Annotated in this window: 45 protein-coding genes and 3 pseudogenes (1 of these 48 running past the window's edge); 26 read left to right on the forward strand and 22 right to left on the reverse strand. The window is 68.3% G+C overall.

From position 1 onward, the window contains the following. Nucleotides 1-806: 806 nt before the first annotated feature. The 3 genes from Raf01_RS20490 (at nucleotide 807) to Raf01_RS20500 (ending at nucleotide 3,736) form a co-directional block, all read left to right on the forward strand. Nucleotides 807-1,244, forward strand: a complete 438-nt coding sequence (locus Raf01_RS20490; RefSeq protein WP_239133765.1) for a BlaI/MecI/CopY family transcriptional regulator — start codon at nucleotides 807-809, stop codon at nucleotides 1,242-1,244. Between the two features lie 89 nt (nucleotides 1,245-1,333). Then, nucleotides 1,334-2,242, forward strand: coding sequence for a M56 family metallopeptidase (locus Raf01_RS20495; RefSeq protein ID WP_203919566.1), 909 nt, complete (start codon nucleotides 1,334-1,336; stop codon nucleotides 2,240-2,242). 366 nt (nucleotides 2,243-2,608) lie between these two features. Then, a complete protein-coding gene (locus Raf01_RS20500; RefSeq protein WP_239133787.1) occupies nucleotides 2,609-3,736 on the forward strand; it encodes a lysylphosphatidylglycerol synthase transmembrane domain-containing protein in 1,128 nt (375 codons plus the stop codon). A 229-nt stretch (nucleotides 3,737-3,965) separates the two neighbouring features. On the opposite strand, the pseudogene Raf01_RS20505 reads toward Raf01_RS20500, so the two are convergent. From Raf01_RS20505 to Raf01_RS20515, 3 genes and pseudogenes are all read right to left on the reverse strand, one after another. Next, nucleotides 3,966-4,810, reverse strand: a pseudogene (locus Raf01_RS20505) (IS5 family transposase). Nucleotides 4,811-5,047: 237 nt separating this feature from the next. Then, nucleotides 5,048-5,848, reverse strand: coding sequence for a MerR family transcriptional regulator (locus Raf01_RS20510; RefSeq protein ID WP_203919568.1), 801 nt, complete (start codon nucleotides 5,846-5,848; stop codon nucleotides 5,048-5,050). 267 nt (nucleotides 5,849-6,115) lie between these two features. Continuing rightward, the gene (locus tag Raf01_RS20515; protein ID WP_203919569.1) at nucleotides 6,116-6,952 is read right to left on the reverse strand and encodes an undecaprenyl-diphosphate phosphatase; all 837 of its coding nucleotides are present in this window, start codon (nucleotides 6,950-6,952) and stop codon (nucleotides 6,116-6,118) included. A gap of 1,522 nt (nucleotides 6,953-8,474) precedes the next feature. Between Raf01_RS20515 and Raf01_RS20520 the strand changes: the two genes are divergently transcribed. The 4 genes from Raf01_RS20520 (at nucleotide 8,475) to Raf01_RS20535 (ending at nucleotide 13,882) form a co-directional block, all read left to right on the forward strand. Continuing rightward, nucleotides 8,475-9,284, forward strand: a complete 810-nt coding sequence (locus Raf01_RS20520; RefSeq protein ID WP_203919570.1) for a COG4705 family protein — start codon at nucleotides 8,475-8,477, stop codon at nucleotides 9,282-9,284. An 823-nt stretch (nucleotides 9,285-10,107) separates the two neighbouring features. After that, nucleotides 10,108-10,689: a PadR family transcriptional regulator gene (locus Raf01_RS20525; protein WP_203919571.1), complete on the forward strand. Its 582-nt coding sequence runs from the start codon at nucleotides 10,108-10,110 to the stop codon at nucleotides 10,687-10,689. Continuing rightward, nucleotides 10,686-11,408 carry an ABC transporter ATP-binding protein gene (locus Raf01_RS20530; RefSeq protein ID WP_203919572.1) on the forward strand — a complete coding sequence of 241 codons (723 nt, stop codon included), beginning with the start codon at nucleotides 10,686-10,688 and terminating at the stop codon, nucleotides 11,406-11,408. The genes Raf01_RS20525 and Raf01_RS20530 overlap by 4 nt, the downstream gene beginning before the upstream one ends. Continuing rightward, the gene (locus Raf01_RS20535) at nucleotides 11,405-13,882 is read left to right on the forward strand and encodes an ABC transporter permease (protein ID WP_203919573.1); all 2,478 of its coding nucleotides are present in this window, start codon (nucleotides 11,405-11,407) and stop codon (nucleotides 13,880-13,882) included. The genes Raf01_RS20530 and Raf01_RS20535 overlap by 4 nt, the downstream gene beginning before the upstream one ends. A gap of 211 nt (nucleotides 13,883-14,093) precedes the next feature. On the opposite strand, the gene Raf01_RS20540 is transcribed toward Raf01_RS20535, so the two are convergent. The 4 genes from Raf01_RS20540 to Raf01_RS20555 form a co-directional block, all read right to left on the reverse strand. Further along, on the reverse strand, nucleotides 14,094-15,695 hold the full coding sequence (locus Raf01_RS20540) for an alpha/beta hydrolase (RefSeq protein WP_203919574.1): 1,602 nt from the start codon (nucleotides 15,693-15,695) through the stop codon (nucleotides 14,094-14,096). A 59-nt stretch (nucleotides 15,696-15,754) separates the two neighbouring features. Continuing rightward, the gene (locus Raf01_RS20545; RefSeq protein WP_203919575.1) at nucleotides 15,755-16,105 is read right to left on the reverse strand and encodes a hypothetical protein; all 351 of its coding nucleotides are present in this window, start codon (nucleotides 16,103-16,105) and stop codon (nucleotides 15,755-15,757) included. 433 nt (nucleotides 16,106-16,538) lie between these two features. Next, nucleotides 16,539-17,483 (reverse strand): M56 family metallopeptidase, encoded by a 945-nt coding sequence (locus tag Raf01_RS20550; protein WP_203919576.1) that lies wholly within the window; start codon nucleotides 17,481-17,483, stop codon nucleotides 16,539-16,541. Continuing rightward, a complete protein-coding gene (locus Raf01_RS20555; protein WP_203919577.1) occupies nucleotides 17,480-17,896 on the reverse strand; it encodes a BlaI/MecI/CopY family transcriptional regulator in 417 nt (138 codons plus the stop codon). The genes Raf01_RS20550 and Raf01_RS20555 overlap by 4 nt, the downstream gene beginning before the upstream one ends. 168 nt (nucleotides 17,897-18,064) lie before the next feature. Between Raf01_RS20555 and Raf01_RS20560 the strand changes: the two genes are divergently transcribed. Further along, nucleotides 18,065-18,880, forward strand: coding sequence for a COG4705 family protein (locus Raf01_RS20560; protein ID WP_203919578.1), 816 nt, complete (start codon nucleotides 18,065-18,067; stop codon nucleotides 18,878-18,880). A gap of 399 nt (nucleotides 18,881-19,279) precedes the next feature. Here Raf01_RS20560 and Raf01_RS20565 read toward each other — a convergent pair. Then, nucleotides 19,280-19,612, reverse strand: a pseudogene (locus Raf01_RS20565) (ATP-binding cassette domain-containing protein); the annotation flags it as partial. Between the two features lie 400 nt (nucleotides 19,613-20,012). Between Raf01_RS20565 and Raf01_RS20570 the strand changes: the two are divergent. The 4 genes and pseudogenes from Raf01_RS20570 (at nucleotide 20,013) to Raf01_RS20580 (ending at nucleotide 22,308) form a co-directional block, all read left to right on the forward strand. Then, complete coding sequence (locus Raf01_RS20570) at nucleotides 20,013-20,438, forward strand: BlaI/MecI/CopY family transcriptional regulator (protein ID WP_239133766.1); 426 nt, start codon at nucleotides 20,013-20,015, stop codon at nucleotides 20,436-20,438. 97 nt (nucleotides 20,439-20,535) lie between these two features. After that, nucleotides 20,536-20,919 (forward strand): annotated as a pseudogene (locus Raf01_RS50900) (hypothetical protein); the annotation flags it as partial. A gap of 10 nt (nucleotides 20,920-20,929) precedes the next feature. Further along, nucleotides 20,930-21,202: a M48 family metalloprotease gene (locus tag Raf01_RS49680; RefSeq protein WP_239133767.1), complete on the forward strand. Its 273-nt coding sequence runs from the start codon at nucleotides 20,930-20,932 to the stop codon at nucleotides 21,200-21,202. Between the two features lie 110 nt (nucleotides 21,203-21,312). Beyond that, on the forward strand, nucleotides 21,313-22,308 hold the full coding sequence (locus Raf01_RS20580) for an undecaprenyl-diphosphate phosphatase (protein ID WP_203919582.1): 996 nt from the start codon (nucleotides 21,313-21,315) through the stop codon (nucleotides 22,306-22,308). Between the two features lie 60 nt (nucleotides 22,309-22,368). On the opposite strand, the gene Raf01_RS20585 is transcribed toward Raf01_RS20580, so the two are convergent. Continuing rightward, a complete protein-coding gene (locus tag Raf01_RS20585) occupies nucleotides 22,369-23,034 on the reverse strand; it encodes a response regulator (RefSeq protein WP_239133768.1) in 666 nt (221 codons plus the stop codon). 11 nt (nucleotides 23,035-23,045) lie between these two features. Beyond that, nucleotides 23,046-24,263 carry a sensor histidine kinase gene (locus Raf01_RS20590; RefSeq protein WP_203919584.1) on the reverse strand — a complete coding sequence of 406 codons (1,218 nt, stop codon included), beginning with the start codon at nucleotides 24,261-24,263 and terminating at the stop codon, nucleotides 23,046-23,048. Between the two features lie 141 nt (nucleotides 24,264-24,404). Here Raf01_RS20590 and Raf01_RS20595 point away from each other — a divergent pair, with 141 nt between their 5' ends. The 3 genes from Raf01_RS20595 to Raf01_RS20605 are packed head-to-tail and all read left to right on the forward strand — an operon-like array spanning nucleotide 24,405 to nucleotide 26,824. Beyond that, a complete protein-coding gene (locus Raf01_RS20595; RefSeq protein WP_203919585.1) occupies nucleotides 24,405-24,911 on the forward strand; it encodes a hypothetical protein in 507 nt (168 codons plus the stop codon). Next, nucleotides 24,908-26,500 carry a multicopper oxidase family protein gene (locus tag Raf01_RS20600; protein WP_203919586.1) on the forward strand — a complete coding sequence of 531 codons (1,593 nt, stop codon included), beginning with the start codon at nucleotides 24,908-24,910 and terminating at the stop codon, nucleotides 26,498-26,500. Before Raf01_RS20595 ends, Raf01_RS20600 begins: the two co-directional genes overlap by 4 nt. Before the next feature lie 39 nt (nucleotides 26,501-26,539). After that, on the forward strand, nucleotides 26,540-26,824 hold the full coding sequence (locus Raf01_RS20605; protein WP_203919587.1) for a hypothetical protein: 285 nt from the start codon (nucleotides 26,540-26,542) through the stop codon (nucleotides 26,822-26,824). Nucleotides 26,825-27,514: 690 nt separating this feature from the next. Here Raf01_RS20605 and Raf01_RS20610 read toward each other — a convergent pair. After that, nucleotides 27,515-29,410, reverse strand: coding sequence for an alpha/beta hydrolase family protein (locus Raf01_RS20610; RefSeq protein ID WP_203919588.1), 1,896 nt, complete (start codon nucleotides 29,408-29,410; stop codon nucleotides 27,515-27,517). 280 nt (nucleotides 29,411-29,690) lie between these two features. Continuing rightward, nucleotides 29,691-31,805: an outer membrane protein assembly factor BamB family protein gene (locus Raf01_RS20615; protein ID WP_203919589.1), complete on the reverse strand. Its 2,115-nt coding sequence runs from the start codon at nucleotides 31,803-31,805 to the stop codon at nucleotides 29,691-29,693. Nucleotides 31,806-32,200: 395 nt separating this feature from the next. Between Raf01_RS20615 and Raf01_RS20620 the strand changes: the two genes are divergently transcribed. The 5 genes from Raf01_RS20620 to Raf01_RS20640 all read left to right on the forward strand — a co-directional run bounded on the left by Raf01_RS20620 (nucleotide 32,201) and on the right by Raf01_RS20640 (nucleotide 36,367). Further along, on the forward strand, nucleotides 32,201-32,347 hold the full coding sequence (locus tag Raf01_RS20620) for a hypothetical protein (protein WP_203919590.1): 147 nt from the start codon (nucleotides 32,201-32,203) through the stop codon (nucleotides 32,345-32,347). Beyond that, nucleotides 32,332-33,021 (forward strand): pyrroloquinoline-quinone synthase PqqC, encoded by a 690-nt coding sequence (gene pqqC, locus Raf01_RS20625; RefSeq protein WP_203919591.1) that lies wholly within the window; start codon nucleotides 32,332-32,334, stop codon nucleotides 33,019-33,021. The genes Raf01_RS20620 and pqqC overlap by 16 nt, the downstream gene beginning before the upstream one ends. After that, nucleotides 33,018-34,445 (forward strand): pyrroloquinoline quinone biosynthesis protein PqqE, encoded by a 1,428-nt coding sequence (gene pqqE, locus Raf01_RS20630; protein WP_203919592.1) that lies wholly within the window; start codon nucleotides 33,018-33,020, stop codon nucleotides 34,443-34,445. The genes pqqC and pqqE overlap by 4 nt, the downstream gene beginning before the upstream one ends. Further along, nucleotides 34,442-35,320 carry a pyrroloquinoline quinone biosynthesis protein PqqB gene (gene pqqB, locus Raf01_RS20635; RefSeq protein WP_203919593.1) on the forward strand — a complete coding sequence of 293 codons (879 nt, stop codon included), beginning with the start codon at nucleotides 34,442-34,444 and terminating at the stop codon, nucleotides 35,318-35,320. The genes pqqE and pqqB overlap by 4 nt, the downstream gene beginning before the upstream one ends. Before the next feature lie 63 nt (nucleotides 35,321-35,383). Next, nucleotides 35,384-36,367: a ThuA domain-containing protein gene (locus Raf01_RS20640; RefSeq protein WP_239133769.1), complete on the forward strand. Its 984-nt coding sequence runs from the start codon at nucleotides 35,384-35,386 to the stop codon at nucleotides 36,365-36,367. Between the two features lie 105 nt (nucleotides 36,368-36,472). Here the strand turns inward: Raf01_RS20640 and Raf01_RS20645 are convergent, their stop codons facing one another. The 8 genes from Raf01_RS20645 to Raf01_RS20680 form a co-directional block, all read right to left on the reverse strand. Beyond that, a complete protein-coding gene (locus Raf01_RS20645) occupies nucleotides 36,473-37,339 on the reverse strand; it encodes a DMT family transporter (protein ID WP_203919594.1) in 867 nt (288 codons plus the stop codon). A gap of 28 nt (nucleotides 37,340-37,367) precedes the next feature. Then, on the reverse strand, nucleotides 37,368-38,024 hold the full coding sequence (locus tag Raf01_RS20650) for an ABC transporter ATP-binding protein (RefSeq protein ID WP_203919595.1): 657 nt from the start codon (nucleotides 38,022-38,024) through the stop codon (nucleotides 37,368-37,370). Between the two features lie 89 nt (nucleotides 38,025-38,113). Continuing rightward, nucleotides 38,114-39,934 (reverse strand): branched-chain amino acid ABC transporter ATP-binding protein/permease, encoded by a 1,821-nt coding sequence (locus Raf01_RS20655; protein WP_203919596.1) that lies wholly within the window; start codon nucleotides 39,932-39,934, stop codon nucleotides 38,114-38,116. After that, nucleotides 39,931-40,800 (reverse strand): branched-chain amino acid ABC transporter permease, encoded by an 870-nt coding sequence (locus Raf01_RS20660; RefSeq protein WP_203919597.1) that lies wholly within the window; start codon nucleotides 40,798-40,800, stop codon nucleotides 39,931-39,933. Before Raf01_RS20660 ends, Raf01_RS20655 begins: the two co-directional genes overlap by 4 nt. Nucleotides 40,801-40,915: 115 nt before the next feature. Next, the gene (locus Raf01_RS20665; RefSeq protein WP_203919598.1) at nucleotides 40,916-42,073 is read right to left on the reverse strand and encodes an ABC transporter substrate-binding protein; all 1,158 of its coding nucleotides are present in this window, start codon (nucleotides 42,071-42,073) and stop codon (nucleotides 40,916-40,918) included. Nucleotides 42,074-42,119: 46 nt separating this feature from the next. Next, the gene (locus Raf01_RS20670) at nucleotides 42,120-43,910 is read right to left on the reverse strand and encodes a thiamine pyrophosphate-binding protein (protein WP_203919599.1); all 1,791 of its coding nucleotides are present in this window, start codon (nucleotides 43,908-43,910) and stop codon (nucleotides 42,120-42,122) included. Then, nucleotides 43,907-45,037, reverse strand: a complete 1,131-nt coding sequence (locus Raf01_RS20675; RefSeq protein WP_239133789.1) for a zinc-dependent alcohol dehydrogenase — start codon at nucleotides 45,035-45,037, stop codon at nucleotides 43,907-43,909. The genes Raf01_RS20670 and Raf01_RS20675 overlap by 4 nt, the downstream gene beginning before the upstream one ends. After that, entirely contained in the window at nucleotides 45,037-46,554 is a 1,518-nt protein-coding gene (locus Raf01_RS20680) for an aldehyde dehydrogenase family protein (RefSeq protein WP_308442659.1), read from the reverse strand. The genes Raf01_RS20675 and Raf01_RS20680 overlap by 1 nt, the downstream gene beginning before the upstream one ends. 180 nt (nucleotides 46,555-46,734) lie before the next feature. Between Raf01_RS20680 and Raf01_RS20685 the strand changes: the two genes are divergently transcribed. The 4 genes from Raf01_RS20685 to Raf01_RS20700 all read left to right on the forward strand — a co-directional run bounded on the left by Raf01_RS20685 (nucleotide 46,735) and on the right by Raf01_RS20700 (nucleotide 50,612). Then, nucleotides 46,735-47,544, forward strand: a complete 810-nt coding sequence (locus tag Raf01_RS20685) for an IclR family transcriptional regulator (RefSeq protein ID WP_203919602.1) — start codon at nucleotides 46,735-46,737, stop codon at nucleotides 47,542-47,544. A 57-nt stretch (nucleotides 47,545-47,601) separates the two neighbouring features. Further along, nucleotides 47,602-48,834 carry a CaiB/BaiF CoA transferase family protein gene (locus Raf01_RS20690; protein WP_203919603.1) on the forward strand — a complete coding sequence of 411 codons (1,233 nt, stop codon included), beginning with the start codon at nucleotides 47,602-47,604 and terminating at the stop codon, nucleotides 48,832-48,834. Continuing rightward, entirely contained in the window at nucleotides 48,831-49,691 is an 861-nt protein-coding gene (locus Raf01_RS20695) for a citryl-CoA lyase (RefSeq protein WP_203919604.1), read from the forward strand. Before Raf01_RS20690 ends, Raf01_RS20695 begins: the two co-directional genes overlap by 4 nt. Before the next feature lie 243 nt (nucleotides 49,692-49,934). Then, the gene (locus Raf01_RS20700) at nucleotides 49,935-50,612 is read left to right on the forward strand and encodes a TetR/AcrR family transcriptional regulator (protein ID WP_239133770.1); all 678 of its coding nucleotides are present in this window, start codon (nucleotides 49,935-49,937) and stop codon (nucleotides 50,610-50,612) included. An 82-nt stretch (nucleotides 50,613-50,694) separates the two neighbouring features. Here Raf01_RS20700 and Raf01_RS20705 read toward each other — a convergent pair whose 3' ends face one another. Beyond that, complete coding sequence (locus Raf01_RS20705; RefSeq protein ID WP_203919605.1) at nucleotides 50,695-52,089, reverse strand: hypothetical protein; 1,395 nt, start codon at nucleotides 52,087-52,089, stop codon at nucleotides 50,695-50,697. Between the two features lie 623 nt (nucleotides 52,090-52,712). Here Raf01_RS20705 and Raf01_RS20710 point away from each other — a divergent pair. Then, entirely contained in the window at nucleotides 52,713-55,520 is a 2,808-nt protein-coding gene (locus Raf01_RS20710) for a TIM barrel protein (RefSeq protein WP_203919606.1), read from the forward strand. An 812-nt stretch (nucleotides 55,521-56,332) separates the two neighbouring features. Here Raf01_RS20710 and Raf01_RS20715 read toward each other — a convergent pair. Further along, entirely contained in the window at nucleotides 56,333-57,550 is a 1,218-nt protein-coding gene (locus Raf01_RS20715; protein WP_203919607.1) for an FAD-binding oxidoreductase, read from the reverse strand. Between the two features lie 91 nt (nucleotides 57,551-57,641). Between Raf01_RS20715 and Raf01_RS20720 the strand changes: the two genes are divergently transcribed. Next, nucleotides 57,642-57,671, forward strand: the 5' end (the start) of a protein-coding gene (locus tag Raf01_RS20720) for an ATP-binding protein (protein WP_203919608.1). Its footprint extends 2,706 nt past the window's final position; only the first 30 of its 2,736 coding nucleotides appear in the window; it begins with the start codon at nucleotides 57,642-57,644; the stop codon falls past the right edge of the window.

A 57,671-nucleotide genomic window follows, 5' to 3' on the forward strand; every position in this document is an offset into this window, starting at 1 on the left:
CGACGACCAAAGCGTGTGTTTCCCTCGCCCGGCGGCCGCCGGGCACCATACCGGGCGACACCTGAGAACCAACCGAGAACGGGATCCACGTCGGTCGGGCCACCGCTTGAGCAATCAAGGCCGGGCTGATGCCGCACCCGCATCGTCGAGCGACGGACGACAGTGGCGAACTCCCCGTATGCGCCGTACTCCGAGGGGGATCTCGGCGAGGGATGGCAGCACGATGACGGCGATGCTGTGACACCGCTGGTGGCCCAGGTTGCTCGCGCCAATGACGCCCAAAATCCTTCCGTCCGGCGGGCGACCAGCAAGCGGGTCACCCTCGGATCACAGTGCGAAGGAGGTTCCGGGGTCGCAATCGTTCGGCGGAGATGATGAACGGGACGCGGCACACGCGGCGTGAGTCCCCGCGCAGACCCGTGAATCTCTCGGTTTGCGTCATCGATGATTCCTCATGCTGGCGAACGAGGAACAACTGGCGTCCCACGCGTATCGATGGACACCAGCCCCGCCTCTGCAGGTCACCCTACACGTTGTAGTGTAGCGGTCGAGCCGGCGAACCGGACCGCACCCTCGACAAATTGAGAGCCGGGGCCTGAGGCCGACTACGGGTGATCGGTCCGACGTGTCAGCCGGCGATCGGTCGCGCCCGGACCAGTCCGGCATGCACGCAAGCCGGGAAGATCTCCCCTCGGATTGTTACTGATCGCCGGGTGTGTGGCCGTGGCCGTAGTAATACCGCGTTACCACACGAGTAATGCCGCGTCACCGCACAGCATTGATTCTACTACAATGCAAGTAGTAGCTTGGCCGGCGAGGAGGTGGATATGGAGCAGCGGCGCGGCTACGGCGATCTCGGCCAGGAGATTTTGACCATGATCGGTCGGGCTGGCACCCCGATGACTCCCGCGCAGGCGCGTGACACCCTCTACCGGCAACTGGCCTATACGACCGTAATGACGGTGATGGCCCGGCTCCACGATCAAGGTCTGCTGACTCGGAAGCGAGCGGGGCGAGCGTTGGCGTACACCATTCTCGGCGACCCGGCCATGGTCACTGCCCAGCGGATGCGCCGCCTGCTGGACATCGACCAGGACCGCGCCGAGGTGCTCGCTCGTTTCGTTGCTGGATTGAACGCCGATGACGAACGTCTCCTGCGCGGCCTACTTCACCGGATCACAGCAGGCAGAGGCAACTCGACCTCGGCCGACGGCCACGGATCGTGCACCGGGGAGCAACCGTGAATAGTGCAGTCATCGCATCCTTCGCTGCGTGCCTGGTTTTCGCCTTGGCCGGTCCCCACCTGACGCGGGCGCTACCACCCCACCTCGCCGTGCGACTGCTGGTGCCCAGCGTCCTGCTGGCCGCAGGAACCTCGGCGTTCGTCCTGGGCACAGTGGCATTCACCTGGGTGGGCCAGCTCGCTGAGGTTGCCGAGGTTGGCACCTGGTCGCCAAACAGCCTTCATCTACTCGACCCAATCCCCACGACGCTCGCGGCAGCGACGGGCGTGATTCTCGTCGCCCTAGCGCTGTGGACCCTACGTAGCGTCCTGCACACCGGCTGGGCGCTGCTGTCCGCCTCCCGCGCCGTGCGGCATCTCAACCCTGGTGTTGATACGCCATTCGTGCTCGTGGGTAACGCCCGGCCGGAGGCGTTCACCACCCCGGGACTGCGCCCGCTGACGATCATCACCACGGGCATGTTCGAAGCCCTCGACGGGCCGGGCCGGCAAGTCCTGCTAGCTCACGAACGCTCCCACCGCATACACCGCCATACCTGGTGGGCCCTCACCGCCGATCTGGCCGCCGCGATCAACCCGCTGCTGCACCCCACCGCGTGCGCCCTCCGCGAGGCGACCGAACGGTGGGCCGACGAAGACGCTGCCCTAGTCGGCGGCCGGCGCCTGGTCGCCGAGACCAGCGCGCACATCGCGCTGCTGGGTCGACACCCGCTCGCATCCAATGTGTTCGCGAGTGCCACCGGCGGTCTGGTACCCCGTCGGGTCATTGCGTTGCTACAGCCGCCGCCACGTGCCCGCGCCCGCCACCTCGCTGCGGTGGTCGCGCTGGCATTGGCCGTCACGCTCGGCGCGCTCGATGTGGAGCACATGGGCGAGAACCTCTTCGAGCATGCCGAGGCGGCGACAGCCGCCAATCACCTTGTCCACCAGTCCCCCCATCGTGCCGAGTCACCTTGTGATACCGAGGTAGGTCACCCGCACCTCATCGGCGGCATTTGATGAGTCTGCTACCCACAACCGAGTCTTCGCGCCCACTCGCGAGCCGGCGTCGGCGGTACTGCACTGATCCGGCCCGACAACACTGCCTGAGCATCCCATCCGTGACCGCTGGAAAGCGACCATGAAACACCTGACGTTGCACAAGGTGGGTTGACCGCAGTTCCCGTTAGGCAGACGAACGTCCTCCGTCTGCCTAACGGGAACTGTCCTGACAGGGCAACCGGCCGCGCTCAAACCGATCGAAGGAGAGAGAGCGTTGGTGATACATCACTCGTGCCCACCGACAGCAGCTGTCGTCCACGGCCGATGACGGCCTCGATCCAGCGCGGGCCTTCGTGGATCGCTCGCCATGCGCGCGGTATTCGCATGCTCGTCCAAGTACTCACGCTCGTCCTGGTGACGTGGCTCCTGGTCCTCCCACAGCTACATGGGTCGTTGAAGTCCCTACACCTACTGTTCCGCGTCGACGACTCATGGGTGCTGCTGGCACTCACAGCCGAGCTCGCCTCACTGAGCTTCTACACGTTGCTGACACGCGCGATGCTTCCTGAAAACATCCGCCCCCCGCTACACCGGGTCGTGCGCATCGATCTCAGCGCCATCGCCCTGGGCCACTGCCTACCAGACGGCGGGGCGGCCGGCACCGCGCTGTGCTGGCGACTTCTTGTCGCCGAGGGCGTGCCATCCACGACGGCGGCCTTCGCCAAACTCGCGCAGGGCCTCGGATCGGCAATCGTCCTGCAAGGGCTGCTACTTGCGTCCTACGCGATCGGATCCACGACAAGTGGAGCCTCGCGCTGGGAACTGCTGCCCGCCGCCTGTTCGACGGCAATCCTTGCGATGATTGGCCTGACCCTGCTGGCTGTCCGACGAGTCGGGGTCCGCCGCCGCGTCGGCCGACTGGTAAGCCGAATCCCCTGGTGGGGGCCGAAGCTTGCCCAGGTCCTGTCGAATTTCTACCGCCGTCATCTCGTTGACCAACTGCGCTCCGTGCTCGGCAGCCGACGCGCCTTGCTGATCACCGTAGGGTTCGCGGGGGCGAACTGGGCATTCGACGCGCTCGCACTGTGGGCGTCGTTGCGGGCTTATGGTCCCAGCATTGGCCTTGAGCCGTTGGCCATAGCGTTCGGCATTCAAGCGCTGGCCGCCTGGTTGCCGATCACACCGAGCGGACTCGGAATCTCCGAAGCCGCAATAATCCCGGCACTGATCGCGTTCGGCTCGTCGCGAAATGCCATCGTGCTCGGGATCCTCACATGGCGGGTGATCGCCTACTGGCTGCCAATCCCTCTCGGGGCCTTGGCCTTTGGCTCTCTGCGTGCCTTCAAACGGTCGGCGGTCAAGCTCCCGCCTGGCGTAGCAGCACAAGCATTAACACGACCGATGCGTGAGCTGCCGGGACCACGAGCCGAACCCGTTCCTGCTGTCCCGGATTCAGATCCGAAGCCAGCGCGACCGTCGGGAGGTCCGCAGCTCAAGCAGTGCAGACGATAATCGAAGGCGACTGCACTCACCGACCTCGTCCTCGCACACGCCACCACGCTGCGGGACCAGACACTGATCATCCCTTTCCGGCTATCACGCGCTGGACGACAACAGCAGGACGGGGTGTCTGAGTCCCTGAGCCTGAAGTGCCGCAGGCCCCGCCCACGGCCGCGGCGAGTAGGCCGAAGACAAGCGCCAGCAACGTGCTTCCCGGGCTTAGAGAGCCCGGCAGTAGGCGTCACTTCAGGCCCTTGGTGATGGGTCGGCTGTCCCAGCGGTAGCGTGGTGTCGCACGGCGGATCAGCATACGCAGTGTAACGATTGCAGCGGACAGGTAGAGGTAGAAGTCGACGACAAGGCTGCGCTTTTCGCTGCAGCGCCGCAGCTTGCCGAATCCGTTCATCCACGCGTGACTGCGCTCGACCACCCACCGTTTGCCAGCCTGGATCGGGGCAGGGACGGCCTTGCGGGCGATCTCGCCGGTGAAGCCCAACTCCGCCAAGGCGCACCGGGTCTTGTCGCTGTCGTAGCCTCGGTCCAGGTTCACGTTGACTTGGTCGGGAAGCTCGCCAACCTGCTTCATAGCGGCTTCCAGAGTGGGCACAAGCAGCGGGGAGTCGTGGCGGTTGGCCCCGGCCGAGACGATGCCGAGCGGAACACCCCGGGCTTCGGTGGCCACCGAACGCTTCAGTCCCTGCTTGCCCCGATCGACAGGCGAGCGCCCGGCGGCCTCCCCGCCGCACGGGGCCTTGGTGATACAGCCGTCCACGGACAGTTCGTCGAGCTCCAGGCCGATCATGCGGTCGTACGCCTGCAGGGCGAGCGCGTGGACCTGCTCAGAGCCATCCCCAACTGAGCCCAGTACTTGACGCGTCGTCTAATCGTGCGGTCCGAGCAGCCGGGGCCGGCGGAGCGCTCATAGCCGGAGCCGTGCACCAAGGCGGCGATCACGTGCTCGAAGACCACCCGGTCCGAGACGCGTGGGTTGTGACAGCCCAGCGGGTGCGTGTCGACGTGCTCAGGCAGCAGCGCCGCGAACTGGTCCCACAGGGGTTCGAGCAGGCATGACGGCAGGACGGGCACGAACTCTCCGGGGAACGGGAGCGGGGGACGTAGAACGGTGCCCATCCGGTCGTGTTGCCACCGCTAATCAGACCGCCTGTCAGAGCCCGGTCCCGGTCCGGGGTCAGCAAACCGGGGTGAGGGCTGGACTCCTCGTATGTGGTACCGGCTGCACCGACCGGCGCGGGAGCCACCGATGGTCGGGCGGAAGGTCCCTGGGTCCGGGGGTCTGCAGCCCCCCGGCGGGTGAGCGGTCGGTCAGCTCAGCCGGGCATCGGCGTAGACGGCCATCGCATCGCGCTGGTACTCGGCCAGCCCGGCAGCGACCTTGTCATAGGCCGAACGAAACTGCGGGTCATCAACGTAGGTCTGGCCCAGTCCCTTGTAAGCGGCCGCGTTCGGGGTCCAGAACTGGCAGATGCCCCGGTAATGGGCGTCCACCTCAGTCAGCACCGCCGGGTCGGACACGGGTGTACCAGCCGCCATGAACTCCGCCATGCGGACCATCTGCGCCGTCGTCTCGCGCTGCATCCGCTCCTGGTCTTGGGCGGTGAGCGTGTCGGTAAACTGCCGGGATTGCTCGTACTCGTGCGGCCACCGCTCGCGCGCCTCAGCTTCGTAGCGCGAGGCGTCGAATCCCTCGAACAGGTTCTCCGGCCTGTTAATCTTTGTCATGTCGCCCTCGTCCTTTCCTTTCTCCAGTTCGGCGATGGTGCGGCTGACCGTGCGCGCCAGCGTGGCCAGCCGGTTCTGCTCCACCAGCAGACGTCGGTGGTGCTCCCGGAGCATGGCCACCTGGTCGACCTGGCTGTCCAGGACCGCTGCGATTTCGCGCAGTCCCAGGCCCAGTTCCCGCATCAGCAGGATCTGCTGCAGGCGCAGCAGATCGGCCTCCTCGTAATAGCGGTGCCCGTTGCTCCCAATCCACGCAGGCGGGAGCAGACCGATCTCGTCGTAATGCCGAAGCGTCCGGGACGTCACCCCGGACAACCGCGCTACGTCCGCGATAGACCAGGCCATTGTCATGCCTCCCATCGCCTGGCCGGTTTCTCCGGCCACACAGACGACCCTAGGAGTTGACGCAGCGGAAACCGCAAGCCCAAACTCCGCCCGGAGCGCCATCACGCGCGGATACGCACAGTGAGCGCAACCACACGTGTGGACCCCGATACTGATGCTGACTGCCAAAGACGGCGGATACGATCAGGCCGATGCCCTTCCTCCCGGGCCGCCAGTGGTGCGGCGACACTGGCGGCGAACAGTCGCCGCGAGCACTACCCGGGCACGAAGCATGTCGCGGAGGAGAGAGTTGAACGGGTTGCTCGATCATGTGGCGGACAGGAGACCGGTGACCAGCCCGGCAGCCAACAGCGCGCCGAGCGCGACTCGGTACCAGACGAATACCACAATCGAATGCCTCGACACGTAACGTAGCAGCCAGGCAATCGACGCGTAGGCGACCACGAAGCTGACGATCACCCCGACAGCAGTCGGACCCAATCCGACAGTCGATGCCACGTCCTTGTGACCCGATAGAGCTTCAAGGATGCCGGCGGCAGTCAGGGCCGGGATGCCGAGGAAGAACGACATCCGGGTGGCGGTGACCCGGTCAAGGCCACGCAGGAGACCGGCCGAGATCGTGGCACCCGAGCGGGATACCCCTGGAACCAGCGCGATGCACTGGACCAGGCCGATGATCAGGCCGTCCTTGGCCGCGACCTCGCCTTCGCGACGTCTCTGGGTGGCCACCCGCTCGGCGACCACCATAACCAGCGACCACAGCAGCAGACCCGCTGCCACCCACCACAGGCTGCGCAGCGTCGTCTCGATCATATGCTTGAAGACCAGTCCGATCACGGCGATCGGGATGGAGCCGAGCACCACCGCAACCGACAATCGCCACTCGGGCCGTTGCCGTTCGGCCGCGCTGAAAAGACCCGTCGCGAACGACACGACGATACGCACGATGTCACGCCAGAAATAGATGACGGCCGCGGCGATCGCCCCGACCTGAATGATCGCGGTGTACGCAGTAACCCCGAGATCACCGGTCCCGAGATGCATCAGGTCTTCAGCGATCGTCAGGTGCCCGGTCGAGGACACCGGAAGAAACTCCGTCAGCCCTTCGACGACGCCGAGGACAATGGTCTGCCACCATTGCATCAGATCGACCTGCCAGTCCTGATCGCTGAGACACCTGCGCCGCCTGGCAACAGACCATGGCGACTGGCGCGAGGGAAACCAACGACGAGGCTGGCCTGTAGCGCCTCAACTCTGTTTTTGAGGATGGTGACGTCGGTCAGTGGCCCGGATTCGGCGAAGACCACCGCCGACACGCTGACCCACTCGAAGATCGAGGCCCGCGAGGTTGGGGCAAGACAGCCCGTGGAGGGCATTCGAGATACTCCTTCGTTCACGCTTCAGTCGGTGAAGTCGTCAGATCAGGTGACGCGTCGACTCCGGCACGGAGCGCGAAACCAGCTGCTGCGCGGCACCGAGTGGACCACGGCAGCCGCAGACAACCGGACTGGGCTAGACGCGTATCGCGACGCAGATTAGGCGGGCGAAGCTGAGAAAACGATGAAGACGGGTATCCGTGCCTCCACAACGGCGACGCCCACGAAACGGGCCAGCGCCGACGCCAGGTCCGCCGCCCGCCTCCCACCACAACGTTTGGACTCCAGGAAATACCCGAACCTGAGGATCCTTCGGGGACATCGAGGATCCACCGGCTCACTCGGGCAACACGGCTGGCTCTTCGCGCGGCAACACTGCGCGCCGCCGGGGTCGCTTTCGACCATGCTCGAATCGCTGCGCTCGCTCTCTCTCGGGGCGGCAGTCGCCAGACCGCATCCGGGGTGTCTGCGGGATTCATACGTACGTTTCCGGCCCAGTGCAGGGCGGCACCGCGATCACCTCGGCCCAGCGCGTGGGCGTCAGTACCGCATCGGGCACTGACGCCCACCAGTGACCGCTCTGGGGAAGACGGTCAGCTAGGACCCTACACTCCGTAGGAGATGTCGGGTAAGAGGTGGACGGCGCGCCGGCAGCCCATCGAAATCCAGGACGGGCGTGTGCGTTGCTCGAGCGTTTCGATCCGCCACGGGGCTTCGATCTTCCGGCCCCGCATTGCGACTGTGATACACCGTCGACGCGGCCGGTCAGGCGGAGTCTGCGGCTTCACCCATGGGGATGAGCTGCATTGATTGTGGGTGGTGCCGTGTCCATGCGCCCCCGGCGTCGGTGGCGACACATGCCAGCCAAGGTCACGGTTTTGGGAGACTGCAGCCGACCGAGAGCGGGGGTCTGCTCACTCTGCCACTCGTGAAAACCTGCCTGTATCTCTGGGCCCGATGCGGCGGCTCGATCTGCTGACCGACTCGCGGGGTTCTGCGCCGCAGCGAAGCCCGCCTATCTGGTCGGCTTCATGGCCTTCGACGACGGGGCCATCCCGTCGCCCAGCAACACTTTCACCGTCTCAACGAAGGCAAAGATCCGACTGCGGCTGTCCACGAGCCGGCCGCCCGACACAGCAGGCCATCACCCTGAGCCATCTCTGACATAGGTGGGCGCGCACTCCCACGATGCCCGGCAAAGGACCGAGCCGCGTCCCTCCGAGAGGGCTCTAGCAATCCTACGGCTTGTAGTAGGGTTGCGGGGCTGATCAACGAGAGGGCGGAGTTCGATGCGACCCAGCACCACCGTGACCGGTACAGGGCGGTTAGCGATGCGGGCGAAGGTACCGGAGATCACCGCCATGTTCTGGCTGATCAAGGTACTGACCACGGGCATGGGCGAGGCCGCCTCCGACTACCTCGGCACCGTCAGCCTGGTACTGGCCGGCGCGATCGGGGTCATCGGTCTCGTCGTGGCCCTGGCGCTGCAGTTACGCGCCCGCCGGTACATCGCGCCGGTGTACTGGTTCGCGGTCGCGATGGTGGCGGTGTTCGGCACCATGGCCGCGGATGCGCTGCATGTGGCATTGGGCGTCCCGTATGCCGGCGCGACCGCGTTCTACGCCGTGGCCCTGGTCGTCGTGTTCGTGCTCTGGTATCGCGCCGAGGGGACGCTGTCCATCCACAGCATCGTGACCCGGCGTCGGGAGATCTACTACTGGGTGACAGTGTTGGCCACCTTCGCCCTGGGAACCGCGGCCGGAGACCTGACCGCGGCCAGCATGCACCTGGGTTACTTCCCCTCGGCCGTGCTGTTCGGCGTGCTCATCGCGCTGCCCGCCATCGGCCGCCGGCTCGGGCTCAACGGCATCGCCGCGTTCTGGATTGCCTACGTCCTGACCCGCCCACTGGGCGCCTCGGTCGCCGACTGGCTCGGCAAGCCGCACCACCCCGATGGCGGGCTGGGCTTTGGCGACGGCACCGTGGCGGGCCTCGCGACCCTCGCCATCGTCGCCCTAGTCGGTTACGTGACTGTCGCTCGCACCGACATCCAGCCGGAAATCGGCACACACCCTGAGCCTGTTGCCGCCGAGGCCTGATCCGACGACGGCCTCCGTCATCCCGACGCGCTCCGCCGTAATGGTCGGCTCCAGCCTTCTGCCCCCTGCGCACCGGCAACGGTGTGGGCCCTGATCGTCGTCGTCGCGCCATTGACGACCGGTTCGAGCACGCACAGCGTTGACCCGGCCGGCGGTCACTGCGCGCTGCGGTGCCGCGCGAAGTCGCTCAGCCTGCTGATCGTCTCGATCCCGCCCGACTCCGGCCTGAACGCCGGCCGCGCTGACCACAGTCCAGATCTGATACCGATGATCACCTAGATCCTTACCGTCGGGCTGGTGACTCTGTCCGCGGCGTTCCTCGGGTGCGCTGCGCCCACCACCGATCGCCTTGGCGTCCAACAGCGCGCGCCGACCTGCCGCGTCGGGTTGTCCAGTGCCGCGAACGGCCCGCCGTTGACAGTCACGGCACCGGAGGTGGGCGCGTCCGTGCCTACCAGGGCCGGCGTGGGGTCACGGTGAGCGGCCCACGCCGGCGAGCGCATCCGTTGGCTTCCCGCATTTTGTGCTGAGTGGCCCGTACGGGTCGGCGCGGACACCTCAGGGCAACCACCCAGATCCGCGCCGACCTGTCGCGAACTGTCGACGCCCACTCCATCGACGGTGGCCGAAGCGCGAACAGCCGGCGATCCACATATTCGCCGAGGTCATAGCGGAACCCACAAACGCCACGATCGGGCGACAGCAGCTAACGACCGGCACCCTGAATCGGCTCAGGGTCGCCGCCCGTGCTCGGCGATTTGCGTTGTCCGACAACAGCTATACCCAGTATCATCCTCCGCATGATATCCGGTTTGGTACGGTCATGAGCGTCCGCCACGCGCTGCTGGCGCTGTTGACCGAGGGTCCTAAGTACGGCCTTCAACTGCGCGAAGAATTCGTCGCGAGGACGGGCGAGGTGTGGCCGTTGAACGTCGGCCAGGTGTACACGACACTGCAACGGTTGGAACGCGACGGTCTCGTCGAGTCCGACGACGCCGCTGAACCCGGGCCACAGAAGGGCTTCCGCATCACCACCGACGGCGAGCAGGAGCTGTCCGGATGGCTGCGCACCCCGCCGGACCTGACCTCGCCTCCGCGCGACGAGCTTGTCATCAAGGTCCTGGTGGCGCTGCGGGTACCCGGGACCAATGTGCACGAGGTGATCCAGGTACACCGCAGGTACCTGGTCGAGCTCATGCAGCAATGGACCCGGTTGAAGGAGGACGAAGCCGACTTCGATCTCGGGCTGGCGTTAGTGGTGGACGCGGAATTGTTCCGGCTGGATTCGGTAATCCGGTGGTTGGACGCCGCCGATGGTCGCCTCAAGCGCGCCGCCGCAGAGCCGGCCACACCGGACCCCGCTGCGACACCGCGGATTCGACTGAAGGTGGGGGTACGGCGGTGACACTCTTGGAGCTTCGCGACGTGTCGAAGGTCTATGGCACCGGACCGGCGCAGACCCACGCGCTGGACACCGTGAGCCTGTCCGTCGAGGCGGGTTCGATGGTGGCGGTGATGGGGCCGAGCGGGTCCGGCAAGAGCACGCTGCTGACTATCGCCGGCAGCCTCGAGGATCCGACCGACGGCGAGGTATTCGTTGACGGCGCCGCTCTGTCGGGGATGTCCCGCGCCCAGCGCGCCCAGCTGCGCCGGCGCTTCATCGGCTTTGTGTTCCAGGACTACAACCTGCTGCCCGGCCTGACCGCGGCCGAAAACGTCGCGCTGCCCTTGGAGTTGGACGGCACAGCGGTCCGCAAGGCGCGCATCGCCGGAATGGCCGCACTCGATGAACTTGACCTCGCCGACCGGGCGGACCACTTTCCTGACGAGCTGTCCGGCGGCGAGCGGCAACGGGTGGCCATTGCCCGCGCCATGGTCGGCCAGCACCGGCTCCTGCTGGCCGACGAGCCCTCCGGCGCACTCGACTCGGTCAACGCGGAGTCCGTGATGCGCCTGATCCACACCGCCTGCAAGCGCGGCATGGCCGCGGTGGTGGTGACTCACGACGCGCAGCTGGCCTCGTGGGCTGACCGGGTGGTGTTCCTGCGCGACGGACGGGTAGCCGACCAGACCAGGCCTACGCCTGGACCCGAAACGCTGCTGACTCCGGGACCGGGCCGATGAGCACCGTACTGCTGGAACGTCCGGCCGAGGCACACGCTACGGACGGCGGAGCTGCTGCGCGCCGCGCCGTGGTCCGCTGGGCATGGCGGCTGTTTCGCCGTGAGTGGCGCCAGCAGCTGCTGGTACTGGCGCTGATCACCGTCGCGGTCGCGGCGACCGTTCTCGGCGCCGCCGTCGGGGTGAACACCCCACCGCCTCACAACACCGGGTTCGGCACCGCCGACCATCTCGTCACCCTCCCCGGCGCCGACCCGCACCTCACCGACGACATCGCGGCCATCCGGCAGCGCTTCGGAGCTGTCGACGTCATCGAGGACCAGTCGATAGCCACCGGCATGGTGCAGGGAGCCCGGCTGCGCGCCCAGGATCCGAAGGGCCCCTACGGTTCTCCGATGCTCGACCTCGTCTCCGGCCGCTATCCAGCGGGAGCCGGCGAAGTCGCCCTGACCGGCCCGTTGGCGTCCACCCTCGATCTACGCGTCGGCGCTGTGTGGCACGAATCCACGCGCGCTTTGCGCGTTGTCGGCCTGGTCGAAAACCCGCAGAATCTGCTCGACGAGTTCGCTCTGGTCCCGCCGGGACAGCTCAGCGCACCGGATCGGGTCACCATTCTGTTCGATGCGGCACCAGCGCAGGTCGCGGCGTTCACCTTCCCAGCCGACGTGCAGGCCCAGGTCCCCCGTGCGGCGCAGGGTCTCGACCCGGCCGTCGTCGTGTTCGTCGTCGCGATTTTTGGGCTGGTCTTCGTCGGCCTGGTGGCGGTGGCCGGATTCTCCGTACTGGGCCAGCGCCGGATGCGCGCGCTGGGCATGCTCTCCTCACTCGGCGCCACCGACCGCAATATCCGCCTGGTCATGGTCGCCAACGGCGGCCTGGTCGGTGCCGTCGCCGCGCTGATCGGCACGGTCGTCGGCATCGCCGCCTGGATCGTGTACGCCCCGAACCTGCAGAACAGTGCCCATCACCGCGTGGTCTGGTACGCGCTGCCGTGGTGGCTGATCGCAGCCAACGTGGTTCTCGCGGTCCTGACTCCGGTGCTGGCCTCCGTGCGGCCCGCCCGCGCCGCAGCCAGGCTGTCCATCGTGGCGGCCCTGTCCGGACGACCGACACCACCGAAACCGACGCACCGTTCAGCGGTACCCGGCATCACGCTGCTCGCCGGCGGCATCCTGCTGCTCGCATTCTCCGGCGGCTGGGGCGGCTCCGGCGGCAAGGACCTGCTCTTCGAACTCGGCGGGCTGCTGGCCACCGCCGCCGGTCTGCTGCTGCTCGCCCCGGCCGGTACCACGATCCTGGGCATCATCGCCCGGCGGGCACCGCTGCCGATCCGGCTAGCGCTACGCGATCTCGCCCGTTACCGCGCCCGCTCCGGCGCAGCCCTGGCGGCGATCAGCTTCGCCGTCCTCATCGCCGTGATGATCTGCCTGATCGCCACCGGCCGCTACGCCGACCCGGTCGACTACTTCGCACCCAACCTCGCGGCCAACCAACTCGTCGCGTACGTACCAGGGCCCAACCCGGCGAACAACGGCCCTGGACCAGTCACGCCAACACCGCTACCCAGCGCCACCGCGCTCCAAGCGAGCGCGGACGAGATCGCCGCCGCCGTCGGCAGCCGCAATGTCTTGGCCCTCGACACCAGTGACGCAAACCTGGGCAAGATGGTCCCCAACCGGGGAGTGTTGGTGTATTCCGGTCTTGTCTACGTCGCCAGCCCGGCGCTGCTGGCCCACTACGGAATCGATCCGAACACGGTCGACCCGACCGCGATGTTTCTCACCTCACGCTCAGGCCTGGACCACACCCAGGGACTGCAAATGTTGTACGCGCCACCTACGGCGCCCGGCTGCAATCCCGATAGCTGCATCGCGGACCCGAAAATCCAGGTAATCCCAGGCCTACCAACGGATTCCTCAGCGCCCAACCTCGTGATCACCACCCACGCCCTGCAGACGCTCAACCTCAAAGCCACTCCTGCGGGCTGGCTGATGCAGACACCACAACCGTTGACGGCCGGGCAAATCAACGCCGCGCGGCAGGCGGCGGCCGCCGCCGGGATGACCATCGAGACCAAGAGCGACGCCCCCTCGCTGTCGCAGCTGCGCAATTACGCCACCGGGGTGGGCATCCTGCTCGCCCTGGCCGTACTGGCAATGACGGTCGGGCTGATCCGCAGCGAATGCGCTGCCGATCTGCAAACGTTGACCGCGACCGGGGCCAGTGCCCGGACCCGGCGCACCATCACCGCCGCCACCGCCGGTGCGCTCGGCCTGGTCGGGGCACTGCTCGGCACGACCGTCGCATACCTGGCCACCGTCGCGTACTTCCGTAGCCAACTCAGCCAACGCATGAGCAACCCACCAGTCCTCGACCTGGTACTCATCGTCATCGGCCTGCCTCTCGTCGCGACGATCGGGAGCTGGTTGCTCGCCGGCCGGCAACCGCCAACCATCGCGCATCAGCCCATCGGATGACCGCGGGTGGCCCCGGTTGCGCCGTCACGGCCAATCCGGGGCCGCCCGGCCACGGCCCGCAGCGAACAATGCGCCGACGGCCACCCGCTACGGATCCTCCTGAGACCCTGAGCGCGCGTGACGTTCCCTCATCCTGTGGCGTCGCTGGCCACGACACCATCGGAAGGCGAACAAGGTGCGGCGACTGGGATTCCCGCCCCGTCTACCCCCTTCAGAATGGTGCGTAGTCAACGCCGCAGTGCGTCCCGGCGGGTGGTGCCTGGGCGGACAGCAGGTACTGGTTTTCTGCCGCCAACGCACACGAGCTTCCGGCATGGATCGACATGTGCCCGTAGCCGTCGACGGTGAGAACCCGCGCGTCACCCAGTTCCCGGGCCGCCTGCTCGCCGCCCGAATAGGGCGTGCTCGGGTCGTCGGTCACGCTGACGAGCAGGATGGGCGTACCCGTGTGACGGTTCCATGGCCCGGTGTAGCGAGCAACGGTCCTCGGCCAAGTGGCGCAGGGCATCTCGGAGTACAGGCGTACCGGGCTCATCAGCGGAGCCTGCTGTGCTATCCGATTCTGGATGACGGGCCACGCCGAGGGGTTGCGGGGCATCGCCGTGTCCGCGCAGAAGACCGCTTGCGAGGCGTCGCCGGTGTTGTCGTACTCCGCTGCCGGCGGCAGCGCCGCAGGTGGAATGCCGATGGCTTGCAGGGCCCCCACTCCGCCGGGGTCGCCGGTCGTCAGAGCCTGTAACGCCTGAGCGAGGTTCAGCCAGCTGCCCGGTTCGTCCATCGCACCATCGATCCCACCGACGAGATCCTGGTACGTGATCGCCTGTGGTGGTTGGCTGCCGGGTACCGTCAGCATTTCCTGACGGGCCCGCGCGAACAGCAGATCCAGCTTCCCGTGCAAGGAACCGTCCGGCTGGGCGGAGGTGTCCGCGAACGGGCAACGTGATGCTCCGGCGGCCGCGCAGGTGGTGAGGAACGCGTCGAGGGTGTGCTCAGCCGCGACGGCCTCGGAGGCGAGCAGGTCCACGGTGTCGTCGGCCCAGGCGTGGGGGTCGACGACGCCGTCGAGCACCATGGCCCGCACGCGTCCCGGGAACATGTTGGCGTACACCTCGCCGAGGTAGCTGCCGTAGGACAGACCCCAGTAGTTGAGGGTGGTGTCGCCGAGCGCGGCGCGTAGCAGATCCATGTCCCTGGCGACGTCCGCGGTGGTCACGTGCCGCAGCAGATCACCGGAGCGTTGCTCGCATTGGCGACGGTACTCATCGGCCGTGGCTGCGACGGTGCGCTCCTGGTCTCTGGTGATCGGGAAGGTCGGTGTCCCCGCCCAGAATGCCTGGGCCTGCGCGTCGGTGGCGAAGCACTTCACCGGCGTGCTCGCACCGACCCCGCGCGGATCGAACCCGACGATGTCATATCGGGCGCGAACGTCGGCGTTGAAGATCTGCTCCGCGCCGCGAGCCACCCCGATCCCGGATATACCGGGACCGCCGGGGTTGATGAAAATCGCGCCGGCACGATGGGCCGGATCGCTGGCGGGCAGCCGGATCAGTGCGAGGTCGATCTGTCGCCCGCGTGGTTGCCGGTAGTCCAGCGGTACGCGGGCGGTGGCGCACTGGAACCCGTCCGAGCAGTCGGTCCAGGCCAGCGTGGGTGTCGGCGGAGTAGGCGTGGATGCCGCCAGCGCGGGCTGTGCCGGTGCGCTCACCAGCCCGGCGGTCAGCATGGCGAGCACGGTGGCAGCAGACCAGCGCCAGCGGGCGGTACGGCGGGCGGAGGGCACGGTACCTGAGGTTTGGGTGTTGAAAACCTTCATGCCACGCATAGTACGCACCGCGTAGTACGCCGCGCGTAGTACGCGGCACGTAATAGTCTTCAATCGGGAACACACAGCACCTGATGCAAGACAGGGCACGGCGGCGGCCGAGCGCTGCACCGCTGCCGCGACAGGCTGGCACTACCCATCGCCGAGGCCAGCAAGCTGATGCCGCACAGGTCGCGCAGCAGCCTGCGGTCGCCGGCGACCAGGCCGGCCCCGGCCACCCCGGCGGCGAGTGCCCCGTATCCGCAGTAGGTCAGGGCGAGCGAGGCGGCCGGCCGCAGCAGGGGCAGCCGCCGGCCGGCGGCCCGCTCGGATTCACCGAACGGGGGGTGACCACGCCGGCACAGCCACAAGGCGGCCCGACGGCCGGCAATCTGCCACAGCCAGCCGCCGGGACCGGCCACCCCGGAACCCCCGGCACCAGGCCGCAAGGAACGTCTCCTGTAGCACGTCCTTCATGTCAGCGGCGGCGCAGCCGGGCAGCCAGCCACGGCGCATGCCGCGAAAACAGCTCCCGCAGGGCCCCCGTCGTCGCCCGTCATGGCAGCGATCGGCTCATCGTCGTCCATCGCCTTCTCTGTTTCGTCCGACGCCGATTGGTTCGCTGAGGCCGGGCAGCGTCGTGGCCACTGGCGGCCCTACCGCGTCGTCCAGGTCGTCGTACTCCGTGTTGACGGGCCCCGTCGTGAGAACATCGCGTTCGAGGCCGCGAGCCTGGCCGACGACGCGGATGCCATCAAGGACGCGCCAATGCTTCGGCCATGTGAGAGGGCTTTGCGAGGGGATCGTTGAGGCGCCGCGCGGCGGCAGGCGGACTCCATCGGCCACGGTGTCGAGTTAGCCGGTCCCCACCGGCGGGGCCTGCCTCGCCGAGGCGGTCGGTTCCGCGTGCTCGAACAGGTTCTCGCCGGTATGTGCCACCGCAAGTGCGCCAGCGGCGACCGCGAGTGTCAGAGCGACGAGCGCGGCCAGATGGCAGGCGCGGGTGCGGGGTGCGGGCTGCAGCAGCGCGACGACCCGGCGAGTGACCTGGCCGCCGGCTGCGGCGGCGACGACGTTCGGTGCCGGTGTGTGAGTGCCCATCAGTGCGACCTGAGCGATGGTGGCGGCGACCTGTCGCCGATCGCTGCTGCGTGCGGCGTCTTCGTCGGCCCACCGTTCGGTGGCTTCACGGACGGCCCGCGCTGTTGGGCGTAGCAGCGGATTGACCGCCGCGGCCAGGTCGGCGGTCAATGTCCAGCAGGTGTGGCGATGATCGCGGTGGGATCGTTCGTGAGCCATCAGCACCCGCCGCCCCGGTCCGTCGAGCGCAGCGAGCATGCCGGTGGTGATGACGGTACGAGGGCGTAACCCGGGGGTCGTGAACGCCTGCGGCTGTTCGCTGTCAACGATGACGAACGGGGAGCCGTCGGTGTTGTGAAGGTGTCGGCAGGCACGGTGTACGGCTAGCAGCGCCCGGCCGGTGTGCACCGCGTTGCCTAGGGCGCACAGTGCCACGGGTACCAGCAAGGCCCCGGTGGTGACCGCTACGGGGGCGGGGATCGGGTCGAGCAGGCGCAGTGTGTGGGGGGACCAGGTGCCGTACTCAGCGACCTCGGCCAGTTGGCCGATCCAGGTGAAGGCGACCGTACCCAGGACGAACACTGTGGCGACGGCGGCCAGCAGGGCGCTGGGTACCAGCAGCCGGACCGCAAGATGTGGTGCCATCGCGCGGGTCAGGTGTGGGCCGGCCAGCGCGAATGTCAGGCAGGCCATCAGGGAGGCGATCACGGCGATGTTCAAGGCCGCTCCCGGCGGGACGAACCGCCCTGCTTCGGCGGGGTCGGGGTGTCCTGGTCGGCGGTGATCTGGTCCAGTAGGCCGCGCAGTACCTGTTCGTCGTCTGCGGTGAGCCCGTCGACGAAGCGTGCAAGCACCCCGACACGGTCCTGTTCGATGTCGAGCAGACGGTGCATCCTTCGGGCGGTGACGTTGGCCGGGTCGCCGATGGCGGTGTAGGCGAACGCTCGACCGGCGCGTGTTCGGGTCAGCAGGCCCCGCTCATGCAGCCGGGCCATCACGGTCATCACCGTGGTGTAGGCCAGTTGCCTGTCGAGAGCGTCGCGCACCTGTGCTGGAGTCATCGCCGTGTCGGCCTGGCCAATCAGCTCCAGGATCGCCTGGGCCAGGTCGCCGTGGCCGCGTCGATGCTCCATGTGTCCCGCCCCATCCTGCCTACCTACTACATTATTTCGTCGTAATATGCTGCCTACGACGTGAAAGTGTAGTAGACATGGAACGGCGCGGCCACCAAATGCGGATTAATCCCGCCAAGCGGATCGCCTCGCCAACCCGAATCACACAACCACTGCGAGAGGCCCAACATGACGATGTCCCCGCCCGCCTTGTCCGGGCAGAGCCACCGGATGTTGAACAAGGTGCCCGAGGTCACCATCTACTTCTGGATCATCAAGGTTCTGTGTACGACCGTTGGGGAGAGTTTCGCCGACTACATCAACGAAACCCTGGGCTTCGGGCTCACCAACACCACGCTGCTATTCTGCGCTGCGCTGGCTACGGTCCTGGTCGCCCAGTTCAGGCTGCGCCGGTATGTGCCTGCGGTCTACTGGCTCGCTGTTGTGCTCATCAGCGTCGTCGGCACGTTGCTGACTGACCAATTGACCGACGGTCAGGGCGTCCCGCTGTGGATCAGCACCACCGTGTTCGCCGTGCTGCTGGCTATCGTTTTCGCCGTCTGGTACGGCCGTGAACGCACTCTGTCGATTCACTCCATCAACACCAGGGCCCGCGAATCGTTCTACTGGTTGACCGTCCTGGTCACCTTCGCACTGGGCACCGCTGCCGGTGACTGGACCCTGGATCTGACCGGTTGGGGCCCCGGCCCCTCGGTGCTGCTGCCGGCAGGTCTGATCGTCGCTGTTGTGGTGGCATGGCGGTTCGGCGCCGGCCCGGTGCTGTCCTTCTGGCTGGCCTACATCCTGACCCGTCCGTTGGGAGCCAACATCGGCGACTACCTCGCCTCCTCGCGCGACGAGGGAGGACTGGGCCTGGGCACTCTGGGCACGAGCGTCCTGTTTCTAGCCGGGATCCTGATCGCCGTCGTCTACCTCACGAAAACCCGCAAGGATCGGACCGAACTGGTCTACCACGGTACCGAGGAGACCCAGTCGATCACGTGACGAATCACGCCGGTCGGTCCGAACGCAGATTTCTCTACCGTTCGGCAAGATGAGGAGGGCCGTGGCCATCCGCTGCGGCCCTCCTCCACGCCTAGGCCCAGCCGCTGGGCGGCCGTCGACTACCGCGCTAGCAAATGAGAGATGCCCACGTCGCCCTGCGGACACGACTACATCGCCACGCTGCTGCGTAAGCGAATGGGCGCCGAAGTGTTGTTCTCTTACGAGGCCGGTCGGACGCCGCTGATTGAGCCCACCATCACGCCCAGGACGGCGACGACCATTTGGCTGATGGACACCGGCCCGGCCAGGACGATCTCCAACGGATGCACCCACGAAATCGGCCCGTCCACCTGGATCGAAACGGTCCCAGCGGCGCTACATCGCCCAGGCGATCAGGGAAACCTCGCCGACCCGCCGCTTCGGTAGGTTGTTGGTCTGCGCCAGGCACAGCAGGTGGTGGTACGCAGAACGTCCACCATGGATGGCCTTCGCGTCCAGCAACGCACCAACCTCCCGCATCGGGTTGTCCAGCTGCCGGAATGGCTTGCCGCCAATGGTGACCCGGCCGCCGGTCGGCGTGTCCAGACCCAGGATCATGCGCATCGTGGTGGACTTCCCGGCCCCGTTGGGCCCCAGGAACCCGGTCACCTGCCCAGGTCTGACAGTGAACGACAGCTGATCGACAGCGACCCGCTCGCCGTACCGCTTGGTGAGGCCAACAGCCTCAATCATGACTACAGATCCCCTCGATCTCGGGCACGGCGACCGTGCACCAACGATGGTTATGACGACCAGAGACGTGCTTGCGCTCGCCTCGCGGCATCGCGCACCGTACCGGCCCATTCCTGAGAACCGACGAGAAAGCGACGCCGCACCCGGCGTGGAGCCGTAAGCCCCACGGGCTGTGTGCATCGATTCGTCCTACATGGATGACCGAGGCCCGTCGCGTCCGCCACCAAGACCCTACAAGATGTAGTGTATGGGTTCGGCTAGCGGGCGAGGTCGGCATCACCGAGACGGATATCAGCCCGATTCATGCTGTTTGGCCCCACCAGTCCCCCAAACCGACAACATGGTTCACGTAGTACGATCGAATCTACTACGATGGAATGTAGTAGATTCAATATATGGGGTGGACGTGAAGCAGCGGCGTGGCTACGGCGATCTGGCCCAAGAGATCTTGGACCTGGTCGGGCAGTCCGGCACGCCGATGACTCCTGCCCGGGTGCGTGACGCCCTCGACGGGCGACTGGCCTACACGACCGTCATGACGGTGATGGCCCGGCTCCACGATCAATGCCTGCTGGCGCGCGAGCGGGCCGGACGGGCGTTCGCGTATACCGTTCTCAGGGATGCGGCCATGGTCACCGCCCGACGGATGCACCGTCTGCTGGATATCGAGCAGGACCGAGCCGGAGTGCTCGCTCGTTTCGTCGACGGGTTGAACACCGATGACGAACGGCTTCTGCGGGGGCTACTTCAGCAAATCATCGCCGAACGAAGCGGCTCGACCTCGACCGACGAGTACGGTTCGTCCACCGGGGAGCAGCGTGAATAGCGCCGTCATCGCTTCGTTGGCCGCGTGTCTGGCCTTTGCCCTGGCCGGTCCGTACCTGGCACGGGAGCTGCCGCCGCACCTTGCCGTGCGGCTTCTGATGCCCAGTGCGCTACTGGCCGCAGGCACCTCGGTTTTCGTCCTGACCACCGTGGCGTTCGCCTGGATAGGTCAGGTCGCCGAGGTCGACACCTGGTCTCCACAAACTCTGCATCTACTGGACCCGATTCCCACGCCTTACACGGTGGCGACGGGAGTGTTGCTGGTAGCCATAGCGCTGTGGACCCTACGCAGCGTGGTGCGCACCCGCTGGGCAATACTGGCCGCGTCTCGTGCCTGGCAACACCTTGATCCCGGCGATGATGCACCCCTCGTGCTCGTCGACAGTGTGCAGCCGGAGGCATTCACCACCACGGGGTTACGCCCGCGGACCGTCATCACCACCGGCATGCTCGCGGCCCTCGACGGGCCGAGGCGGCAGGTCCTGCTGGCCCATGAACGCTCCCACCGCCTACACCGCCATACCTGGTGGACCCTGGCCGCCGATCTGGCCGCCGCGGTCAACCTCCCTGCTGCGCCCCACCGCGCGGGCCATTCGCGAGGCGACCGAGCGGTGGGCCGACGAGGATGCCGCCCGGGACAACGACCGGCGTCTGGTCGCCGAAACCATCGCCCAAGTCGCGCTGTTGGGGCGAGACTCGCCCGCGCCCGGCGCGGTCGCCCGCGCCACCGGCGGTCAGGTACCTAAGCCCGTGATCTTTAGCTGAGCAGGACTGGCGTGGCGCTCCCGCGCGAGCCCTCGTCGGCGATCCTCCCCAACGTGTGCGACGCCGAAACACTGCCCGAGCCTCTCTCGTGACCCCTGAAGGGCTGACCCATGACACACCTGACGTATCTGCAAGCCATCTTCATCGGCGCATTGCAAGGCGTCACCGAACTCTTCCCGGTCTCCAGCCTCGGTCATAGTGTCCTCATCCCGGCACTGATCGGCGGTTCCTGGGCGGACAACCTGAGCATGACCGCCACGGCCTCGCCATATCTCGCTTTCCTCGTCGCAGTACATGTCGCCACCGCCATAGCTCTCGTGATCTTCTTCCGTCATGACTGGGTCCGCATCATCATCGGCTTGGTTACCTCCATTCGCGATCGCCGCATCAGCACGACCTATCAACGACTGGCCTGGCTGCTGATCATCGCGACCATCCCCGTCGGCATCGCCGGTATCGCCTTGGACCACCTGGTCCGCACCACTCTCGGCAGACCCGTACCAGCAGCGACCTTCCTCATCATCAACGGTGTTGTCTTGCTTGCCGTGGAGCGCCTACGCGGGCGCCGCGACTCCACCGTCGCACGGCCGGTTCCCGTCGGTAGCCGGGCACACGGTGGTGGGCTTGGTCAGGTCTACGCCGCCAGCGGATACATGGGCGCGTCGACTACCACGTCTGCGCACGACGGGACTAGCAAATCCCCGATCGATTCTGACGAGCGTCTGGCCCGGCTGGGCTGGATCGAGGGCACCGCGATCGGGGCCGCGCAGATCCTGGCTCTGCTCCCAGGCATCAGCCGATCGGGTTCCACCATCGTCGCCGGGCTGATCCGTGGCCTGACTCACGAGGACGCAGCCAGGTTCGCCTTCCTCCTCGCGACTCCGGCCATCGCTGGCGCCGGCGTGTTCAAGCTTCCAGAGCTTGCCGGGCCGACCGGCCACGGCATCCTCGGTCAGGTACTGGCCGGCAGTCTCGTTGCCGGCGTGGGTGCCTACCTGTCGCTACGATTCCTCACCCGCTACTTCCAGACCCGCACGCTGACCCCGTTCGCGGTCTACTGCATGGTCGGCGGCATCGCAAGCCTCGTCTGGCTCATCGCTACCTGAGCATCGGCAGATCGTGCCGAACGTAGGGGCGACCGAACGGGGCCTTCCCGCGCTCGGCCTTTACCCTGTGATGTTCCGCTCGCCCGGCCGGACCAGTCCGTATTCATAGGCGGCGATGACGAGCTGCGCGCGGTCGTGTGCGTCGAGTTTGGTCATGCCGCGGCTAACGTGGGTCTTGACGGTGGCTGGACTGAGTCGCAGGTGGGCGGCGATCTCGCCATTGGTCATTCCGCGCCCGACCAGGCCGAGTACCTCGGTTTCCCGTTCGGTGAGGCCGGCCACTGTGGCCGGGAGCAGACCTGGGCCGGCGGGCTGGCGGGTGTACTGATCGATCAGCCGGCGGGTGATGTTGGGGGTGAGTAGTGCGTCCCCTTCGGCCACGACATGGATGGCCTTACGGAGATCCGCCGGGTCGGTGTCCTTGAGCAGGAATCCGCTCGCGCCGGCGCGTAGCGCGTCGAAGATGTACTCGTCAGTGTCGAACGTGGTCAGCATGATGACGCGGAGGTGTGCGGTGTCTGGTGCCGCCAGCAGTTGGCGGGTGGCCTGAATGCCGTCCAGTCCGGGCATCCGGATGTCCATGAGCAGGATGTCGGGCCGTAGCGAGGGAGCCAGTTGCACAGCATGCTGGCCGGTGACCGCCTCGCCGACCACGGTCAGGTCGGGGTCGCGGTCGACCAGGACGCGCAGGCCGGCCCGAATCACGGCTTGGTCATCGACGATCATCACCCGGATGTTCATCGACCGGTTCCGGTATCCATACCGATGGGAAGGGCTGCCACCACCTGGAAGCCGCCCCCGGAACGGTCGCCCGCGAACAGCTGACCGCCCACCGCGGCCGCACGCTCGCGCATGCCGAGGATGCCGAAGCCGCCTTCTGGCGTGGACTGATGCGGGCGTCGCACGTTGGTGCCACGGCCGTCGTCGAGAACCGACACGACAATCTCCGCGGGCCGGTAAGCGAGGTCGACGCTGACGGCTCGGGCTGCGGCATGCTGAACGACGTTGGTGAGTGACTCCTGGAGGATGCGGTAAGCGGTCAGGTCGACCGCGGGTGGCAGCAGGTACGGTTCGCCCTGGCGGGTCAGGTCCACCTGCAGCCCGGCGCGCCGTGCCGTCTCGATCAGCGAGTCCAGCTGCGCCAGGCCGGGCATCGGGGCGCGGTCGGCAGTCCTACGCCTGTCGGCGAGTGGGGCGGCCCGCAGCACCCCGACGGTGGCAGCCAGCTCGGCCCTGGCCTCACGGCACGAAGCACGGACTGCCTCCACGGCCTGGAGCGTGGTGGCCGGGTCGTCGGTGAGAGTGTCGGCCGCGACCGATGCCTGGATGGCGGCGCCGGCGAGGGTGTGCGCCAGCACATCGTGCAGTTCCCGCGCGATACGCAGCCGCTCCTCGGTGACCCGGCGATCGGCCTCCCGCTCGCGGTCGAGGACTGCGTACCGGGCCGCCGAGTCAGCCTCGCGAGCCAGAGCGCGGCGGCCGCGTATTGTCTCGCCGAGCAGAACCAGCGACCCCAGCAGGGCAGCCTGCGGCAGCAGCTGGATAGCTGACACAGTCACGCCGAGGTGGTCCTGGAACACGGTGAACAGCTCGGCCGTCGTCATGGCGAGGATGGCCGCGGAAACCGCCCACCGCAGATGACCGGCGACCGCCGCGGCGTACAGGGGCACAGCCAGCGGGATTACCGGCGAAATCCCCGGGTTACCCACCGCATGGTAGATGACCAGCAGGATTATCGAGGCGAGCAGCACGCCGAGCGGTGTCCGGCCGCGTAACGGCAGCAGCGCCGCGATAAGCACAGCGAACAGATACGCCGGCGCCCCCGGCGGCGCCCCTGGCTCCGCCGACACGAAAATGCGCATGCCGATGGCCAACGCGACCACCGCCGCCAATCCGCACTCGGCCAGCACACCGAACACCGACCGGCCCGGGCCAGCTACCCCCACGCCGTCCATGGTCACACAGTAGGGCCTGGTCGACCCTGACGCGTCGACCAACTGGGGTAGCCGCACCAAGGCGCCTACCCCAGCCAGGGTAGGCGCAAGTGCCATCCGCCAGGCGACGACCGGACGGAGCGAACCGGCAAGCCTGGCAGCATGAACACCCCTACCGACGCCGACCGACCCGCACAGGGTCGCCCGGCCCCGATTCCGTCACCGGAACCCGCACCACCGCACCTCCCCACGGCGCCACGGGTCGGACCGACGTTCTGTGCGTGGTGGCTGTTACGACTGTGGGTCACCCTCCAGGCTCTGGACGCCTTCCTGCAGCCAGTGTTCGAAGGACGATTCCTGTCCGGCGACTACGCGATGCTCAGCCTGCACCGGACGAACGCAACCTACGTCGGGGTCCTGTCGGTCAGCCTGCCCGTCGTCGCGGTCGTCGCCTGGCGGGTCTCCCAGGTCCCCGGGCGCATCGTGCTGGGCATGGCGGCGCTCGCGCCGCTCGCGGCGCTGCAGATCGTCCTGGGCTTCAGCCGAACACTGGGCATCCACGTACCGCTCGGCGTCGCCATCCTCGGGCTGTCCGGCTGGCTGACCGTGTGGATGTGGACCCATCACCCGGCCGGGAAGCGGATGGCTACCACGCCGGGGCAGCGGTGAGCGCCCCACCCGGCGAACGCCTGTCACGGCGCCGCCTGCTGGGCCTCGCCGGTGGCGCCGGGATCGCCGCCGCGGTCGGGTTCACCGTCCCGATCCTGTCCCGACAGGACCAGACCGGAAAGCTGCTACCCAGCCAGATCCCGCTGCCGCGGCCATTCCAGGTACCGCTACCCGTCCCGCCAATGCTCGCGCCGGGCCGGCATCCGGACTTTCCCGGCGCGGACTTCTTCGAAATCAGGCAGCTGGTCACCCGGCAGGAGATCCTGCCCGGGGTACCGACCGAAATCTGGGGCTACAACGGCACCTTCCCAGGCCCCACGCTCACGTCCCGCTCCGGCGTGCGTACCGTGGTCCGCCACCACAACAATCTGAACGTACCCACCGTGACTCACCTGCACGGCGGCCACACCCCGCCAGGCAGCGACGGCTTCCCCACCGACCTGCTCTACCCGCAGACCCACCCCGGCCTACCCATGAACGCCATGCCCGGCATGGCGACGATGGGAAAACCGGACCCACAGGCACACACCACGACCGGAAAACGGGACTACCACTACCCGATGACGCAACGCGCGGCCACACTGTGGTACCACGACCACCGGATGAACTTCACCGCGCAGTCGGTCTACCGCGGACTCGCCGGCTTCCACCTCGTCCACGACGCCGAGGAAGCACGCATCCCGCTGCCCGACGCCGACCGCGACATCCCCCTCATGATCGCCGACCGGTCATTCGCCGCCGACGGCTCGCTGCTCTACCCGGCGCTCGACCCGACAACCCTGACCACGCCCGGCACCACCGACCCGTACATGGGCGGAGTACTCGGCGACGTCATCCTGGTCAACGGCGCACCATGGCCAGTGCTGGACGTCGCCGCCGTCCGGTACCGCTTCCGGCTGCTCAACGCCTCCAACGCCCGCCGGTACCAACTGACACTGTCCCCACCACCGGCAGACGGCACAGCGTTCATCCAGATCGGCTCGGACGGCGGCCTCCTGGCCAACCCGGTCCACCACACCACCATCGACATCGCCCCTGCGGAACGGTTCGACGTCGTCATCGACTTCTCCCGATACACCACCGGACAGGAAATAACACTCACCAACCAGCTCGGCTCCGAGACCACGGCACGCGTCATGCGCTTCCGAGTGGCCCGCCGCGAGGCCGACGGAAGCAACGTTCCCGACCAACTGTCCACAATGGAGCATATCCCGGTCAGTCAGGCTCAGCAGACTCGTAGCTTCAGCTTCCAAAACCACGACCGCCGCACCTGGACCATCAACAGCAAAGAATTCGACCCAACGCACCCGATCGCCACACCACGGCTCGATGCCACCGAGATCTGGCGGTTCACCACCGACCTCCATCACTCGATACACCTGCACCTCGTCCAGTTCCAGGTCATAGCCCGCAACGGGAAGCCACCCGGCGCATACGACGCAGGCTGGAAAGACACCATCGACCTCAAACCAGCCGAGGAAGCCGCCATCATCGCCCGGTTCACCGACTACCCCGGCAGGTACGTGATGCACTGCCACAACCTGGAACACGAGGACATGGCGATGATGACGACATTCACCGTCACCTGACTTCAGCGACAGTCTGGGGCAGCGGACGCCGCGGCCGGAATGACAATCGAAACACAGAGCGGCGCCCCCTCACCGTCCCAGCCACGCAACTACACCACCGGGTCGGTATCCTCCTCGCTCCTCGTCGGGGCGGCACTCGGTACCGGTGTCGCGTACCTGGCCACTGTCGCCTACTTCCGCAGCCAACTCAGCGAACGCATGAGCGACGCACCGGTCCTCGACCTCGTACTCATCGTCGCCGGACTGCCTGTCGCCGCCACCGCCGGAAGCTGGCTGCTCGCCGGACGTGAACCACACCGGATGGCCCGTCGACCCATCGGATGACCGGGGGTGGCTCCGGATAAGTTCTTATTGCCGCCGCCATCGCCAGCGTCGAGGCACGAGAGGCCAACCGGCGCCCGCCTACACACCGAACTCGCCGACCGGAAGGTCAACCAAGTCAACACCCGGCGCGAATTCTTCTACGCCACCCCAGCCGAAGTCCGTGACATCCTCCAACGCATCGCCGGCCAGCACCTACTTGAGTACCGCGAAACCCCCGAGGCTGTGGGGTGGCGCGCGAGCCGACGCACGGAGATCCCGCGCGCAAACAACCTCGAGCCCGATGCGCAGAGATGATGCGATGACAGGACTCAATCCAGGAGCGCGGTCGGCCAAATAGAGCGATGTCGCTGTCATCTTGAGGCAGAGCCGGAGGCTGCGATGACGCGGGCTTCGGCGCAAACGGCGCCCGGCGCACTCCCATGCCAGAAGAAACCGCACGGTCAACCTCCGGGCCCGGGGTCTGGGCGGTCTGAACGGGCGCCAGCTGCATGGCGACCAGCGCGAGGCAGGGAGCCCGCCACTATCGGAGATCCTTGGACTGCAGGCGCGCGGCAGACAACGGCCCCGGTGAGGTCCACCGGGGCTGATGTCTAGACGTTTCCTGGCGTGAATATCAGGCGGGGATGGTTGTCAGGGCAGGTTCATCATCGCCGGCATGGCGGAGCTCGAGGACCCGTGAGGTCAGAACTGTCAGAAGCGCCGCCTGTCCCCGGGTCGGCTGAAGGCAGAGGGACTGTAGTACCGCGTGACGGTGCCATTCGGAGCGACCTCCCAGCTGTAGTGCTTCAGGAAGTCCCACAGCAGGGGCGGCTCCTCGCACGTCGTGTTGTGCGATCGGTAGGCATTTTTCGTCACCTTGAATATCGGGACGTGGCTGCCCGGGTCGTACCACGTCCAGGTCTGGAAGCGGTCGTGGAAGCCACTGCGCAGTCCGGCGGCTGTGTCTACATCGGACAAGGCTAGTCCGTCCACGCCAAGGTGGTACTGCGCCCAGCCGTCCGTAGCGTTTTGCGTGTCGTCCCAGAGCGTGCCCACGAACTGCTGGATGTCGCCGTAGCCGTAGATCATGTAGTTGGGAATCTTTTGCCCGCTTGCCGGGTACGCGACGCTGTCGATGCTGATGGTCCCCGCAGGGTTCGGGGCCACGGGGAAGGACGTGGTCGCGACTGCGGCGAAGTACTCGGGGAAGGCAATCGCGAGGTTCTGCGTGACCTGGCTGCCGGCGGAGTGCCCGGTGGAGTAGAAGCGGGTAGGGTCGACATCGTACTGGGCGGTGATCGTGTCGCGCAGCTGTCGGAACAAGACCAGCGAGTCGTGATGGCTGACCACCACCGAAGTCCTGCTGTATTGCTCGCAGATGACGACGAGGATGAACCCCTCGCGCTCAGCGAGCTTCCACCACTGAGTTGCGTCCACGAACACCTTGTCGGTCTGGCTGTCGCCGGGCCAGACGAACACGACGGGTGCCTTGCGCCGGGCGGATCGGGGTACGTACACGAGGTATTCCCGAACGAAGCCGGCGACCTGCATGGTGTGGACCTCGATGCCGAGACTCTTGTAGTCGGCACGCTCGTAGAGTGAGTTGCTGTACGCGAAGAAGTTCTCGTACCGGGTGTAGGCGGTGAGGAACTCGACGATCTGGCGGGTGACCACACTGCTGCGTCGGTTGACCGGATGGGTCTGGACCGCGACCTTCGAGATCGGTCCGGCGTGCGATGTCATCCACCGGTCCGAGCCGGGGCGCTGGTGGTAGCCAGTGCCGAGGAATCCCTCACTGATCCCCGTGGCGAGCGTGTCGTTCGCGTGCTTCCAGTACGCAATGCTGGCCGCGGCCGAGGTCGCATCGGGATGGATGTACCAGGTCGGGACCACCACCTCGTCGTAGCGGATGAGACGGAAGTCGGGCGGGAAGGTCACCGGCGAATATTGGGTGTGGCCGTCGAACTCGCGCGACGCGTACGTGTCGAGGTACGCCGCGCTGAGGCCGGCGGAGTCGACGTATGCCTGAGCGATGACGAGCAGCGGGTTCGCGACGGCCCATGCCTCCACTGCCGGACCGCCACCGCCGTACCCGACGAGATAATGCTCGCCGAAGATGGAGAAGTAGTTGTTGCTCTGGAAGAAGGTCAGCGCCGCCTGGACGTAGGCACCCTCGGCCACGGCGTCGCCCCAGCCGTCGAGCCCTGGCTCGAGGACGAACAGGCCTTCGTCCCGCTGGTCGGCCACGTCCCGCCACCCCGACGTCTGCAGGAACTCGGCGGTGTCGGCACCGTCCGGCACAGCGATCACCGTGTAGTAGGACCGGATCGGTGTCTCAGCCGCGATGTACACCTTCGCGGTCCGGGTCGTACCGGCGACGTCGAAGGATTTAGTCCAGTACCCGGTCATCTCCCTCGGCAGCTTGTTGGCGCGGGTGTAGTCGTACGCGGGGAAGGGGCGGCCGTCGAGGGGCTGAGCTTGCCCGAGGTCGCCGGGCCGGTGGCCGGCCGCGTAGGCCGGAGTCGTAAAGGCTCCGGTCGTGATCGCGGCGGTCATCGCTACCGCGGCGGTGCCTTTAAGAAGCTGGCGCCGGTCAATGTTGGTCATAGCCGCGAACGTAACAGGGTCCGCTTCGCGGTTCATAAAGTCCGCTAGATAGTACGCGATGCAGAGAAACCGGTGCTTGCACGTGGAAAGTCCTGCTCTCTATATTGATGCTGGATCCGAAGTCGGTACGACAGGTCCGCCTGATGGATCGCCATGAACGCGCGCGAGTCGTGCCGTCCCATCCGAGATGCCTACGCGCGCGGCCGAGGGTGGGCTTCCCACCCCCGGCCGTCACAGGACCTCATCGACCTAGGTATCGGTCGGCGTTTGTCGGGCTTGCTCAGTAGACCTCGACCTTGCCCGTGGGGCGCGGGCTGTAGCAGTCGTTGAAGAAGTACTCGCCGCGCTTGCGGAAGGTGTACCGGAACGACTCGCCGGGCTTGAGCTTGACGTCGAAAAGCCCCTCGAAGAACTGGGTGGCACCGTGGACGTTCACGTTGTCCGCCGGGTTGACGAACGTGACCGTGGTGCCGACCGGTACCCGCAGCCAGGTCGGGGCCATCCCGTTGACCGCCGTTGACTCCGTGGTGCCGACCTGACCCGTGGTGGCGTTGTAGGTACGGGCCAGTACCACGGTGTTGTTGACCGTGCTGCCCTCCACCGCCGTACCGGAGACCGGACGGCGGACCACCGGCGGTGCCGGTGTCGGGGCCGGGCGGACGTTCCCGCCAATCTTGAACGCCCACAGGAAGTCGCCGCGCGGCGCTGAGCTGCCGTACGGGATGTCGGTGCCGCCGGCATACACGGCGAGGTACTGCTCGCCGTCGACCTCGTACATGAGGGGGCTGCTGCTGATCGCCGCGCCGGTCTGCCACTGCCACAGGCTCTTGCCGCTGTGCGCGTCCAGGGCCAGTAGGTTGCCGTCGGGCTGGCCGATGAAGAGGATATCGCTCGCAGTACTCAGGACGCCGTTGCCGTGGGCCAGCGAGTACGGCATCCGCTTCTTCCACCGCACCAGATTCGTGCTGGGGTCGACGGCGACGATGCCGCCGGTCTGGTACTCCCCCGGCGGGCGCAGGCCGTTGCTCGACTCGGTGAGCGAGTGCGCCGCGGCGACGTACCCGAAGCCGGTGTAGACCAGCCCGGTGCTGTGGCTGTAGGAGTGGTGGTTCCAGCAGGCGCCGCCGCCGTGCCCGGGCGTGGACAGCACCGGCACGTCCCAGTGCGGCGTGTAGAGGGACGCCTGGATGTAGTTGGGCACGGCTCGGTTCGGGTCGCCCGGCACCTCGGTACCCAGCGGCTGGTTCACCACCCGGTTTTCCGTCCACCCGCCCTGGCGCGGGAACGGCTGCGTGGGCCAGGTCTTCTGCCGCGCGTCCTGCGGTACCGGGACCTCGTCGATACCCAGCGGCGCGGAGCCGTCGGTGCGATCGAGGATGAAGTACATGCCGGACTTGCTACCGTAGACGAGTATCTTGCGCACCCGGCCGTGAATCTTCACGTCCGCGAGCACCGGGGGCATGACGTTGTCCATGTCCCAGATGTTGTGGTGCACCGACTGGAAGTGCCACCGGTACTCGCCGGTCTTGAGGTCCATAGCCACGATCGAGCTGGAGAACAGGTTCTCGCCGGCCCGGCCGGAGCCGTCCTGCGAGGAGTTGTTACCGCGGGCGTTGCCGAAGGTCCAGTAGACGAGACCGAGTTCGGGGTCGATGGCCGGGTGCTGCCACGGCGTCGCACCACCGGTCTGCCAGGAGTCGCCCTCCCACGTGTCGTTGCCGAGCTCGCCTTGGCCGGCGGCGCCCCAGAAGTGCCACACGAGGTCACCGTTGCTCGCGTCGAGGGCGAGTGCGGCGGCGCGGTCGCTGTCGTGGGTTCCAACGTAGAGCATGCCGTCGTGGTATGTGACGGCGACCTTCTCCATGGTGCCGTAGCCGAGGATCTGCCGCTCCCACACCACGGCACCGGTCTCCTGGTCCAACGCGATGATCCAGTTGCCCTTGCCGTGGGTGAAGACCATGCCCTGACCGACGCCCACACCCCGCCGGGTGACGGTGCCCCGGGTCTGCGTGTACTGCCACTTGGTAACGCCGGTCCTGCCGTCGACGGCGAACACGTTGCCCAGCGCGGACTCGATGTACAGCACGCCATCGACGGCCACCGCCGTGCTCTGGTTGGTACCGGTGGTGATGCCGCCCTCGATCCGGTTGACCCAGGCGCCACCGAGCCGGCGGACGTTGGCACGGTCGATGCCGGACAGCGCGGTGTAGTTCTGGTTACCGAGGTTTCCCCCCACCTTGGGGAAGTCCTTGCCGCCGGGCGTGGAGAAGGTCAGCGGGGGCCGCGCCGGTTGACCGGGATGCGCGCTGGCCGCGGTCGACTCCGTCTCGACCAGGGCGGTACCGACCGCTGCGACGGCCGCGCCCTTCAACAGCTCTCTTCGTTGGATCGGCATGCTGTCCTCTCTCCGCTGAGCCTCGGGGTGTGAGCCTTCCGGTCATGTCAGGGGCGAGAGCGGGACTCCGGTGAAGTGTCCGTCCACAGTGTCCTCATCTCGCTGCGGGCGGTGTGCTCGCGCACCGCTGGGTGAACCGGCATCGGCGATAGGTGAGTGTGGTCCGCTAGGCGGATCCATCGATCCGCAAGATGGACGAAACATAATCCGCGGCCGGCCTCCCCACAACCCCCGGACGGGAATCCACATACGACCCGGCCCCATGGGTGTTGTGCGCGTGACACCCTTGTCCGCCCGAGGGGCCGAGCGTATGTTGAGTCAGACCTCTAGATGGATCGACCGGTCCGCATAGCGGACCGCATCCACTAGCCGTCCACGATGGAGGGACACCGCCCATGACACGCACCGAGACATCGCCACCGCCAAGCGCACCGGCCGGCTCGACCCGGCGCAGCTGGACCCGACCACAGGTGCGCGGCTTCGAGACCCGTCCCGAGGTCACCGCGTACGCCGGAGCCGACGGGCCGTGGAACAACCGCTGACCCCGGCGGAGTTCACCGCCGCGCTGCGCGGGCTCCGCCACCGGTACTGGGACCGCCACCCGTTCCACGTGCGGGTGCATGCCGGTGAGGCCTCACCGGAGGACATCCGCAGGTGGGTGGCCAACCGCTGGTACTACCAGCGGTGCCTGGCGCAGAAGAACGCGGCGATCATCGCCAACTGCCCCGATCCGGAGATACGGCGCCGGTGGCTGGAGCGGATCAGCTTCCATGACGGGCACAGCGGCGGGGAGGGCGGGCTGGGAGACTGGCTCGCCCTCGGCGCCGCGGTCGGACTCGACGAGACGGAGCTGCTCGACGAGCGGCACGTGCTGCGCGGTACCCGCTTCGCGGTCGACGGCTACCTCACGTTCTGCCGCACCCGCCCGTGGTGGGAGTCGGCGGCTGCCGCGCTGACCGAACTGTTCTCCCCGGAGCACATGAGCGACCGTATCCATGCCTGGCGCGAGCACTACGACTGGATCAAGCCGGACGGCATGGCGTACTTCGAAAAGCGCATCCCGCAGGTGCGCGAGGACGCGTCCTACACGCTGGGCCTGGTGGTGCGGCACTGCGTCACCCGCGAACAGCAGGAGACCGCGATCGCGGCGCTCGCGTTCAAGTGCGACGTGCTCGGCGCGATGTTGGACGCGATCGACTACGCGGGGCAGCGATGAGCACGCCGACCGCAGCGGTCGAGGCTGATACGGCTGGGACCGGCGGTGTGCCCGGTCTGCGCCGCCGCGTTCGGCTGGTACACGATCCGGTGCGCGGAGCGCCGGCTCTGCTGTACCCGGAAGGCGTGCTGCTGCTCAACGAGACAGCGGCCGCCGTACTCGGCGAGTGCGACGGGGTACGGGGCACCGACGCCATCGCCGCCCATCTGGCCGAGCGGTACGACGGCGTGTCCCGTGAGGACGTCGCCGATCTGCTGGCCGATCTGCACCGGCGGCGCCTGATCGGGTGGGGCACCGACGGGCACTCGGTGGTCGCGCCGGTCGTCCCCGAACTGCCGCCAGCCGCGGCGCCGCGCGCACCGACGCCGCTCGGACTGCTCGCCGAGCTCACCTACCGCTGCCCGCTGCACTGCACGTACTGCGCCAACCCGATCAATCTGGCCGGGTACCGCGACGAGCTGGACACGCGGGCGTGGTACCGGGTGCTCGACGAGGCGCGGGCTCTCGGCGTCCTGCAGGTGCACTTCTCCGGCGGAGAGCCGCTGCTGCGCCGGGACCTGATCGACCTGGTCCGGCACGCGCACCGCCTCGGCATGTACGTCAACCTGGTGACCAGCGGCATCCCGCTGGCGGCGGGAGCCCTCGCGGGCCTGGCGGCCGCCGGACTCGACCACCTTCAGCTGTCCATTCAGGACGCCCGGCCGACCGAGGCGGACGCGGTCGCCGGTATCCCGGCGGCGCATGCGCGAAAACTGGCGGTGGCCGAACAGGCGCGCCTGCTCGGCCTGGCACTGACCGCCAATGCCGTGCTGCATCGGGGGAACGTCGGCCGGCTGGTGGACATCGCCGCGCTGGCCGCGGCCATGGGCGCCGACCGGGTGGAGCTGGCCCACACCCAGTACTACGGCTGGGCGCTGCGCAACCGGGCCGCACTCATGCCCACCGCCGAGCAGGTGGCGACCGCCCGGAGCGATGCGGCGCTGGCCCGGCAGCGCTACGGCGACCAGCTGGAGATCGTGCACGTACTGGCCGACTACCACACCGGCACCGCGAAGCCGTGCATGGACGGCTGGGGTACCCGGCAGCTGGTCGTCGCGCCGACCGGCGACGTGCTGCCCTGCCTGGCCGCCGCGCAGCTGCCCGGCCTGGTCCCCGTCAGCGTGAGGGACCAACCGCTGCACGACATCTGGTACGACTCGCCGGCGTTCAACCGGTTCCGCGGCACCGACTGGCTGCCGGAGCCCTGCCAGAGCTGTGCCCTGCGCGAAGTCGACTTCGGCGGATGCCGCTGCCAGGCCTACCAGCTCACCGGCGACCCGGGCGCCACCGACCCGGCCTGTCACCTGTCCCCGCACCACGACCGGCTGGTGGCACTGTCCACCGCCGATCCGGCTGCTGTCGCGGTACCCCGGCGGATGCGGTGAGAGTCCGCGTCCTCGGGACCGCCGCCGGCGGCGGTCTGCCGCAGTGGAACTGCGCCTGCGACGGCTGCCGGCAGGCCCGGGCCGCCGGCGTCGACCGTACCCAGGACTGCCTGGCCGTCAGCGGCGACGGACGGGCCTGGTACCTGGTCAATGCCTCCCCCGACCTGCGCACCCAGCTGCTGCGCACGCCGGAGCTGGCGCCGGGGCCGGGCCGCCGGGACACGCCGCTGCGCGGCGTCCTGTTCACCAGCGCCGAACTCGACCACACATTCGGGCTGTTGAGCCTGCGGGAAGCCGGCCAGCTGACCGTCCACGCCACTGCCCCGGTGCGCCACGCCCTCCGCGGGGCATTCCCGCTCGAACCGGTGCTGGCGCGGTACACCCGCACGCGTTGGGAGACCGTCGTGTGTGGACAGGCTATCCCGCTCGACGGCGGGCTGAGCGTGACCGCCATCCGTCTGAGCGAAAAAAGCCCCCGGTACGCGGAGCCACACGCCGGCGACGACTGGGTCATCGGGTACCGGATCGACGATGTCCACAGTGGATCCACGCTGCTGTACGCGCCGTGCCTGGCAGCATGGACCGACACGCTCTCCACCGCCGTACGCGACGCCGACGCCGTCATCCTCGACGGCACGTTCTACGGCTGCGACGAGATGGCCACCCGCACCGGTCTCGACCGCCCGGCTGCCGGCATGGGCCACCTGCCCATCCGCGACTCGCTGCCCCACCTGGCCGCCCATGCCGGCCCGCGATACCTCTACACGCACCTCAACAACACCAACCCGCTGACCCACCCGGACGCGCCGCAACACGCGGCACTCGCCGAGGCAGGCGCGGCCGTCGCGACCGACGGTCAACTGCTCTCACTCTGACCCGCTCTCATCCGTCGCGACCCGCGCCGGATTTCCACACCCTGGAAGGAGCACAACCTCACCGTGAAAAGACACTGGTCGACCATCGTCACGGCGTCCGCGAGCGCCGTCGTGACAGCCCTCGCGATGGTCGGCGTCATGCTGGCCACCGGCCTGCCCAGCGCGGCGCACGACAGCAAGGTCAAGAACACCGGGGCGCAGAACCTCGGCGACCCCGACTACGGCGTGTGCCGGGGCACCAACCCGGCCTGCTACCACGACTGGGGCAACTTCGACCCGGCCGACGGGTACAAGGTGCTGCTCTACACCGCCACCGCCGGACCCCGTCACGCCGACCTCGGGCCGGCCCTGGCCCCCGGCATGGACCCGCCGCTGGCCGCGTCCAACGTGGTACAGAACGCCGTCATCAAACTCGGCCAGCAGAACGGCTTCACGGTCGACTGGACCGAGGACGTCAACCAGCTCGCCTCGCCCAATGACCTGTTCAAGTACAACGCGGTCATCTTCTTCAGCACCTCCCGGGACAACCTGAACCTGGCCGCGCAGACGTCGCTGCGTCAGTACATCCGCGGCGGCGGCGGATTCGTCGGCGTGCACAACGCCTTCGGGACCGAGTACAACTGGCCCTGGTACGAGGGCCTGCTGGGCGGGGCGAACTACTACGACCACGGCCCGGAACAGACTGGCACGGTCGACATCGTGGATCGCAAAGACGTGTCCACCTCCGGGTTGCCGTCGACGTTCACCTTCAAGGACGAGTGGTACAACCTGGTTCCGTTCCCGTCCGGTGTCCGTTTCCTGGCGACGGTGGACGAGAAGACACTGCCCAACGGCGCCAAGGGTTCGATGGGCGACCCGGGTGCCGGCGACTTCCACCCCGTCGCCTGGTGCCAGTACTACGACGGTGGCCGGGCGTTCCTGACCACACTGGGGCATGACGCCGGCGACTTCTCCACCGACGGCTCGTTCCCCGGCGCGCAGGACTTCCAGAAGCTGCTCGTCGGCGGCATCAGGTCCGCCATGGGGGCCGCACCGTTCTGCAAGTGACGCGCTGACGCCACCGGGCCCGGCATCTCGCGATGCCGGGCCCGGTCTCTGTCCGTGGCGGGGGCGGTGACCGGAGGGCGCGTCACCGCCGCCGGCCGGTCGCTGTCACCGGGCCGCCGGCTCCGGCCTGAGCACCAGAGCCAGCCCGGCGACGGTGACCAGCATGCCGACCAGGCTGACCGATGGGATCGGCTCGGCCAGCAGCGCCCAGCCCCAGCCCACGCCGAACACCGGCACCAGGAGGTTGACGTTCGCGGCCCAGGCCGGCCCCTCCCGCCCGATCAGCCAGTAGAACAGCAGGTACGCCAGTGCGCTGCCGAGCAACCCGAGCACGGCCAGTACGCCGAGGTCGCTCGTATGGATCCGGGCGGTGGGAGGCACGATCGGGAGCACCGCCAGCAGGAGCGCGCAGCCGGCCAGTTGCTGACCCGCCGCGACGGCCAGGGGCGGCACCTTCGCGAACCGGTCGGCGGCGAAGAACCCGGCGTACGCGAACACCGCCGCCCCGGCCAGCCCCGCCGCGACACCGTCGAAATCCGACGTGGACAGGCGTAGCCCGCGGGCGCCCATCACAGTCAGCACACCGGCGGAGGCGAGCCCCAGGCCGGTCAACTGCGCCCAGCGGGGCCTGCGGCGACGTCGCACCGAGTCAATGAGCAGGGCGAACATCGGCGCGGAGGCGTTGAGCACCGCCGACGTGCCGGCACCCAGGCGCAGCGTGGCCACTGAGATGAGGCTGAACGGGATCGCCGCGGACAGGGCGCCCAGCATGAGATACGCGAGCGGGCCCGGCCCGCGCAGTGACTGGCGGCGGGCACGGGCCAGGGCGAACAGGGCGGTGCCACCGACGAGCGTGCGCCCGACCGTGACGCCGACCGGGCCGAGTACCGGGGCGACCAGCCGGACGAGGACGTAGGACAGGCCGAACAGGGCACCGCAGCAGGCCAGTGCTGCGAGGGACCGCGTCCTCATCCGGCGCGGTCCCTCGCCGTACCGGCGGTCACAGTCCGAGGTAGATGCGCCGCACCCGGGGATCGTGACGCAGCTCGTGCGCGCTGCCGGTCATCGCCACCTGGCCGTTCTCCATCACCAGGCAGTCGGTGGTCGCCTCGAAGGTGAGCTTCGCGTTCTGCTCCACCAGCAGCAGGCTCATCCCCTCCCCGCTCAACCGCTGCAGCACCGCGAGGATGTCCTCGACCAGCTTGGGCGACAAGCCCATCGAGGGCTCGTCGAGCAGCAGCAGCCGGGGACGGGACATCAGCGCCCGGCCGATGGCGAGCATCTGCTGCTGCCCGCCGGACAGCGCCCCGGCCAGCCGGGCGCGCATCTCGCCCAGTACCGGGAACAGCTCGTACACCTCGGCGAGGCTCTGCTGGCTGTGCCTGCGCCATCCCCGCGCGTACGCGCCGAGCATCAGGTTCTTCTCGACGCTCAAGCCGGCGAACACCTTACGTCCCTCGGGCACGTACCCGACGCCGTGCCGGACCATGTCCCGGGCCCGGACCCGGGTCAGGTCGATGTCGCCGAGGCGCAGCGCGTCCACGGCACGGGGCACCAACCCCATCAGCGCCTTGAGCGTGGAGGACTTTCCGGCGCCGTTCGCGCCGACGATGCCGACGGCCTGTCCGGCACCGACGGTGAAGTCGACCGACCGCACCGCGCAGACTCCTCCATAGTGGACGGTCAATCCGCGAACCGACAGAGTCAGTCCGGAGCCGGTAGTGGTCGGTGCGGGCGAGGTCTGCGTCACTGGGCCACCTCCGTGGCGATCACCGGGGGAACGTCCTTGCTCATCGCCGAATCGCCCAGGTACGCCTCGATGACCCGCGGGGTTGCGGCCACCTCCGCCGGGCCGCCCTCGGCGATCACCTCGCCGCTGGCCAGCACGGTGATGCGCTCGCACAGCGACATCACCAGACCCATGTTGTGCTCGATGATGACGACGGTCACTCCGCTGTCGCGGATGGATCGGACGATCTCGCCGAGCTGCCGTACCTCTTCGCCGTTGAGCCCGGCGGCCGGTTCGTCCAGCAGCAGGAGCCTGGGCCCGCTGACCATGGCCCGGGCGATTTCCACCCGGCGCTGGATGCCGTAGGGCAGCGATCGGGGCAGCGCGTCGGCGAAGGCGCTCAGCCCGAACTGGTCGAGCATGGCATCGGCCCGCGCGCGCAACGCCCGGTCCCGCCGCACCACGCCGACCTGCCACACCGCGTACCGCCAGATCCCGCGGGTACGGCTGCGGTCGGCGGCGACCAGGACATTCTCCCGCACCGTCAGGTTGTTGAACAGCCGCAGATTTTGGAAGGTCCGGGCGAGGCCGGCGTGGGACAACTGGTAGGGTCGGCGGCCCCCGACCGGCGCGCCGCCAAGCCGGACTGTTCCACCGCTCGGCCGGTAGAGGCCGCTGATGACGTTGAACAGTGTGGTCTTGCCGGATCCGTTCGGGCCGACGATGCCGCGGATCTCACCGGCCCCGACCGACAGCGAGACCTCGCGCAGCGCCCACAGGCCGCGAAACCGCTTGCTGATCTGCTGGACCTCCAACAGCGGCCCCGGCCCCACCGGCGCGGACGCCTGCGGCGCGGCCGGGAACGGACGGAACGGTCCGAGCACGGCCGCGCTCGCACCCTCGCCCCGCCGTTTGCGCCAGCCCGAGCGCAGCCGCGCCGGCAGGCCGGCCAGCCCGGTCGGAGCGAACACCACGGCCAGCACGACTACGACGCCGTACCCCAGTTGGGCGTACGTCGACGCGTCACTCAGCGCCTCGCGCAGCAGGGACAGGGCCAGCGCCCCGACGACACAGCCGACCAAGCTCTGCCGGCCGCCGATGATGACCATGGCGAGCAGCAGGAACATGTTTGTCATGCTGAACGTATCCGGGGACACGTACCGGATCAGCCCGGCGTACAGCACGCCGGCCAGACCGCCGTACACACTGGCCAGGCCGAAGGCCGCCATCCGCAGCATCGGCACCTCGGCACCGACCGCGCCGGCGGCCAGCGAGTCGTCGCGCATCGCGCGCATGCGCCGGCCCAGCGGGGTACGCACGACGAACAGCCCGAAGGCCAGCGCGGCGGCGAACACAACCACCTCGACATACCAGTACAGGTAGTCGGAGGACAGGTCGACGCCGCCCAGCGGTGGTACCGGGATCCCGGAGATGCCCGACGCGCCACCGGCGAGGGCGGCGTTGGTGACCCAGTTGGTGAACGCGACCGCCAACCCCAGCGTCACGATGCCCAGATAATGCGACTGCACGCGCAGTGCCGGGGTGCCGACCAGCAGGCCGATCACCACGGTCGCCACCAGCGACAGCAGCGCCGCCGGCCAGAATCCGTACCCGTAATGGGTGGTGAGGATCGCCACGGCGTACGAGCCGACTCCGAAGAAGGCCACCTGCGCCAGGTTCACCTGACCCGCCACGCCCATCGCCAGGCCCAGCCCGATGGCCAGCACGGCGAACACCAGCGCCACGTCGGCCACGTGCATGGCGTACAGGTTCAGTCCGTACGGCAGCCCCCACGCGACGACGGCGAGCAGGGCGACCAGACCGATGCGGTACCTCACGCGCGGTTCACCGTCCTCTCGCCGAACACACCGGTCGGGCGGACCATGATGATGACGGTGAACACGAGGAACGTCACCAGGTCCGAGTAGCCCTGGAAATGCCCGGCGCTGAACGAGTCGAGCACGCCGATGGCAAGGCCGCCCAGGATCGCGCCGGGGATGCTGCCGAAGCCGCCGAGGATCGCCGCGGCGAATCCCTTGATGCCCAGGGAGCCGCCCATCGAGGCGTTGACGTACAGCAGTGGGCCGACCAGGCCGCCGCCGAGCGCGGCGAGGCCGGCGCCGATGGAGAAGGACAGCGCGTTGCTGCGCCCGACGTGGATACCGACCGCGGTGGCGGCCTCGTAGTCCATCGCGACCGCCTGCATGGCCGCACCCCGCTTGGTGCGTTGCAGGAAGAGCACCAGGGCGACCATCGCCAGTGCTGCGATGGCCAGCACGACGAGGTTGTAGGTGCGCACCCGGATACCGAAGATGTCCAGCGGTGCCGCCGGGACCGGGGACGGCACCGCCCGGCCGGTCGCGCCCCAGATCAGGGTGGCGACCGCCTCCAGCACGATGCCGAAGCCGATCGTACCGATCAGCATCAGGTCGAAGTCCTTGTTCTCCAACGGGCGCAGCACCCGTTCGATGATGACCCCGATCAGCCCGGTCACGACGATGGCCGCGACGATGGCCAGGGCGAAAGGCAGCTTGGCGGACATGTAGAAGGTGGACGCGACGTACGCGCCGATCATGACAACGTCGCCGTGCGCGAAGTTGACCAGGCCCATGGTTCGGTATACGAGCGAAAAGCCCATGGCGACCAGCGCGTAGACCGCACCGAGGCTCAGCCCGCCGATGAGCGTCTGAAAGAAGACTTGCATGGCTCCCCCTGCCGCGACGGCGCGACGGCGACGGTAACGGGTACCCGGGCCGGCAGAACTGCGCCGGCCCGGGAGGATGGCTGCGTCAGCTGGCCACGGCCAGCCGGCCGCCGGCTCAGCTGGCCGCGGCCAGCTTGCCGTTGCTGATGACGCCGATCGACGTGGCGAAGATGCCCACGCCGGTGCTGTCGAACGCGAAGCTGCCCAGCAGGCCGTTGTACTTCGTGGCCCGGATCGCGTCGGCCAGCTTCTTGCCGGTCGCCACGTTGCTGGTCTTCAACGCGGTCAGCACGATGCTCGTTCCGTCGTAGGCCTTCGCCCCGTGCAGCTCGGCGTCGTCACCGTACGCGGCCTTGTAGGCGGCGGCGAACGTGCGGGACGCGTCGCTGATGTCATTGCCCAGGTACGGCGAACTGACGATGGTGTTCTCGACGTTGGCCGCGCCGGCGGTCTCGGCGAACACCGGCGTGCCCTGCGGAGCGCTGCCGGCGAATGGCACGGTGATGCCCAGATCGCGGGCCTGCTTGACGATGAGCCCCGCCTCTACCTCTTCGGAGCCGATGAAGACCAGCTGCGGGTTCTTCTGCCGGATCGTGGTCAGCGCGGCGCTGAAGTCCTTCTGGTCGGTCGTGACCACCTGGTCGGTCAACGGGGTGACGCCGCGCTTGGACAGCGAGGCGAGGAACGCGTCATGCTCGCCCTTGCCGTACCCACCGTTGTTAGTGATCATGGCGATGCTCTTGATGCCCTTGGTGTCGACAACGTACTTCGCCAGCGTCTCGTCGTAGGTGGTGCTGGTCGGCCCGTTGAGGAACAGGAACGGGCTGCCCAGCTTCACCATCGAGTCGGCCTGGCCGGAGGTGATGTTCGGGATCTGCTCCTGTTGCAGGATCGGAGCCATCGCCTGGGTCACCGCGCTCTCGGAGGTGCCGATCATCGCGATGTACCCGTCACTGGCGATCTTCCTGGCCAGATTGGTACCCACCGTCGGGTCGCCCTGGTCGTCGAACACGTCCAGCTGTATCTTGCGGCCGTTGATGCCGCCCTTGGCGTTCCACTGGTCGACGGCGAGCTTCGCGCCGTTGGACTCCCAGTGGCCGAGCGAGCTGAGCTGGCCGCTCTGGGCGTCGACGACCGCTATCTTGATCGGGCCCTTGCCGCTTCCGGACGATGACGTGCTGGACTTGCCGGGGGCGCTGCACGCGGTGGCGAGGATGGTGGTGAGGACGGCGGCGCCGATCAGGGCGCCGCGGATGTGCCGTGGGGTGTGCATCACGATCACCTCGAATCAGGGTATGGGTATGTCGTGTTGCGGTGGTTCACTCGAAGACACCGTGGTAGATGTCCTTGATGTTCCAGTGACCCGGAGTGGGTACCGGCTCGTTGACCATCGGTACGTCCAGCACCGCCGGGCGGCGACGCGAAATCGCGGTACGCAGCGCGCTGGCCAGATCCTCGGCCCGTTCGATGAGGTAGCCGTCGGCCCCGCAGGCGCGGCCGAGCGCCGCGAAGTCGGGGCTGTACGGACGGCCCTGCGGATCCACGAACTCGCAGCCGTAGCTGGCGCCGAAGTTGGCGGCCTGCAGGTCGGCGATCGTCCCGTGGGCCCGGTTGTTCATCACCAGGAAGATGACCGGCAGGCCCTGCTCCACCGCCATCGGCACGGCCGGCAGCTGCGCGCTCATCCCGCCGTCGCCGACCAGGGCGACGACCACCCGGTCCGGCTCGGCGATCTGCACGCCCAGCGCGGCGGCGGGCCCGAAGCCCATCGTGGAGGCGCCACCCGGGGTGATGAAACGGCCCTGCGCCGGCAGCGGATAGCACTGCGCCACGCCATTCTTGTTCCAGCCCACATCGGTGACGAGCACGGCGTCCGGTGGCAGGACGTCGCGCACGTCGGCCAGGATGCGCTCCGGGCGCAACGGGAAGTCCGCACTGCGGCCCCGTTCGCGGCTGCCCTCGAACAGTCCGGTGCGCGCCGCGTGGATCTGGTCGCGCAGCGCCTGGCGCACCACCGGCTGCGGCGCCCGCTCGCGTACCGCCGCGTCGATGGCCCGCACCGCGCGGGTCGCGTCGGCCACCGCGCCGATCTCCACCGGGTAGTTGCGGCCGATCTCGGCCGGGTCGATGTCGATCTGGATCAGCCGGGTCGGCGGGAACTGCCAGGTGTAGCGCGGATTCCAGGAACTCGCGTCGGTCTCGGCGAACCGGGTCGCCACGGCCAGCACGAGGTCGGCCTCCAGCGCGTAGGTGTTGGTCACCTCCAGTCCCCAGAACCCGGTCATGCCCAGCACCAGCCGATGCTCATCGGGCAGCGTCCCCTTGGCCATCAACGAGTGCGCCACCGGCAGATCGAGGTGCTCTACCAGGGACGCGAGCGCGGCCCGGCCCTCCGCGCCGTGCAGCCCACCGCCGACGTACACCAGCGGGCGCTGCGCGCCGATCAGCGCCCGGGCGATGTCCGCCGCCGTGGAGGCCGGCAGGTCCGGCGCCGCGCTGTGCGCCGCCAGCGGGTACGCCGAGGCGAGGCGGGCCGGTACCGTCCGGGAGAACAGGTCCATGGGGACGTTGAGCAGCACCGCTCCCGGGCGGCCGGAGGTCGCCGTCCAGAACGCCCGCTCGGTGAACCGCGGCAGGTCCTCCACCCGGTGCACGTGCCAGGCCCGCTTCACGAACGGCCGGTAGATCGCGGTCTGGTCGGCGTCGGCGTGGAGGTTGACCTCCTGGTGCGGGTGGCGCCCGTAGAAGTAGGACGGGATGTCACCGGCGATGGCGATCAGCGGCACCGAGTCCAGCGCGGCGGTGGCCACGCCGGTGACCGCGTTCATCATGCCCGGCCCGACGTGCAGCAGTACGACCCCGGGCTTGCCGGAGGCTCGGGCGTACCCGTCCGCGGCGTGCGCCGCCGCCTGCTCGTGCCGGGCGATGACGAACCGGATGGTGCTGCGCCCCATCGCGTCCAGCAACGCGATGTTGGTGTGCCCGCAGGTGCCGAACACGTACTCGACCCCGTAGGACTCCAGCTGGGCGACCAGCGCCTCGGCGGCCGAGCGCTCACCGGCCCCGGCCGCTCCCGTGACCGTTGCCGCCGGTGTTGCGTCGACTGTCATCGTGGCTCCTCCTCTACGTGCGCGGTTTCAAACGGCTGCGCTGCCGCCATCGACGGGTGCGCTGGCGCCGCAGCCGGCCGCGCTGCCGCCGAGGGCGATTGCGCTGTGACCGTGGACGATTGCTGCGGGGGCGCCGGCGGTTGCTCCGAGCGCGGCAGCGCGATCCAGGACTTGCCGGCCACCTGGCCCGCCTCGCGCAGTGCCCGGGCCGCCTCCGCCAGCGGGTACCGCGCCCCCACGACGCTGCCCGGCCGCGCCGGAGCCTGCGACAACGCCCGGATCGTGCTCGCGAAGTCGTCCGGGTGGTCGTAGATCAGGCAGCCGCGCAGGGTCAACCGGCGCTGCACGATGGGGAAGCTGGCCAGTCGGGCGGGTACGCTGCTCTGCCCGATCAGCGCGACGCAGCCGTCCGGCGCGGCACGGAACACGGCCAGCTCCAGCGCCTCCGGCGCCCCGGATGTCTCGATGACCACCGGGAACATCGCCGCGTCGTCCAGCTCGGCCAGGTCGCGGGCACCCAGCCCGCGGGCCAGTCGCGCCCGGCCCGGGTTCGGGTCCGTCACGTACGGGACGGCTCCGGCCGCCAGCAGGGTCTGGCAGACCAGCAGGCCCTGCGCTCCGGCGCCGACGACCAGGCACCGTACGCCGGCCCGGGCTCCGCTGCGGACCACCGCGGAACGGGCTACCGCCATGGGCTCCACGCACACCAGATCCTCGTCCGGCCAGCTCGCCGGTACCGGCCAGGCAAAACGCGCGGGCACCGCGAGCCGCTCGACCAGCGCGCCCGGTTCGGAGATGCCCACAGCGCGCCGCCGCGGGCAGGTCGCGGTCGCCCCGGCGAGGCAGGAAGGGCAGTCCAGGCACGGGTAGTTCGGCTCGACGACGACCCGCTGCCCGACCTCCCGGCCAGCGACCCGGTCGCCGACCGCGACGATGTCCCCGACCGCCTCGTGCCCCAGCACCCAGGGCAGCGTGGGCACCGCCCGCTTGCCGGTGAACACGGCCAGGTCCGAGCCGCACAGGCCGACCGCGCGTACGGCGACGATCACCTCGTCCGGGCCGCAGGACGGCTCGGGCCAGTCGTAGCGCACGTCGACGGCACCCGGCTCGCGCAGCACCGCGGCCATCACGACTGGGTCCCCCAGATCGACATGCCGCGCAGCATCAGCGTCTTGACGACGGTGTAGTCCTCGATCATCGGGCGCGGCGACTCTCTGCCGAATCCGGAGTCCTTCACCCCGCCGAACGGCACGTGGTCGAGGCGGAAGTTGGACGAGCCATTGACCACCAGACCGCCGACCTGCAGGTCGCGCCACGCGGTGAGGATGCGGGCGATGTCCCGGGTGAACAGTCCGGCCTGCAGGCCGTAGTCGCTGGCGTTGCAGGCGGCCACCACGTCGGCGAAGTCGTCGTAGGGCAGCACCGCGACCAGTGCGCCGAATACCTCCTCGGTGACCACCCTGGCGTCGGCCGGCGGATGCGCGACGATCGTCGGCGCGACGGTCGCGCCGTCCCGGGTACCGCCGATAGCCACGGTCGCTCCGGCCGCCGCAGCTTGCTCGGTCCACGTGACCACCCGGTCGGCGGCCTGCTCGTCGACCATCGACCCGACGTCGGTGGCGGGGTCCAGCGGGTCGCCGACCTTCAGCGCGGCGACCGCGTCGGTGAACCGGGCCAGGAACTCCTCGAACCGCGACCGGTGCACGTAGACCCGCTGCACGGAGATGCAGCTCTGCCCGGAGTTGCTGTACCCGGTGCGGGCGCAGATCCCAGCCGCCTCGGCGACATCGGCGTCCTCGCACACGATGGTGGCGGCGTTGCCGCCCAGTTCGAGGACGAGACGCTTCGCGCCGGCCGCGCGAGCCACCGCCGCCCCGGTCGCCGCGCTGCCGGTAAAGCTGATCACGCTGACTTCGCGCGCCGCACACAGCGCCGCGCCGACCTCGCCACCGCCGTGCAGCAGTTGTACCGACTCGACCGGCGCGCCCGCGGCCAGCAGCAGAGCCACCACGGCCGCCGAGGTCGCCGGCGCCTGTGGTGGCGCCTTGACGATGGTGGTGTTCCCGGCGGCGAAGGACGCGCCGAGCTTGTGTGCCAACAGATTCGCCGGAGCGTTGAACGGCGTGATGGCAAGCGCCACTCCGGCCGGGGCGCGGTAGGTCAGGGCCGTGTTGCCCACTCCCCTGGACCAGCCGGCGACCGGCAGCACCTCTCCACCGATCTGGCGGGCCTCGGCGGCGCAGACGTGCAGGGTGTCGGCCACCCGGTCCAGTTCGCCGCGGCCGTCCTTGAGCGGCTTGCCGAGTTCCCGCGCAATCATGCGCGCGAAGTCGTCGCGGTACTCCACCGCCAGGTGGGCCGCGCGGTCCAGAATTTCGGCCCGGGCCGCAGGCGCCAGCGCGGCGATGGCGGGAGCCGCGCGGCGCGCGTACGACGCGACCGCGGACACGTCCGCCGGTTGCGCCTGCGGAGCCCGACTGACCACCCCACGCAGGTACGGTCCGAACCGTTCGGCAGTGGTTCCCCGATTGGACCAGGCGCCGGCGATCAAAGCAGGTGCCTGTGCCACTGCCCCGTCAGCGGAAGACCTGAGGATGGCATCGAGCATCACGCGTTCCTCCAACGAAACCGCTTGATGGTACATCTGGACCGCTCTACGGACTGGGTGTAACGTACGGGCGTCCCACAGCTTCTGGCAATAGGCGGCGTCGAAGAAGTTGCAGACACACGAAGCCGGCGGGCCGCGCGAGAATCGGCGACCAGAAGCGGCACGGTGGTGAAGACGAACATCGGCCACCCGGACACGACGGAAAGAGGAACCGCGATGCCCGCGAGCAACCACAGCAAGCGCACCGAGGCTGTTGCCGCCCCCGCCGTCGACACCGGGGAGTCGCAGGGAGTGCGCAGTGTCCAGCGGGCATTGGACATCCTGTCCCTGCTGACCGAGGAGCGACCCCTGGTCGCCATCCGGGACATCGTCGAGGCGACCGGGCTGGCGAAGACGACGGTCATCCGTCTGGTGCAGACCCTGGAGCAGAGCGGCCTGCTGTGGGCCACCTCCAGCGGGTACATGGCGGGGCCGGGGCTGTGGCGCTGGGCCCACCTGGCCCGGCGCAGCTGGGAACTTCCGCCCGAGACCCAGCGCCTGATGCGGGAACTGGCCGCCCGCCAGCGGGAGACGGTCAACCTGTACGTGGCGCGTGACATCTACCGGGTCTGCATCGCCCAGCAGGAGAGCCCGCAACCGCTGCGGCACGTCGTGCACATCGGCGACGAACTGCCGATGTGGGGCGGCGCGTCGGCCAAGGTGCTGCTGCGCGACGCGTCGACGAGCCTGCTTGCCCGGGTGGCCCGCAGCTCGCCGTACGGTGAAGGGCACCTCAAGCGGCTGCAGGAGTGGATCGACGAGGCGGCGCAGAACGGCTTCGCGGTCAGCCATGGCGAGCGCGAGGACGGGCTGACGGCGGTCGCGGTACCCATCACAGGCCGGTCCGGCGCCGTGGTCGCCGCACTGTCGCTCAGCGGGCCCACCATGCGCTTTCCCGACCAGCGCATCGCCGAGTTCGCCGCCGACCTCGCCAGCGTCGCGAAACACATGTCCGACCGAGGGTTCGACCATCCCCTCGGCTCCTGAGCCACCGACCCCGGACCGGCGCCGCACGCGACGCGGCGCCACAGAAGGAGTAGGCGAATGCACGACCGTCCGCTCACCGGCATCCGTGTACTGGATCTGACCAACGTTCTCGCCGGGCCCTACTGCAGCTACCAGCTGATGCTGCTCGGCGCCGAGGTAATCAAGATCGAGTTGCCCGGGCACGGTGACCTGGCCCGGCACCTCGGTCCCGACCCGGAACTGAACGACGCCGGCATCGGCGCGTCGTTCCTGGCGCAGAACGCCGGGAAGATGTCCGTCGAGCTGGACCTCAAGGATGCCGGCGACCGGGCCGCCTTCGAGAGGCTGCTCGGCGACGCGGACGTACTGCTGGAGAACTTCCGGGCGGGGGTACTGGCACGCATCGGCTACGACTGGCCCCGGCTGCGCACGCTCAATCCGGCGCTGGTCTACTGCGCCATCTCCGGCTTCGGCCAGACCGGGCCGATGAACCAGGCGCCCGCCTACGACCAGATCATCCAGGGCCTGTCCGGGATGATGAGTGTCACCGGTACCCCGGAGACCGCGCCGCTGCGGGTCGGTTTCCCGGTCAGCGACAGCGTCGGGGGATTGTCCGCCGCGCTGGCCATCACCGCCGCGTTGCACGCCCGGCATCGGACCGGCGAGGGTTGTTTCCTGGACGTGTCGATGCTCGAGGCGTCGATGTCGGCGATGGGCTGGGCGATCTCCAACTATCTCGTCAGCGGCGTGCCCCCGGAGCCCATGGGCGACCAGAACGCGACCGCCGCCCCGTCCGGTACATTCCACGCCGGCGACGGCCCGCTCAACATCGCGGCCAACCGGCAGGAGCAGTTCGAGACCCTGTGCCGGCTGATCGACCGGCTGGACCTGCTCACCGACAGCCGGTTCGCCGACCGGGAGGCACGCAAGCGCCACCGCGACGAACTCAACCACGAACTCAACGTGGCACTGGGCGGCCGTACCGCGCTGGAGTGGGAACTGTTGCTGTCCCCCGCCGGAGTACCCGCCGCACGGATCCTGACCGTGCCCCAGGCCGTGGAGTCCGGCCAACTGGCCCACCGGGGCTTCTTCACCGACCTGCCGTTCCCCGACTCGTCGGGCCGGGTACTGCGCGTCAGCGGCAGCGGCGTGCTGTTCAACGGGACCCCACTCAAACCGACCACCACGCCACCCCTGCTCGGCGAGCACAACGCGCTGGTGCCCGAGCTCACCGAGCGCTGGCGAAGCGCTGGGTACCCCGCCGACTCGCGGCTCGCGAGCCTGACCCCAGCCGAGGAGCGCAACGCATGACCGCCTCACCGCCCAGCCCTGAAGCGTCCGCGGCGCCGGCTGTCCGCACCCTGGGCGAGACCACCACCGCCGACGTGGCCGACTGGTGGGCCACCGGCGTGTCCCGGATGGCACCCGGCGAGCTCGAACTGCGCGGCCGGCCGGTTCAGGAGCTGATCGGCACCACCGGATTCGCGGCAACCATCTGGCTGATGTTGCGCGGCGAGCTGCCCAGCCCGCAACAGGCGCAGCTGCTGGAGGCCGCCCTCGTCGCCTCCGTCGATCACGGTCCACAGGCACCCTCCATCGCGGTGGCACGAATGGCCATCACGTGCGGCGTCGGCCTGAACAACGCCATGGCGACCGGCGTCAACCTGCTCGGCGACGTGCATGGCGGAGCCGGCCAGCAGTGCGTCGAACTGCTCACCGAAATTCGCGACCGCGGCGCCGAGAACGGCGACATCGATGTGGCCGCCACCGAGGTCGTGGCACGGTGGCGCGCCCAGTCCCGGTACCTACCGGGCTTCGGACACCGGTTCCACCCGGTCGATCCGCGCCGGCAACCCCTGCTGAGCCTGGTGGAGACCGCCGTCGCCGCCGGGACAGTGCCCGGCGAACACCTGCGGGCCGCGTACGCCATCGAGAACCTCCTCGCCGGGCGCAGCCGCCCGGTACCGATGAACATCGACGGCGCGACGGCGGTCATCTACGCCGAACTCGGCTTCCCGGCCCCGCTCGCTCGCGGGCTGTTCGTCCTGAGCAGAAGCGTCGGCATCCTCGCCCACGCCTGGGAGGAGAGCCAGCAGGGCCGGCGCAACAAAGGCCCCATGCCACCGGCCATCCTGCCCAGTTACGTCCCACCCGCTGCCGCTGGCTGACCCCCCAGCAAGGACGCCAGCCGCGCCGGGGCAACACCGCCATGAGCGCGGCCCTGCCGGCGTACCTACTCGTGCCACCTCGCGGGCGAGTTCGCTAATGAACGAACTGGTACGTTCGTTAGGATACTCGCCGTGCCCTAGAGGGCAAGGGCCTCATCCGGGATGGCGGCAACGTGCGGCGAGATGGCCCAGCACGGCCCGCTTGAGGTTTCATAGTCGTAGTCGAGGAACAGGAGCCCACCGGTGACAACAGCTGATCGGATCGCTCAATCAGCGTTCAGCGACGCGCCGGCCAAGCAACGGGACGCGGACCGCACCCGCGCGCAGATACTCGACGTGGCCACCGCCGACTTCGCGAATCTGGGCTACGACGGTGCCCGCGTGGACGATATCGCCGCGAAGACGAGCACCACCAAACGCATGATCTACTACTACTTCGGCGGCAAGGAAGGCCTTTACATCGCCGTGCTCGAACGCGCCTACGCGGGCATCCGGGCGCTGGAGGCGGGTCTGGACGTCGAGGGCCTGGAGCCGGCCTCGGCCATCCGCCGGCTGGCCGAACTGACCTTCGACCATCACGACAGCCATCCCGACTTCGTCCGGTTGGTCGCGATCGAAAACATTCATCGAGGCGAGCACCTGCGCCGCTCCACGGCGCTGGCCGGACTCGCGACGCCCGCGCTCGACGTGCTGAGCACGATCCTTGAGCGCGGGCGCAAGGCCGGCGTCTTCCGCGAGGATGTCGACAGTCTCGATGTGCACATGGTGATCAGCGCGTACTGCATCTTCCGGACCGCGAACCGGTACACCTTCGAGGCGATCTTCAACCGGGACCTCCTCGATCCCCGGCGCCGCGCACACCAGCGCCGGCTGCTCGGCGACCTGGTACTCGAGTTCCTGACCGCACCGGCCTCCGCCTGAGGAACTCCTTCGGCTCCGTGCTGCCGGAGTCGCCTCACCGCGACGGCGGAACCCTCGTCGCGGGGAGGCGACCACCCTTACGTCACTTCAGCGACGACAGCGGGACCCTCGCGAGGTAGGTGTCCTCGACCAGCGCACCCGGGCTGTATGGGAACGCGATGTAGGCGTACTCGCGGTTGCCGGTGATCCAGGTCGTGAAGTCACCCGCGCCGTTGCCGTCACCGTAGTTGCCCAGGTACGTCAGCGGTGGGTACACCGAGCGCTCGGGACTGACCTTCACCGTCGTCCCCGCGTGGCCGTTGTCGACCAGCGCCGCGTACGTGTCGAAGGCACCCTGGTCGCGGTGGAAGCCGCGCCACACCACGAGGACGCGACCGTCGGCCGTGTAGCCGACGCTGACCTGGTTCGCGTTGACCACCGGCTCGCCGGCCGGCGTCCTGGGGGTGACCGTCTTCCAGGTGCGGCCGGCGTCAGTGGTGATGTATACCCGGACCGACAGGTGATCGGCGGTGTACGCCACGACCGCGAAATGGCCGGCGCGCGAGCGGTCGGCTGCGGCCACCGGGTACCGCGTGGTGCCGGTAGTGCTGAAATCGGCCGCCTGCGCGATCAGGTGCGCGGTGAATGTCTTGCCCTCATCGGTACTGGTCGCCAGCGCCAAGCACGGACAGTGGGTGCCGGCGACGGTAGTGGCGCTGGCAACGAACGGCTCGGCGAGGATGCCCGACGCCGCGGTCATCGTGCCTCCGGCCGAACGTGGCCAGCCCGCCACGTTGGGCTGGTTGACCGTGCCGAAGGTGCCGGCGTGGTCGTCGGACGCGACCACGTAAACGCCGGCGGTCGAGTAGAACGTGCCGGTCGTCGGGTCCGTGAAGCCGTTCGAGCCGTCCCATGGCGTGTCTTGCGGCGCCATGCCGCCGTTCAGGCCGGTCAGTCCGGGTGCCAGCTTTGCCAGGTCGATGCCCCAGATGCCCTGAGCCCAGGTGGTGCCGTTGTCGGTGGAGACCGTGACCATCGCCCGGCCCTGCTTGGGCAGCGCGCCGGTTGTGCCGTTGGCGGTGAACACCGAGCCGCCGGCGTAGATGCGCCCGTCGGGGCCGAACGTCACCCAGGGCGCATTGCAGTAGTACAGGCCGAGGGCGGTGGCATCGGGGTCGGCCCGGAAGTACGGGGTGATGTCGGTGTCCTTGAACGTCCTGCCCGCGTCGGTGGAGACGGACACGTGGCACGCGGCCGTCCGGGCGTCCTTGGGCGCGTTGGTGTCCACCGGCAGGGTGTACTGGCGCCATGCCACCGCTACCGTGTCGTCATCCACCGGGCTGACGGCGACTTGCGGAAACACCGAGCCGAACTTCGCACTGTTTCCACTGATGTTGACCAGCACGTTTTGCGCGGAGCCGTGGTCGCTCGCGGTGGCCACGGTGGTGTGAGTGCCCACGCCCAGCGTCGTCAGGGCGACGGCAACGCCCGCGGCCACGGCAAGCGGGGTCGGTCGGATGAGCCAGCGTAGTGCTCGCTGTCTGTCCACACAGTCCTCGTTTCGGTTGGGAGCGGAGCGGACCGGAATCGCCGTCGAGCGGGTATCAAGGCAACGAACACGCGGTCCGTCAGATGGATCGATAGGTCCGCACTACGGCCGAACCATAGTGTCCAGCTGGACGCCGCCACAAGGCGGAAACGAGGTTCGACGGCCCGGCATTCAGAAGCTGAACGCCTCAGCGTCGCCGCATTGTCTCGCTCGACTACGGAGCCTATGCTGCGACGGACTATGTAAATGGTTCGATCGGTCCGTCTAGCAGATCAGCAGACCTCAACGGAGCAGCGGAACCCGATCCTGACCCACCCCGGGATGGCCCGCTCGATCGGGCTGTCCTCCGTTGGTCCGGCCCCGAGATTCCCAGGCGAGCCGCCCGGGCGCCTTCCCCTCGGCGCCCGGGCGGCGTATAAGTAACTATCTAGTTCGTTCGTAGACGCGCCTGGAGTTGTGCAGGTTCCTCTGAGCCGGGCCGCATCCTCGCCGACCCGATCGAATCGGGACCGGTCCCGGCTGTTCTCCGGTCTCAGGTCCGAACCTGACCGGGTGCTGCGCAACGTCGACGCGTGTCCGAGAGCACGAAGGGCGGGATGTTCATGCGCACCACTGACGTCATGACCGCTGCCGATTCCGGCGAGACGCCGGCGAATCCGCGCTTGGGCATCGCGACCGTCTGTCTGTCGGGCACGCTCGAAGACAAGCTCGCCGCGGCATCCGCGGCTCGGTTCCAGACCGTAGAGATCTTCGAGAACGACCTCATCGCATCGCCGTGGCCGCCGCGGCAGGTCCGGGAGGAATGCGCACGCAGGGGCTTGACGGTTGACGTCTACCAGCCGTTCCGCGACTTCGAAGCGGTACCGCCCGACCTGTTCGCGGCCAACATGCGCAGGGCTGAGCGGACGTTCGACGTGTTGGAACAACTAGGCGCCAGCACGATGCTGGTCACCTCGTCGGTCTCCCCCGATGCCGTGGACGACGACGACCTCGCGGCCGAGCAGCTGCATGCGCTAGCCAGCAGCGCCGAGCGCCGCGGCCTGCGAATCGCCTATGAGCCCCTGGCATGGGGCAGGTTCGTCAGGACCTGCGCACATGCCTGGCGCATCGTGCGACACGCCAACCACCCCGCACTCGGTCTGTGTCTGGACAGTTTCCACCTTCTGTCCGGTGGGGACGATCTGGCGAGTATCGGTGTGGTGCCCGGGTCAAAGGTGTTTCACGTGCAGTTGGCCGACGCGCCGCGCCTGAACATGGACCTGGTCGAGTGGAGCCGACATCACCGGTTGTTCCCCGGGCTGGGCTGCTTCCCACTCACAGAGTTCGTGAGCCGCGTGCTGTCCACCGGCTATGTCGGGCCCTTGTCGCTCGAGGTCTTCAACGACGTCTATCGTCAGGCCGACCCGCGACTGGCGGCAATCGACGGGATGCGTTCGCTTCTGGCTCTACAGGAGGCGGTCAGCGTCTCAGGCCCACCGGCCGTGCGGGAGCGCCTGCAGACGGTCGGCTTGCCGCCGGCACCTCGACTCGGCAATCACGCATTCACCGAGCTCGCCGTGGACGATCTGTCCGGCCCGGTCGTGGCGCGTGCGTTGAGCGCGCTCGGCTTCGTCCACACGGGCCAACATCCGTCAAAGCCGGTACAGCTATGGCAACAGGGCCAGGCCCGAGTCCTCCTGAACTTCGCACCACAGACGACCGTCGCTCCAGGTACGGCCGCAATCTGCGCTCTCGGTGTGGAAAGCGCCGACCCGGCCACGTCCGCCCAGCGGGCAGAAGCACTGCTCGCACCTGTATTGCCGCGCACCCGCCAGTCGGAGGAAGCCGACCTCACGTCCATCGCCGCGCCGGACGGGCTGGCGGTGTTCCTGCTGCGCGGCGGAGCCGAGCCCAACACCTGGTTGAAAGACTTCCGGCCCACCGGCACGAGTCCCCGCCCCGACGGCCTGGTGACGAAGACGGACCACATCTCCCTCACCCAAACCGTCGACGACTTCGACGAAACGGCCCTGTTCTACCGGACGGTTCTCGGCCTCCAGATGGACGAGACCACCGAGATCGCCGCACCGTTCGGTCTTGTCCGAAGCAGAGCTTCCGCCGACCCATCCGGTGATTTACGCATCACCTTCAACACCGCTCCGCTGCGCCGCGGGGACTGGGCACCCGCGGTCCCCAGCCCCCAGAACGTCACGTTCACGACGGACGACGCCATAGCCAGCGCCAGGGCGATGCGCTCGCTCGGCGCGCCGGTCCTGAAAATCCCCGACAACTACTACGTTGAGCTCGACGCGCGCCTGGCCCTGCCACCGCAACGCCTGGCCGCGCTGCGGGAGTACTCCATCCTCTACGACCGGGACGAGCACGGCGAGTTCTTGCACTTCTACACGGAGATGCTCGGATCTCGCGTGTTCTTCGAAGTCGTGCAACGCGTCGGCGGATACACCGGCGTGGGCGACCCCAACAGCGCTCCGGTCCGTATGGCCGCTCATCGTCAGCGACGACTCATCAACCTCCGGAACGCGCCTGCGCCCGTAGGAGAACTTCGGCATGACTATTCACTGGCCCACCTCACCGCGCTGAGCCTGTCACCGCCGCAACTCGTCGACGCCGCGGCCGATGCCGGCTACCGGTACGTTGGGCTACGGCTGACCCGGGTAACGCCCCAGGAACCCCACTACCCGTTGGCCACCGACCCAGCGCTGATGCGCACAACCAAGGTGCATCTAGCAGCCACCGGGATCGAGGTGCTCGACGTGGAACTAGCCCGGATCAGCCCACAAGACGATCCACGCGACTTCCTCCGGTTCTTGGACGCAGCCGCGGAGCTAGGGGCGCGCCACGTCATCACCCAACTGCCCGACCCTGACCGGGTACGGAAAATTGATCGATTCGCGCAACTGTGCGAGATGGCTTGGCCACTCGGACTCACCATCGACCTGGAGTTCCCGTCCTGGACGGAGACACCCGACCTGGGTGAGGCCACCCGTGTCCTTCGCGCGGCGCAGCAGCCCAACGCGGGCATCCTGGTCGACGTGCTCCACTTCGCCCGCTCGGGATCGAGCGTGGCCGACCTCCGCCAGCTACCCAGCGAGTGGTTTCACTTCGCCCACGTGTGCGACGCCCCCGCCGGGGTGCCATCCACCAATGAGGGTCTGATCTACACGGCACGGTTCGAACGACTCTTTCCCGGAGAGGGCGGTATCGACGTTCATGGCGTCCTGGACGCACTGCCTGCCGGAATCCCATACGCGCTGGAGATCCCTCGTGCGATGCTTATCGCCCAGGTTGGCGCGAGGGAACATGCTCGATTGGCGATAACTGCCGCCCGCCGCTTCCTCGATCACGCGCCCAACTCGTCATCGACGACCGCTGCGGCCTAGCCGGTCGGCATGTCCGGGGCCGGATCGGGGCAGCGGAAGACTTCGGAATGCACCAGCTGGGCTGGGCGGTAGGCCCGGTGGCTGCCGTTGACTCGGACAGCGAACTGGGAGGGAGACCGCGTCCGCAAGTCCACTCGAGGGTCGGTCCCTGTGCTTCGCGCCACCGAAGTCGACGAATCGCCAGGCAATGGTCGGCCCACCAGGAGTTCGATGAGCTCGGGAAGCACGGCCGCTGGTGACGTCGAGAGCGACGCCGTTGGGCGGAAGAGCGCGAACTCGCTCGACATGCCGGCCCGATGCGCCGCCGTCGAGAAGCAGCAGGTCGCGTTCGCGGCAATCGGCCCGCAGTTGCTGGGCGGTGCTACGGAAGCGAAACGAGTTCGGCCGACCACCGGACCGACCGGACGCACAACGGCCACGACGACAACGACAGCGCGAACGGGTGCGGGTGCCGGACGAATCCGGCACCGCCACCCCGGGTTCATCGGCCGGGAATCAGGCGTCCCGGTCGGGGGCCGTCAGGGCGCTCCACTCCTCGGCGGAGAGGTCCTGTCCGGCCACCAGGTAGAACGGCCGGCGTGGCGGGTCGGCCACGGCGTGAACCCACGCTGGGTCACTCCAACCCGGAGAGTCTGTTCCGCCTGGCTGGTGGCCGTGCAGTTGCAGTGACGTAAGGAGGGCCGCAAGTTGGGGGTCCGCGTCGAAGCTCTGTCGGTCCCGGGGGCCCGACACGCGCGACCTCGCGACATGTGCGTGCGCCCCGGCGGGTAGGGCCGCGTCTCAAGACCCGCACCACCAGCTCGTCGTACGCTTCATGTCGTGGTCCCTGCCAGTGCTGCCGGAGTCGGGGCCGGGGTGATGTTGTGGTTGACGTGAAAGAAGTTTGTCGGGTCATATGCTCGCTTGACTCCTTGCAGCCGGCGCAGGTTCTCCCTCGTGAAGGCGTCCTCAACTCGTGACGGGTCGCAGAGGAAGTTGTAGAAGACCGCACCGATACCGGTTGGCAAGTTGCTGCCCGGGTTGTCCAGCGTGACGGAGAAGGGGGCGCCGCGATGCCCGGCCGGGCCGGCGTCGGCTGCGGCGGTGGCGATAGCGCCGCCCCAGTGACGGATCTCCACCGTCGTCCCGTTCTCCCGATGGGCCGCAACGATGGTGGCGATATCCCCGTCGGTGAGGTGCTGGAAGAAGTCCTGATACCTCGGCGAGATCCCGCCCATCTTCGCCTTGGCGTAGCTCGCGACCCTCCGGTCGATCCGTGCAGCGCCCCGCCAGAGCGGACGCAGGGCGCGGCCGGTGAGGTCCGTGGACATCGCCTTGACCACGACACCCTCGCTGCCCAGCAGAACGGCGGTGCTCGCCGAGTCCGGCGCCGCGTCCGCCCAGCCGCGATAGTGGTCGAGCACGTCGGCCGCAGCCTCGATCGGGAACGTCGCCACGGCGGTGACCACCTGCGATACCGGGTAGAGCCGGAACTCCAGGCTGGCTACCACGCCGAAGTTGCCGCCGCCGCCGCGAACTGCCCAGAACAGGTCGGGGTGCCGATGCGGTGTGACGGTGACGGTCTGCCCGTCGGCGGTGACCACCTCGGCTCGCAGCACGCTGTCCGCGGCCAGACCGTAGCGGCGGGCCAGCCATCCCATGCCACCGCCGAGGGTGTACCCGACAACCCCGACATCCGGCGAGGAGCCCGACAGCGGCGCCAGGCCGTACGGGGCCGCCGCCGAGAGCACTGCGCCCCAGCGCGTGCCCGGCCCTACGGTCGCGATGCGGCGATCCGGATCGATCAGGACATCTGCGAGGCTACCCGTCTTAAGCAGAACACCATGGTCAACGGGCTGCCAGGTGCCATGCCCGGTGGCCTGCACGGCGAACGGTAGGTCGAGGTCGCGGGCAGTGGTCACGGCCAGGCCGATGTCGGCCGGTTCCATCGCCTCCATGATCATGGCGGGACGGGAGTCCACGGTGGGTGACAGTGCGGCTCGATGCAGGTCGTAGCCGGGGTCACCGGGAAGATGCAGCTTGGTCGTCATGTGATCGAGCCTCGTCGCGTACCCGGTGGTCGACATCCGTGGAAACCACGTAGCCTCCACGGGTCCGCAGCACGTAGGTATCCTCAGAGCGGTGGCACCGCATGTGGAGATCTCCGAACGG

The sequence above is a fragment of the Rugosimonospora africana genome (assembly GCF_016862975.1).
Lineage (GTDB): Bacteria > Actinomycetota > Actinomycetes > Mycobacteriales > Micromonosporaceae > Rugosimonospora > Rugosimonospora africana.

Excerpts from the sequence above, each read along its gene's own strand:
- Raf01_RS20500 (WP_239133787.1), top strand. The coding sequence starts at position 2,609 with ATGCTCGTCCAAGTACTCACGCTCGTCCTGGTGACGTGGCTCCTGGTC.
- Raf01_RS20515 (WP_203919569.1), bottom strand. The coding sequence starts at position 6,952 with ATGCAATGGTGGCAGACCATTGTCCTCGGCGTCGTCGAAGGGCTGACG.
- Raf01_RS20520 (WP_203919570.1), top strand. The coding sequence starts at position 8,475 with ATGCGACCCAGCACCACCGTGACCGGTACAGGGCGGTTAGCGATGCGG.
- Raf01_RS20525 (WP_203919571.1), top strand. The coding sequence starts at position 10,108 with ATGAGCGTCCGCCACGCGCTGCTGGCGCTGTTGACCGAGGGTCCTAAG.
- Raf01_RS20535 (WP_203919573.1), top strand. The coding sequence starts at position 11,405 with ATGAGCACCGTACTGCTGGAACGTCCGGCCGAGGCACACGCTACGGAC.
- Raf01_RS20540 (WP_203919574.1), bottom strand. The coding sequence starts at position 15,695 with ATGAAGGTTTTCAACACCCAAACCTCAGGTACCGTGCCCTCCGCCCGC.
- Raf01_RS20555 (WP_203919577.1), bottom strand. The coding sequence starts at position 17,896 with ATGGAGCATCGACGCGGCCACGGCGACCTGGCCCAGGCGATCCTGGAG.
- Raf01_RS20560 (WP_203919578.1), top strand. The coding sequence starts at position 18,065 with ATGACGATGTCCCCGCCCGCCTTGTCCGGGCAGAGCCACCGGATGTTG.
- Raf01_RS49680 (WP_239133767.1), top strand. The coding sequence starts at position 20,930 with ATGAACGCTCCCACCGCCTACACCGCCATACCTGGTGGACCCTGGCCG.
- Raf01_RS20580 (WP_203919582.1), top strand. The coding sequence starts at position 21,313 with ATGACACACCTGACGTATCTGCAAGCCATCTTCATCGGCGCATTGCAA.
- Raf01_RS20585 (WP_239133768.1), bottom strand. The coding sequence starts at position 23,034 with ATGATCGTCGATGACCAAGCCGTGATTCGGGCCGGCCTGCGCGTCCTG.
- Raf01_RS20590 (WP_203919584.1), bottom strand. The coding sequence starts at position 24,263 with ATGGACGGCGTGGGGGTAGCTGGCCCGGGCCGGTCGGTGTTCGGTGTG.
- Raf01_RS20595 (WP_203919585.1), top strand. The coding sequence starts at position 24,405 with ATGAACACCCCTACCGACGCCGACCGACCCGCACAGGGTCGCCCGGCC.
- Raf01_RS20605 (WP_203919587.1), top strand. The coding sequence starts at position 26,540 with ATGACAATCGAAACACAGAGCGGCGCCCCCTCACCGTCCCAGCCACGC.
- Raf01_RS20610 (WP_203919588.1), bottom strand. The coding sequence starts at position 29,410 with ATGACCAACATTGACCGGCGCCAGCTTCTTAAAGGCACCGCCGCGGTA.
- Raf01_RS20615 (WP_203919589.1), bottom strand. The coding sequence starts at position 31,805 with ATGCCGATCCAACGAAGAGAGCTGTTGAAGGGCGCGGCCGTCGCAGCG.
- Raf01_RS20620 (WP_203919590.1), top strand. The coding sequence starts at position 32,201 with ATGACACGCACCGAGACATCGCCACCGCCAAGCGCACCGGCCGGCTCG.
- pqqE (WP_203919592.1), top strand. The coding sequence starts at position 33,018 with ATGAGCACGCCGACCGCAGCGGTCGAGGCTGATACGGCTGGGACCGGC.
- Raf01_RS20645 (WP_203919594.1), bottom strand. The coding sequence starts at position 37,339 with ATGAGGACGCGGTCCCTCGCAGCACTGGCCTGCTGCGGTGCCCTGTTC.
- Raf01_RS20660 (WP_203919597.1), bottom strand. The coding sequence starts at position 40,800 with ATGCAAGTCTTCTTTCAGACGCTCATCGGCGGGCTGAGCCTCGGTGCG.
- Raf01_RS20665 (WP_203919598.1), bottom strand. The coding sequence starts at position 42,073 with ATGCACACCCCACGGCACATCCGCGGCGCCCTGATCGGCGCCGCCGTC.
- Raf01_RS20670 (WP_203919599.1), bottom strand. The coding sequence starts at position 43,910 with ATGACAGTCGACGCAACACCGGCGGCAACGGTCACGGGAGCGGCCGGG.
- Raf01_RS20675 (WP_239133789.1), bottom strand. The coding sequence starts at position 45,037 with ATGGCCGCGGTGCTGCGCGAGCCGGGTGCCGTCGACGTGCGCTACGAC.
- Raf01_RS20680 (WP_308442659.1), bottom strand. The coding sequence starts at position 46,554 with ATGTACCATCAAGCGGTTTCGTTGGAGGAACGCGTGATGCTCGATGCC.
- Raf01_RS20685 (WP_203919602.1), top strand. The coding sequence starts at position 46,735 with ATGCCCGCGAGCAACCACAGCAAGCGCACCGAGGCTGTTGCCGCCCCC.
- Raf01_RS20690 (WP_203919603.1), top strand. The coding sequence starts at position 47,602 with ATGCACGACCGTCCGCTCACCGGCATCCGTGTACTGGATCTGACCAAC.
- Raf01_RS20695 (WP_203919604.1), top strand. The coding sequence starts at position 48,831 with ATGACCGCCTCACCGCCCAGCCCTGAAGCGTCCGCGGCGCCGGCTGTC.
- Raf01_RS20715 (WP_203919607.1), bottom strand. The coding sequence starts at position 57,550 with ATGACGACCAAGCTGCATCTTCCCGGTGACCCCGGCTACGACCTGCAT.